The organism is Desulfotomaculum sp. 1211_IL3151, from assembly GCF_036763075.1.
Taxonomy (GTDB): domain Bacteria; phylum Bacillota; class Desulfotomaculia; order Desulfotomaculales; family Desulfotomaculaceae; genus Desulfotomaculum.
The window spans coordinates 57,672-115,342 of the sequence record NZ_JBAIYV010000051.1; the positions used below are offsets into that span (position 1 = coordinate 57,672).

Genomic DNA, 57,671 nt, shown 5'->3' on the forward strand with positions numbered 1-57,671 from the left:
ATGGACCGATACCCTGTTCCCCTGGCCAACGTAAGGGCTTGATCGTAATCCGCCCCAACATCCTCCGGATTGTGGGCGTCGGAGTTGATCACAATCGGTACTCCATTGAGAAAGCATGTTTTCAATAATAAAGGCTGGGGATACATTTCACCCACTGGCTTTCTTAGGCCAGCGGTACTAATTTCAATACAGGTACCACTATTGGCAAAAGCCCGGGCAATCCGGTCATACTGTTCCTGAAGAAAATCTTGATTCGTAGGAATATATTTAAAAATTTTCGCCAGATCCAGGTGGGCTGCAATATCAAAAAGGCGGCTCTCAATCAGGGACTCAACCCGATCAAAATAGTCCCGCCACACATCTTCAACTTTACGTCTTTCCCACTCTTCCTTCATTTCCGACAAATCAATACCCCACTGATCAATCCAATGGACTGAACCAATCACATAATCAAAGGGATAGCCATCGATAAATTCTTTAATTTCCTTCTCCTTACCAGGAAAGTAGTCAATTTCTATACCAAACTTAACATTAATCCCCTCTGCCCTGGCCTGTAAGATCATATTTAGATAGTCGTCCATCTTCTCCGTTTGCCTTTGTTCAACCCAATGGTTCCAAAAAATATGCTTTGTCTCAATAAACCTGTAAGCATGCTCCGAAATTCCCCAATCATTAATGCCCACATGCCGGGCATGTTCATAAAACTTCCGCAGCCACTCTACTGTGTACTGTCCTTTTTCCACATGAATATGATAATCTGTTAACATTTTGCACCCACCTTGTTGTCGTATATAGAATTATGTTGTTGTATATAGAAACTATATTAAGACTTCTAAAAAAAATCAATAAATCTTGCTGTATACATTCAAAGCCCTACCTTGCACGATTGATTTCAGTTGCAAACTCATTAAGAGCCATTGCATTAAGCCCCGCAAAACCCGTGGATAAAACATTGTTACTGGCCAAGCGGACAACGATAGAATAATAAGCATCCTTATTTAAGCCCCAATCAAACAGGCATTTTAGGCTGCATACAGAGAAAACATTCGATTCATATTTTTTTAGCAGAAAACCTCTTCTTATTTCTTCGATGATCCAAAACTTATTATCGGAAGATTCATTACAGTGCTGACAAACAGGAAAGGTCTCCAATAAATGCATAATTGTATTTTCTACCCTTTCCCGATCCTTTTCTTTTTCTGATCCCCAATGGGTACTCATAAAAACTATATCCTTAACTAGCAGTTCCTTGTCCACCGAATCATGCCACTCCTTAATTATTAACATAAGCCAACATTGTTGACATTGCTTATTTTACCATATAAAATCATTAATACGGCAGCTAATAATCTCTTAATAAATATTGTTGCTTTCCAAGAATCATTATGTTATTATATTTTGTGTTGGCTCAAGAATTGTCCCAGTAGCTCAGCTGGATAGAGCAACGGACTTCTAATCCGTAGGTCGGGGGTTCGAATCCCTCCTGGGACGCCAGAAAACGTAGAAATGGCAAGGCTTTCAAGGTTGGAAGCCCTTGCCATTTTTCTTTTTTAGGGGAAACTTCTAATATTCTTCTAATGTACGGTATGGAACTATTGAAAAAGAGGTTATTATACTCCGTTATGTTCTTTCCGTCAGTGATTTTGGGGGAATTATTTTTGATTATATTCCGGCAAGTTTCAATCCCCTTCACAGAATTTTAAGTCCTTCAACACACCTTGATTTTACTGGCATCTAAAGTGTAAGCTATGAAATTACTGGATTTCTTTTTTGCTAGTTAATAATCAACTTTGGTAAGTTTGGGTAATTTTGGTGACATGTTGACGACGTTCTGGCGATGTTTTTCACCCAGTTATATGGGTAAGTTAATCATGAAAACATTTCCATATTCTATCAAACAACTGAATAGTCCGGCACCAATGGCTATAATTATGTATTTTACAACTATATTATTTAATACAATTATATCTGTCAGATTAGAACCTAAAAAACAACCATTATAACCACCTATAATCATATAATACCCCCAATTATTCCACTCCTTTTAAACATAAACTTAATATCACCTTATTCTTTATCATGCCATTTAGATCAATATATGGATTATGGAAAGTTTACAAGATCAGTTTTTCCGCAGCATGCCTCTTTATAAAATACGCAACAACAATAGTCCATTGAAAGTTTAGGGAAGCAAAAGAACCGTCCCCTTGCTTCCCCCAAGACCTGGTGCCTCAAAGATATAATCATTCGGAAACGATTGGACCCTTGCAGCTTCTCTTACAGTTAGTGTCCTTGCCTGACTGCTATCTGGATGAATAAATCTGTTACCATCTTTAAAAGTTCTTTATCTTTGGAATCATCGCTTTTGAGTAAATGTTTGGAAGAGGTGCCTTCTTTCATACCTTCGAATAGCCTGACATCTGTTTCTTGCTGACTTCGGGCTATATGTTCAGTAATCCTATTGTTAGCAAAGCTTGGGCATGCCACTGCCGCCTTTATGCTTGATAGATATTCCCATGCCATTCCATCCAAACAAAAACAAGCTGCCATCAAGGCGGGGGAAGCTGTTTTGTAAGGGGCAAAAATCCTCTATTGCAGGAGGCGGCTGCATCTGGTAAATTTACCGAGAAGGAAGCTCGTAAAACTGGCTAATAACTAGGCAGGGGATGGAAAGAATATGGCCATAAACCAACCATCGAAAAGTAAGTGGCTTAGAAATGTCTGATGGATAAGGTTGCACTATGCTCAAGATAAAGAAACAGGGGTTATAGTATACCATTTCGCTTAAAGACAAAATAAAAATAGCCCCCACCTCTCGGCGGGGGCTTTGGTAAAGAGAGGAATTGCGCCTACTGGCACATGTCGACGTGTTGATTTTATCACACGGAATCTCCTGTTATCTATAGGAAGTAATATCCATCTACGGCCACACTTTTGTCCTATCCCATAAGTAAAAGTAAGTGGATAAAAAGCCCCAGGGAAACCTGGGGCTAATCAGTCAACGACAACATAAGGTCCCGGCCACAAAAGACCTGGCTTTCCGCAGAGGAAGGCTATGTCTTTTTTATGGTAAAGCATGGTATGATGGATTCAAAGTTTATGAAACCACTCAGACAAACAGGAATTTGTTGAACATCCCAGACTTCACATTATTGCATAAAAGGAGCATAAGGCAAATGGAAAAGCGCCGTAAATTATATCTTCCTGACAGTAATTGCTCCAATTTATCTGAAGAAAGAGAAGAAACAGAAGTCGCAGGAAATGCGCCTTGTCCATGCTGCCGATTTATTACGATTCCGAATGTTGGGGATGCTCTGGCTTACATCTGCCCCGTCTGTTTTTGGGAAATTGATTCTTTTATTCAGTCGGAAAACGAGCCAAGCGACCAAAATCATGGATTGTCTTTATTCCAGGCAAGAGATAACTATGTAAAATACGGCGCCGCAATGCCTGAACTGAAGATTTATTGCAGAAGCCCCAAAGAGTCTGAATTTCCAAGAAAATGAACATAATGAGATACGGACAAATTGAAATTTGTCCGCCACACCATAAGCAATATCCTACTACTTATTCTGTACTATTCTTTCTTGCCGTGATAGCAATTGTCGTAAAAAAGTAAGAAATTCGCAGGAGGAATATCAGCTAAATACGCTAATATCCCATTAACACAAAAACAAAAAAGGAGGTTATGTTATGGAAAATAGTGTTGGCGGAGTCGTTATAGTTGTGGAAAATCGGGAAAAACTGGCTCCGAAGGTAAATGCCATTTTAACAGAGTTTGGTGAATTAGTTGTGGGACGAGTTGGTCTACCCTACCGTGAAAAAAATAAGTATGTCATTACCATCGTGGTGGACGGAGACGCTGCCGTAGTGGGTGAAATGGTTAAAAAACTGGAAGCACTGGGGGAAATTCAAGTTAAAGTTGCACTAAGTGGCATCTGTAACGCATAAGACATTTTTAAAAAAGTTTAATGAATTTAAAATCAATACCTCTAGCGTTATTGCTAGAGGTATTTTCGCCCTGATTAATTAAGTGGTGGTAATCTTCCTACATTCCAGATAAAACCTTTTTTCTTCTGCCTCACCCATTGAAAAGGTTTTTCTAGGTAACACCCCGTCTAAAATAACGGTCTTAAATAAATCATGTTTGTCCATTGGTTCAAGGTAAAAGCCAATGTTTCCATCCTGTGAAGCCAGGGAACTCAAAACATCTTCCCCATGAATATAATCAATTTTCAAGTTTCCTTCGTTGTCAGAAATATCATTGAGGGCCTTCTGGAGGGTTGCAACCTCTAGGTTGAATTTGGGATGTTGAACTACTAATAGGCCTCTAGAAGTACCGGTAATATAGGGAATAACGTGGCAATCTCCACTGGCAGTAAGTTTTTTTCCCTCTTGCTCCAACTCTGCCTTGTTATTAAATTCTTGAAAATAGGCTTTTGAGTTATTTCTATTACAGTATCCAACAATACGATCTAATAAGTTTTTTCCATTGACGTTGAACACAACCCTGTGAATGGGTTCAAAGGTTAGTCCCTGATCATGAACGTTTACAACCTCTACCATAGCATAACGTGCAGGGTGGTTTTCAAACTCACTGGCTGTCAAACTAGCTTTTATATTTTCCCAAACAGCTTTAGCAGTAGCCAAAGAATGGTTACCATCTCCGGCTGCGAACAGCAGTACATCTTTTTCTGGGCCTACCCCATATTTTGCCCTAAAGGATTCGGGTTTTGCCAAACTTACAAAGGCCTTCATGATGCTTTCTTCCATGGCGGAATCACTTACCCTGTAACCCTTAATGTGACCACCATTCATCATTAATTCAAAATCATAGAGCCGTTCCATTCTTTCGGTTTGTGCTGACAGGGGCTCAATTACTGTCATTTCCGGATCATCTATAAGGAGCATAACATGGGGAACTTCAATGGGGGCATTTTCCCTGACCTTTATTCTAGGAGGCAATCTGTCTAAAACTGTACCTTCAGTGGCTCGAATCAAGGTCTTGGCACCAGGGTTATAGTCATATTGCTCTAGGTCAATGGCAATTAGCAAACCCTTTCTTGATCCGGTATGGGCTGTTTTACGATCAATATAGATAAAGCCCTTTCCCTTTTCTACCAATAGTTTGTCAGCGATGTACCGCCTCATCGTATCGTTAATATTCGTTATTCTCTCCTCTGCCCTACCCTCTTCTAGATAAACCTCGGGAAATATTAGGCGCAAAGTTGAAGGTTCCCCTGCTACAATTCTTTCCACTTCTGACCAGTATTCCGGCTGAGATGAATATTGATCGCAGGCCACAACGGACCACTTGTTTAAATTAATTGTTATTTCCGGCAAAAGTACTTCAGGTGGTTTTATTCCAATGTTCTTTATCGACAAAATTATCAACCTCCAAATCAATCTTTTTGGGCCATATTTCCCAATCCACAAGTTTTTAGTTCCTTAGCCATATCTTCACAACCTCTTTTATTGTATCAAATTAAGACTATTCCATCATTACAAAATACTCAGTATACATAATATTTCAGAAAAATCAAAGAAATATGGGTCTATTTCTCAAGTGTCAGGGGGAAGGTTCTTCTGACAACAGCTAAATAAATTTTTTAAATATCAAAAAAAACTTCTTTACCCTCTTTACAAGTTCTATAACAGATAGTATAATATCGTCAAGGGGAACGCCAAGTTTAGGTTAAGGTTAAACACTGAGTTCTGTTTAAGTTAGGTTTGTTTTAAAGAGTGTCATGTGTTAAGTCTAAGTCCAAAAAGTAAAGTAATGTTTTGGAAAACCCAAATTCTCGTGATTCCCTTGGTAATTAGTAAGAGGTAATTTGGTAAGTAAGTGAAAATTTAAATTGAGGAAAGTTGGAACCCTAGATAATTAAGTTATTCGGTAAGTTAGGTAAGTTTAATTGTTAAATGGCGTTCCCCATTAAGGAGAACCTAGGCTAAGCCTAGGTTCTTTAATTTTCTAATTCTCTTTTATCTACTAATCCGTTGAATAGCCCCCGGCTAACGCCAGTAATTTGAACAGCAAAACGGCCCCACCAATACTAAATCCTGACACCACAGAAATACCTACTAATACCATTCCAATTGTCTTAGAATTTAAATTATTATTCTTTTTCAAATCATGAATAAAGAAAAATCCTACCACGACGGATAAGAAGAAAAACAAGATAGAAAAGGTAATCAACGCCGTTCCAAAGCCTATTCGCTTCATAGAATTAAAGATCAACAAAATATTAAAACTAATAATTACAGTTAAAACCAGAGCTACCATATGTTCTTTTTTCATGGACAACCCCCCGGAAGCCTCAAAGACCTTCATGATTTTTACTTATTATACCATAATTGAATAAGTTCCCCATGAATTTCCCAAAGAAAATTACTTGTGCCTTAATTGCCCTTTACAAACCAAGAAAATTTTATGCTTTCCTGGTTTGCATAAATAGGCTGCCCCTTAGGGACAGCCTGTTGTAACATTACTTAATTTGTCCATCAACACCAATTACAACTTCCCTAACGGGTATCTCTTTTCCGGATAGCTGCAGTGCCTGTTTCAATATAGCAGATACTCCACCACAACAGGGAACTTCCATTCTGGCTACAACAATCGTTTTAATATGGTTTACTGTAAAAATCTGTGCCAGTTTTTCTACATAGCCCTGAATATTGTCTAGCTTCGGGCAGCAAATGGCAATTGCCCTGTTTTTTAGTAATTTATTCTGAAAATCTCCGTATGCTGCCATAACACAGTCTGCACTCAACAGCAGATTTGCATTCTGGAAATAGGGTGCATTTGGATCTAACAAATGTAATTGAATCGGCCACTGTCTTAAGTAGGAAGGTTGGTTTTCACTTTTTTGCCCTTCATCATCCTTCCCTTCTATAATCTTTGCTTGGGTGGATGGGCACCCACAGGAACTCCCTCCAGCATGGTTAGGATTGGGATTGGACTTAAGCTTTATATTAAATCTGGAAGAATCAAATTCTGCTGTTTCCTTTTCTACCAACCTTATGGCATCCACTGGACACTGCGGCAGGCACATACCCAGACCGTCACAATAGGATTCTGATACCAATTTAGCTTTTCCGTCAACTAATTGAATAGCACCCTGCATACAGGCATTCGTACAAAGTCCACAACCAATACATTTTTCCTGATCTATTTGAATTACGTTACGTTTCATCGTTAATATTCCTCCTTGCTATTATGTTCATTACTTGTTTGTATTATATAGCAAGCTTCGGAACTAAACTGTAACATATATCACTTTAAGAAAATTATTCAATATAAGAATATTAATTTTCCTGGGGTGTTAAGGGCCCGGGAAGATTACCAGACAGTTGGTTATCCTACGGAGTTTATTTAGAGGCTGGAACACGGGATTATTTGCTATCCTGTGTTGGGGTTAATCCAGAGAAATTGAAAGAAGAACGTAATAAAAGTAGGGTAACCGGCATCAAAATATATGCCGGTTACTTTCCATATGGTGTCTAAGCTACAATTTATAATTCATTTATGAATTTGCTAGAAAATATAACGTTCCCGTTGCATTCATTGTGGTGATACACAATCAGCCGGGGGCCGTTAAAATACCCACACCCTCTAACTATGGATGCATTAGCCGTGCAGCAGTGGGATATTACCTTTAACTATTTGTCACCTGGGGTTTCCTTGGAGAATGGATACAGCCGGATTTAGTAGATTAAACTTAATGTAAACGGTTGTTCCATTTGCATCACTTTCTATGTCTATGGTGGCATTATGACGGGCAGCTATACTGAAGCAGGTAGCTAAACCAAGACCCGTGCCCTTATCTTTGGTGGTAAGGAAGGGGGTACCCAGCTTTCCAAGAACCTCCGGAGGTATACCTGGTCCCTGATCCTTTACCGCCAGTACCACAACGTCATCAACTGAATAGGTTTGTACCGTTATGCAGCCGCCCTGGGACATGGCTTCTAATCCATTCCTAACCAAGTTTAGGATAATCTGCCGAATTTCCTTATCGTTCAGGAGTAAATCAGACACATCCGCAGTCTTTACTTCAATATTTTTATCCTGTTGCATGGCATCAGCCTGTAGTAAGGGTAATAGAGTTTGTATAATTGCGTTAAGGTTTTGCATTTTTTGTTCTTCTGGTTTATTTCGACCAATGGAGAGAAATTCAGTAATAATGGAATTGGCCCGGTCTAATTCTCCAATCATTAATTCATAATAATCTCTGTATTTAATGCAATCCTTTTTCTCCCTAAGCATTTGCAAAAAACCCCTAACAACAGTCAGTGGGTTACGTACCTCATGGCTGATACCGGCAGCCATTTTTCCAATCAGGTTCAGACGATCTAATCGAATCATTTCCTTTTCCATTTCTTTGGACTGGGTAATATCATAAATGAAAGCAATAAACATTTTAGGTAATTCTTGATCACCCCGGATGACAGATACAGATAGATGGCTCCAAACAGGTTTGCCATCCTTTCGTATATACCGTTGTTCCATTTGGTAGTGGTCATATTGCCCCGCTACCAACTTGTTAAAAAACAACATGCATTTTATATCATCTTCCGGGTGGCTAAAATCGTTGAAACCCTTGTTGCAGAGTTCTTCCTTCGTATAGCCAACCATTTTGGCAAAGGCTTGATTCGCTTCAATTATCCGACCGTCTTCCTCTACGATTATCATGCCAAGCAATGATTGTTCAAAAATGGCCCTGATCCTAGCCTCACTTATTCTTATTGATTCCTCCATTTGCTTCCTGTCAGTAATATCAAGTATGTATACAGATATTCCTTCCATACTAGGGTAGCCGTGAATTTCAATCCACTTACCAGGGTAAAAATCCTTTATTTCCAAATGTACAGGCATCCTTTGAGCAACAGCCCTGCTCAAGGCCTCGTAAATTTGCTCTTTAACAGGTCCTGCTACAAAACTATAAAAACTTTTGCCCAACAATTCGTTATGAGTAAGCATAAAAAGTTGTTCTGCCACTTTGTTTAAATAGGTAAATTTCCATTGATAATCCAGAGTAAAAAAAGCATTCGCAATACTATTAAGAATATTAATAAAACGGTTATGGGATCTGGCTATTTCCTTCTCCATTTTTTTACTGGCAGTAATATCACGACCCACAGCATAAAATACCGGAAGCCTAATGGAAGATGAGGCAGACCAAACAAACCATTTATGGGAACCATCTTTACAGATAAAGCGATTCTCAAGATCCCGTACTTCCATGCCCTTTTCTAAATTTTGGATTTGCATTAGGGTAAGTGCCCGGTCCTCAGGATGAACATAGAAGATAAAGGGTTTAGCCATTAGTTCTTCTTTAGTAAATCCCAGAGATTTTATAAAGGTTAAGTTCGCTCTTTTTATATATCCATCTAAACCGATTGTAGCGATGGCATCCTGCGAAAGGGAAAAGAAATGATAAATCTCATCTTCATTCTGTTTTTGTTCACTAATATCCCGAATCTGGACAATAAAATATAAGAAATTGCCCTGGGCATCGGAAACTCCAGAAACATTTATACTCGCCCATACCTCATGGCCCTGCTTGTGCAAATACCTTTTTTCCAGCTCATATTTATCCAGCTCACCCCTGTACAATTTCTCTAGGAAAAAAATATTGTTTTCTAAATCATCCGGATAAGTAATTTCCTGAAAGTACATGCTAAGCAACTCTTGCTCTGTATAACCCAGCAGTTTACATAGGGAAGGATTTACGGAAAGCAGACGCCCATCGGCAGCTGTCACAGCCATTCCGACACTGGCAAAATAAAAGGCATCGCCGATAACATTTCTTTGCTGTCGTTCAACCATATCGGTTTTTGAATCTGCCATCGTAATCATCCGTGACTCCAAATGTTCAAATCTCTTTAACATTTGCCCAAGGGTTTCCTTTAGGCCAGCTATTTGGCTAATTTCTCTTTTTATCTCCAATAATTCATTCGTTAGATTCTTTGTATCAATAAATCCTCACTCCCGGAACTTATAGTACAGGCTAATTAATTAGCTCTTTTACCTGCCATTTCTCAAACTTTGACAATTAATCGGGTATAATCCAAAGGCCTTGCAATAAACTCAACTCCCGGTTTAAGCGTTATACCTTTAGGCTCACCAATAATAAGAATTTTGGTGCGGGGCCAAATCCGTGTAATTTCATCCATTTGACTACTGCTATTTGTAGTGTTATCAATAACCAGAACCGTGGGGTCATACTGATTTGCCATACTTAATGCAGCGCTTAAATCGGGAGCGGATAAAGATCTTAGGGCAGCTGCTCGCAACGTTTGTACCGCAGGATAGCGAATAACTTCATCTCTCAAAACAATCATCACATCCAGAGGACAGGGTTGTCCTTCATTGGATGTCTGTATCGGTAGCAATACAGAAAAGAGTGCACCGCCATCAATCGCATTACCAGCTGTAATTCTGCCACCGTGATTGTGCACAATTGCCTGGGTAACTGACAGGGCAAGACCAGTACCTCGCTCTTTATTAGTAAAAAAAGGTTGAAATAGCTTTTCCATTACCTCCGGCGACAAACCAGGTCCGTTATCCTCTACCTCTATGGTAACCCAATCTTCCAGTCTGCTTAGTCTAATCATGACCTTGCCTCCGGTTTCCACAGCCTCTACAGCGTTTCGAATAAGCGTCATCATCACTTGGGTAAGCTGTCCTGAGTCTGCTAAGATAGATGGTACCGGCTGAAGGCTGGTACTTATCTCCACTTCCTTACCCAAGGCTTCCCCTTGAAATAGCGGTAGAAGCTCCACTAAAAAATTTAGTGGGTCTAGAGGAATAGGAGAAATTTCAGAAGGCCTCCCCAGGATAAGAAACTCATTTAATAACCGATTTACTCGATCCAGTTCCCGGGTGATCATATCGCTATAACTGGCTATCCTTTGTGGCTCTCTTCGTCGACCCATCAACTGGATTAACCCCTGGGACACCGTCACAGGATTTTTTAATTCCCGGGCCAAAGCCCCCACTAGGGAAGCAGTTGTTGCAAGCCTTTCAGCCTGACGCCCCGCCTCCTGCCAGCGATAATAATCCGTACGGTCATTAATCATAACTAGCCAACCACAAATCGTTTCCTTATCCCGTATAGGGTTAACTTGCCAATCAACCCAGCGGCTTTGCCCATTTAACTGCAATGGGCTCATATAGCCCTTAACCTGTTCAGCCGTTTTGACATTTATTGCTGTGACCCAAGGTCCTGCCAAATCATCCGCCATACATCCTAAAAGCGTTAAAGCTTTTATACCTAAAAGACGTTCCGCTGCCCCGTTAAGATAAGTAACCTGACCATGTTGGTCCACCAGCAGAATCCCGCTGCCTATGGCCCCCAGTACGCGGGTAAGCTGGGCTTGCAGCAATTGGAATAGGTGATCGATTTCAAATACCAAGATGCATTCCTGGGACAGTAATGGCAGAAGTGCCGTAGCCTGTTTTTTATCCGTCGGACATAGTACACCTAATTGTACCTGGGAACTGCCATTGCAAGCTTCCGTGACCACTGCATCCCCGACCGGTTGCCCCAAGTAGGAAGCAACAGCTTCTTCATCCCCCTTTACTAAAAGATCCTCCTCCGTACCATTCCGATACTTTAACCAACTGCCCTTTGCCTTCAGCAGAATCACCAAAGCACTTAATATAAGATCAAGGGCCCTTTCCACCGCATTTTGATCACCACGAAACAATGATAAAACAATATAATTCATTTGCCGCAAAGCTGAAAGCTCGATGGCCCTTTGGCCACCTTCTAAACCTTCCTGTAAGGTAATTTGAAAGCTGTTTAACAATTTGCTTGCGACGTTGGATCGTTCCAGCAAAGACGGCAGACCTTCTCCAGAACGACAGGGGCATTCACAGGCCACCACGGCTAAGCCGTCCCGAAGAGGCATGGCAACGACTGTTAAGCCCTGGCCCGTAAGAAATTCATGCTCATTTCTGTTATTTTTGGTCACCTGCCAAGCTAACATAATTTCGCCCGGGGTTAGGTCCGGGAAGGTTTGCTGGCAAACCGGACATTTATCCGGAACATGAACATACTGAGTCATACTAGCTGGTATAATTGAAAGATTCAATTGTAAACCGATGGCCGTACTTTCGATAAACTGTATCCAGCGCCGAGAATTTAATAAGGTTTTGGAACAAATTTGCATTTTCTTTATCCCCTTCACACTATGTCCGGGGCGTATCCCCTAGGGTAAAATTATCACCGATTAATCTTTCCCTTAATACGGTAGCATGGCTGCTGGATCAACGCCTTCGGAAAAGGTAATTAAAGAGGCTTCTTCATATTTATGTTTAGTAACCCATAAAGCTCTTTCTATAACCAACAGCATGACATGAATTTCAATGGCTTGAGATACTGATTGAAAGGTATCCTTGAGCATCGATTTGTATGTATCCAAAGTCTCTATACTCATATAGTTATTTGTCCCCCTAATTCCAATTTGTGACATTATAATAATATTAAAATGATATTCTACAAAAACAATTGTTTCCCCTTTTTGAACATAGTCTCTAATTTTAGTTTTGCAATGGAATATTAATTCATAACTATCCGGAAATTATACCCAAGTTCATTGGAACAATCGTCTAGTCGATCATTCCGCCTATTGATACAATACACTCAAACTCATCCTCTTGAACAGGAATCATATTGGTCTTAGAAATACGATAGATAGTTAAAGTATCAAATGGCAGCTTCCAATTGCTAGAAGCTGCCATTTACCCATCCCCTTCTGTTACGCCATCGTGTCAAGGGTACGGTTATTTTGCAGGGTTTTCTATTGCATCCTTTGCTATCAACCAATGTTGAATGATACTTAAATAGTCAAGCAAGTTGCTAAGAGCTTGCTTGACTATTTATTGTGTTAAGAAAACCTTACTATTAAATGTATTAACTTTATAATGTTGAATCCAATCTAACCTACACTTTCATACTTATATCTGTGACGGCATCGAGCATATTGTTTTCCTTTCCTCCGGGTCAAAGTCCGATAAATTATTAAAGAAGGGCCTGAATAATCTCCTCCGGCAACCTCTTCGGTTTCATGTTTGATCCCACACATGCCAATTTTACTTTACCTTCCACAAGGAGTTTTCCGTCAATAGCCCTAAGTACCTTTTGAGCAACGGTAATAGAGGATCTTCCAATTTCCAATAAGGCAGTTTCCACCTTTAGCAAATCGTCATGCAAAGCCGGAGCACGGTAACTAATCTCCAGGTGCACAACCGGAAAGACAAAACCACGCTGGGCCATTTCCGCAACCGAAAATCCCCTGTCACGAAGGTATTCCGTTCTTCCTCTTTCAAAATATTTCAGGTAATTTGAGTAGTAAACCACCCCGCCTGCATCAGTATCTTCGTAATAAACCCGAATTTCCATGGGAATCCCTCCTGTAGCTATAATCTTGGGACATTATTTCAATGAAATAATGTTTTACTCCTTCATTTTTTGATTCTTTTGTACGGCACAAATATAGCGGCATAATCAGAAAATTGATATAGTAGTGTTAAGCTTATAAAGAAATGGGATAATTTTATTAAATGGGGGTTTTACCAATGTTGGCGGAGTTTAAAATTATTAATCACCCCTTACGCCCCAATGTTTGTACCAATCTTTGTTCTGTCTGTTACCGGGATAAAAAGAAAGAGAGCAATCGAATCGGTTGCTGTTCCTATGAACCGGAACTTTGTCTTTTTGATTTATTATTTTTATATCTTCATTACCCCTCTATCTATGAGTTTGTACTGAAAAAAGGACGGATAATCAAGGGATATAACGGAATCATGATAGAAATGAAGACAGGCTTAAACCGTTGTCCCTTTATTAGTGACACGGGTTGTGTCTTACCCAGGGATGCAATGACTCCCCTTTGTCGGCTATACATTTGCCGGGAAGCTGCCATTTGGGGACCGTCTATCATCGAAGAAAAATTTAATGAGTATTTTTCCAGCAAGGAATTTCAGTTAAATAATTTTTTAAATAGTAAGCTGACCTATGACAAGGGTTTTACTAGAATAAAACTTAACAGCTTTATAGAGAAATTTGCCCCGGCAATAAAAGCCATGATTGCAGAAATCGATACAACTAACCCACCAGTAGAAATTTTCAATAAAGAAATCGTGGTCAAGGATTTTGGCATACTTCCATAGTGTTATAAAATCTAAAAGCGTAACACCTAAAACAAAGGATGTTACGCTTTTCTCATTTAAAATATTTAACGTCTCATGCCTCTTAGTCTCTGTACCCGTTCTTCAATGGGTGGGTGGGTACTGAACATCCGTGCCAGGGAGTTCCCGGAAAGAGGGTTCGTGATAAATAAGTGGGAAGTCGCAGGGTTTACATTATTCATGGGCACCCGTTGAGCTGCAGATTCTAATTTTAATAGGGCATTGGCTAAACCGTCTGGTAAGCCGGCAATTTCTGCTCCGGTGGCATCTGCCGAGTATTCACGGGAGCGGGAAATGGCCATCTGGATGATCATAGCTGCGATGGGGAAGATAATGGCCATGATTAGGCCACCCACCATGCTGCCACCACCTTCTTCATCCTCACTGCGGCCCATGCCAAAGATGGCACCCCATTGTAGGGCACTACCCATCATACTGATGGCCCCGGCAAAGGCAGCGGCAATGGTGCCTATTAATATATCACGGTTTTTAATATGGGCTAGCTCATGGGCCAATACACCTTCTAACTCCTGGGGGTTCATTAGACGCAGGATTCCCTCGGTTACCGCCACTGCAGAGTTTTCGGGGTTGCGGCCAGTGGCAAAGGCATTGGGCTGATCGGAGGGTTGAATGTATATTCTTGGCATTGGTAAGCCGGCACGTTTGGATAACCGACGGATCATTTCATATAGTTCAGGTGCCTCAGCTTCGGAAACAGGGTAAGATTGGGTCATTTTAATGGCCATTTTATCGCTGTAAAAGTAGCCAAAGAAATTCATTGCCATGGCAATGAGAAAGAAAATCATTGCTCCACTGCTGCCACCAATGGCATTGCCCATCGTTACCATGATGATCGATAGTGCTCCCATTAAGAGCCAAACTTTTAAGGTATTCATTATATTCCTCCTCCCATCAAAATGACATCCTAAGCAAAAGCAGTACTAAAAGTCTTATAGATAAGGTGTCACTTCACTGAGATACAAAATCAACGACTGCATAAGAGTCATACTTCGCATCAATACCACCCGAGTAGCAACCACTCCTTGACCAGATTCTATATTATTAACGAGCGGCTGCAGCTCTGCCATTTGATTCTCCAGCAGTTTAAATTGTTGTTTGAGAAATTGGAGATCTAAACCATGTGGTTTGCCAATGACTCCTTGTAGGTTACTCGTCAGGTCACCAATACGACCTTTGATTTCATCCAGGGTGAGACGCTGGTTTTTCATACTTTCAATTAGTTTTAAAAGCAACAAACAATCTTCCGTATAATAACGGTAACCAGACTCAGCTCTTTCAGGCTTTAAAAGACCCAGGTTGGTGTAATAGTCGATGGTCCTCCGGCTAACTCCCGCCAATTCAGCCAGTTCCCCAATCTTAAATTTCTTCAACTCCCCAAATCTATCACCCCTCCATTATTATACAAGATTACCAATAAACTGTACAGTTATACGTTTTGGTAGCTTTTATCTAAAGTAATGTAATAATTGCCCAGATGGAACTGATTAAACCTCCTCCGATAAAGAAAAACAACCCCCTAAATTTATTGTCAATAGCATCAAATTTACGCTCCAACTTTTTGTCCAGGTTTTGAATTGCTTCTTTAAGTTCTTTTACTTCATCATTACTACGAATCGATTGCCTAAACATCCGACCATATAAATTATTTAAACGTTCAAGTTCTTTCTCTATGTTACGCTCCGGTCGTTCTTGATATTTAAGAGACATCGGCACCCCTCATTTCTTGATATATGCCAAAATATGTCATTGGCATAAAAAGGGTGAAAATTTGCTCTCTAAAATAAAAGCACAGGGGATGAGATTTCTCCAAGCCCACTGTGCTTTTATTAAATAACCCGTGCATAATTTATTTTTCTCTATTTCCCGTAACATGTTTAACCGATTGCATATAATGGGGTACTATCTATTCCTCCAGGATAATTCGATGGTCAACCAGTGCCATTTCTTTTATCTTTGCTTTTACTATCTTTCTTTGGCTAAAAATATTCTCTAAAAATAAGCCTTCTTTCGTTGGAACAATCTTATCTACTGATTCCAGCAATAGTTTCTCATGGCCATCTTTATCCACCAAGTAAACATTCGCTTCACACACAGCAATCACCCCTTTGTGCTCGAACAATCTCAATAGCATCATCAATATAATGGGGCAGTGGCTTGGTTTCAACCCCAGCCACAATTAAATTACATCTATTTAGGGGAATCAGCACCTTTTTAGCGGGACTTTCTGCTATTGCTTTAGCCATAAGTGGTGTAAGCTCACCAAGCAATGAATTTGCACATATGATGGCAACCGGCCCTATAATAATGTCTACCTTGGCAGCATTGATAACGATAGCATTTTCCCCGGTTGCCCCTTCATTGGCACCGGATTTAAGCATTAATGAAGTAGCCAAGGCGTTGGTACCCAATGCAATAATCTCAAGCCGCTCCCCAAAGACCTGCCTCAATTTGCTAACAACAGCCTTACCGATTCCCCCACCTTGCCCATCGATAACCGCAATACGCATTTGGTTCCTCCAATCATTAAACTTACCAACATATTATACTAAAAAACACAGGTAGTATGATTGGGTTTTTTATTCTATTTGTTCTTGGCGGAGCCACAGATTGGACAATTCTGAAGGGCAAGGGGCTCTTCTATGATGACTCATTTATTCCATCACTAAAGAAAAGTGCCTGAATCAATAGTATGACAAGCAATAGTCCACCTACAAGGTGAAAGCAAGGCATCCACCATATGCATAAAAAACTCCTTTATAAAAAAATCAAAATGACCCATAAAGGGTAGTTCGTCCCTTCATGGGTCTGTTGTTTGTTAGCTTGCCAACTCATAACAATAATTTTTCAGGGTAATGCAAAACCTTCATGGTTTTAATATACATTTGCTATATCAAAGCCAATTAATTTTATCAATTTGCCCGCCCAATACATATTACGGTAGTTTAGCCCTTGCTTTCATACTTGATCACTTGATCAATTAACTCCATAAACAAGGCAATGATTTCCTTTGAGGCCTTGGTTAATTCATTGACATAATCAAAGGCTAAATGGTGATCCCCTTTGCTATGGTGCTGGATAGCCATTAAACCACTCTGATGCACCATCCGGTGTGGTTCCTCAATTCTCTTAAATACATCCACCACCTGAGGGGGATACTTATTGATAGACATTTCACCTTCACCGTAGTACCAGCGGCCCAGCTTACACTGGTGGTGATCAGCCAGATCTTCGGCTTCTTTAATTTCCCCTTTTAGATGTGCCACCACTTTATTAATCCAAGTTGCATGGTCGACCACACGCTCGGCTAGAAATCCTGCTAAACCTGCCTGATCAAAACCCTTTTGTTGCTTGATCTCTTCCCAGATGGTATTGGTAATTCGATATGAAAAGTCTTTCTGATACTGGGCATCTTCGGCAATTTCCTCAGCAAATTTAGTGGCTTCAGCAATTTGATCCGCATTGGCTGAAATTTCCTCGGTAACAGCAGTTTGTTCTTCGGCTGCACCGCTTAAGTGCTCCAACAAACTACTTACAGTCTGGGTAGCTCTTTTAATTTCCCCAAAGGGTTCCGTCACAGACTTTGCGGAATAAATGCCTGCCTCCACTGAATTGCTGCTCTGTCCCATGGATGCCAGGGTATCGGTCATGCCTGTTTGGAGGTGGAACACCACATCCTTAATTTGTACCGCAGATTCCTTTGTCCGGTCTGCCAGACGCCGTATTTCCTCCGCCACCACAGCAAAGCCGCGCCCGCTGTCACCTGCCCTAGCGGCCTCAATGGAAGCATTTAAGGCCAACAGGTTGGTTTGCTCGGTTATTTCTGTTATTACTTCCACCGCTTCATCAATGGCCCGAACCCTGGCCTCCAGGTCCCTTACTGTTTGGGCCAACACGGACATGGACTGGCCTGCCTCCTCTAACATAACCACTGCTTGATTTAAAGATTGTTGACCAGTTTGCACAGCATCCTCTACTTTCAAATGTTCACCGTGACTATGCTGTGTGGTACTGGTTAACTCTTGGATCGATGCCGCCATTTGTTCTGAAGCCGCTGCCAGGGAATCAGTCTCACCGCCGATTACGGATACCCTATTCTGTGTTTTAAAGGCAGATAATTGATTATAAGTGGCAGAAAAATAGTTATAGGACAATATTTTTAGTATTGGTGCCATGTCCTTTATGGCACATTGCTGATTCTTTTCGCGGCCAAAAAGGGTTTTAAACAAAGGCATTTACCTCCATAATAGTACTCAGTTTAACTGTTCTAGAATTTTTATCTGTTTTTATTATGCCATTTGCAAATGCCATTTGTAAGCCATTTAGTCATTTAATTTATATTTTTTTAATTCTTTTTTAAGGAATCACATAAAACCTTGGGGCATAGGCTTCTCCCACACCAGATACCGGCCGGTGTTGTAAGCGGTATTTCTTTCGCGTAAAGTAAAGACCAGGGGATTTGTAATCTGCTTTCCTATAGGCAGACTTCAGATCCCCTGGTCTTGTTCGATTAAAGATCCTTACGTTCAAAATGGTAAATCGCCAGGCCAAGACAGACCAGTAAATAAAGGCAGGCATATACCAGCATGGCATTGCTCGGTGGTACCGACACCCCAAAGGGACCCACCGAAAGGGAGGATAACGGATTCATATCACTGCCGGTAACCACCGTCAACAGTTTACGAAACAGTGCGTCACTGGGCATCACCAAACTGGTAGCAATTCCCAAGTTAACCAAATCCGCCTTATTAACGATACTGCCAATCTGCTCTAAAAAGCCTCCCACTGCACCCAGGCCAAAAAGTACAATTGAAACGATACCAGCTGTTAGGGTTCTTAACAGCGTACTGCATAGCAAGGCCACCCCCAACAGAATTAAGGGCTGCAGAGCAAAAATCAAAGCCCCGGCAATTCCCTTGGCAGTGGTCAAAAAACCCAGGGCAACGGGGTTAAAGTATTGGTTTAGCGCTAATAGACCTCCATATAGCACCAAAGCATAGACCGTTAACATCGAACCATAGCCTAAAAATTTGCCCAGTATAATATCCCTGCGTCGAATGGGCTTGGAAACAATGGCGTGCAGCAAGCCGCTTTCAATCTCCGAAGCAACAGAGCCTACACTGGCCAACAGGGCCAACAAGGCCAGTAAAAAGGAGCCAAAGTACAATCCTGCCCCCAATAGTTGCAGGCCAACCATTTGCTGTAGCATAAGCTGCGGGCCGTGGCCTGGACCCAGACCCCGCATTTCCTGGGCAGTGAAGTTAAGGGCCGCACCATAGAGCAGAAAGAAGGCCGTCGAAAGCAGTAGGGTAACCAGAAATACTTTTTTACGGGAACCTTCCCAAAAGGTTAAACGGGCAATTGTCAACACGTCGGGTACCTTCCTTCCTTAGTCCTTGGGCTGGCTGTCGGTTACAACCTCTAAAAAGAGTTTTTCCAGCGACTCGATCATAGGCGTTACTTCGTGGACTGCCGCCCCAGACTGTACCAGTCCGGTGACTAACTCTGGAACCTCTAGCTTTTCGGCACTGGCAAAGATAAGCTCCTGACCCCCTGCCAGATTCTGACTGGCTTGCTGGGAAATCAATTGCCAACCGGCACAACAAGCAGTAATCCTGTGCACCGGCATCGTACCAGCCAGCACCACTTTAACCCGGCGACCAGTGGTGATATCCCGCCAGTCCCCCTGGAAAATAAGACAACCTTCTTTGATAATGGCAACCTGATCACAGATTGTTTCCAGTTCACTCAAGAGATGACTGTTTAAAAAGATCGTTTTCCCCTGCCCCCTTAGGGTCACCAGCAAATCCCGTACCACTTTCCGGCCAATGGGGTCCAGGGCCGAGGTTGGTTCATCCAAAAAAAGCAGCTCTGGGTCTGGCAATAGGGCACAACCAAGACCAATGCGCTGCTGCATGCCCTTGCTGTAGCTGCCCACCCGTTTCCTGGCATGCTGGGTCAGTCCCACCATCTCCAGCACCAGCGGTATGCGTTGGACTGACTTTTTAGCAGGCAACCCAAAGAGTGAAGCGTGAAAACGAAGTAAATCATGACCCGTGAGCCAGTCATGATAACTGAAATTCTCCGGCAAAAAACCTACCTTCTGACGCACTGTGAAGTCATGTAAGGGACGACCCAGTAATTTGGCTTCGCCAGAGGTTGGTTGTAACAGCCCCATTAACATTTTGACCAGGGTACTTTTACCAGCACCATTTGGTCCCAGCAAACCAAATATAGACCCCCGGGGGACTGCCAGGGATATATCCCGGCAGCCCCCTTGGCCCTGGTAGGTCTTGGTTAATTCAATGGTTTCGATGGCTAACAAAAATGCCCCTCCGTTCCAGCGTTACTTCAAAGAACCGGCAATCCTAATAGCGGTATCCCGCTCCAGCAGACCATTTAAACCATAGATGATACCCTGGTCCACCCAGATCAAATTACTGTAGCCATGTTTGCTTTGGTTAAAGATGGCCGTAGTACCACCCAGGTCAATTTTCTCTGATCCTTCGTCTTCCGGCAGCACCAATGTATTTTGCCAGTCCTTAATACTGGCCAGTTGGGTTCTTAAATCATCGGGTAAGATGGGCAAAGCTAACAATGCTGCCCTTAAATCATTGGCATCCACTCCAGCCGGCACGGTAATTTCCGGGGTATTAAACTGAGTAAGGGTAAAACCACGCCCCTCATTCTGAACATATTTCAGTTGAATGCCAGCGGGCATCTCTATTTTAAAGGCCTCTGCATTCAGGTTCCCCGGCAGCAAAGTGGTAGAACCTAGCCCTTTTAACAGTAAGTTTGTCTGCGCCACATCCAGCCTAAATTCCGCCAGACCTTCTTGATTCACATCAACCGGCTCGGCCAAGGTGTAGCCAGCCGGTATAAAGGAGGGTTGCTTTAAATTAAAGGGTACTTTGGCCTGGGCCTCTGCCAGGGTTAATTTGGCTTGCACTGGTTGTTTAAGCACGACCACCTTACCAAATTGTTGTAAATCAATTTCCCCTACTTGGGACTCAAGGGATTTTGCCATTTGCTCCAGATCATTTGGTGTTATTTTAACCGTTTCAATTTTTTGCACTCGGAAAACCGAAAGAAAATCAGCCACTGCCAGTTTAACCGGTGTAAAGGTAAGTGCCCCGGTTAAAATTAATGCGGAGGCAGCCACTGCTGTCCATTTTCTCCATCCTTTGTTCATCCAAAAACCGCTCCTTACTTTTTCTTTTGGTTGTACACAAGCCTTAATAAGATGGTTATTAATTGCTTGGTCAGAAATACTTTGATTCATTTCATCTTGGTAGCTCATTAAACGATCAGCGGACCAATCGGCCAATTGGCTTAATTCTGTTAAGGTTTTCGAACAGTGGGTACACTCTGACAAATGCTCCTTTAAAGAAGCGGCTTCTTCAATTGAAAGCTCATCATCCAGGTAGGCCTGCCAGGTACCTTGCTCGGGACATTTCATGTAGTCACCCCCTAATTAGTTAACAAAAATCGTTGATAGGCTTGCCTAAATCGCTCCCTGGCCCGGGCCAAAAAGGTACCCACTGAGCCCTTACTAACATCTAAGGTGGCGGCAATTTCCTCATAGTTGTAGCCAGAGAATTTCATAAGTAAAACCATACGATCCCGGGGCTTAAGTTCTGCTAGGGCCTGTCTGATCAATTGAAGTTCTTCCCTATCCACTACTAACTGTTCCGCCGAGGGTACAACTAAGGAAAAGCCAACGGCTTCCTCTGCTTGACCGACTTTTTCCTCCCGCCGTCTTCGGTTACCTTCGCTCCTCAGGTGACTGTAGCAGAGGTTATTGGTAACCTTGGTCAACCAAGCAGAGGGGTTTTCAATTTCATCTAATCCTTGACGGTACAGTCGTAAAAAGGCCTCTTGGGCGGCATCTTCCGCGGCCCCAACATCTCCCAACATAAAAGCTGCCTGACGAACTAATTTAGGATACATTTCCTCATAAAGTTTTTGTAGTTGATCTGTCACTTGATCACCACAAATCCTAACAACTCCCCAGGTGAGAGCAGGTGAATTTACACGAATGGTACAACCCCCCTTATCCGCTGCGCAACAGATCTCTCATTTATAGTTCCATTATATAGACTCAGCGGCATGATAAAAGCTGACACCCTATTACTATATTCCTTTAAAAAAATAAAAACAATTATCACATTTTGGCATCCCCGTGAAACGAAAAAAGGAAGCACCGCTTGCTACTAAACAACGTAGTTTTGCGGCACTTCCTTATAATCATTTTTTACCTACTTCTTCCATAGCCACAGAAAGCATCAATTTGATGCGGTTTAGTTGGTTTACCTCACTTGCGCCCGGGTCATAGTCGATGGGGGCAATATTGGCTGCAGGGTAAGCCCTGCGCAGTTCTTTGATCATGCCTTTGCCTGTGATATGGTTGGGTAAGCAGGCAAAGGGTTGTAAACAAACGATATTATTGACGCCGCTTTGGATCAGCTCAACCATCTCACCGGTTAAGAACCAGCCCTCGCCAGTTTGGTTGCACAGTGACAGGTGTTTGGCTGCACCATGGGCAATCTCCTCGATGGACTTAGGTGCTTCAAAGCGTTTGCTGGCCTGGAGGGCTTTTTTCATATCTGTCCGGTAGGATTCAATGACCTTCACAGAAAACATACCAGAAAGCGCCTTTCCCAGGGTGCCGGAAAGCTCCTGATATTTGATCTTATTATCAAAGGAGCAATATAAAAAGAAATCAATCAGGTCTGGTACCACGGCCTCGGCACCCTCTGCCTCCAATAGTTCCACAATGTTATTGTTGGCAGTGGGGTGGAATTTAACCAGTATTTCTCCTACCACACCGACTCTGGGCTTTACTGCATCCTCATGAATTGGCAGGTTATCAAAATCCTTAACCATCTGATAAATATTTCTCTTAAACTCTTTTCTGCCGCCATCCTTCAGGGCCTGTTGACACTTGGCTACCCACTTCTCATATAGACGGTTGGCAGAACCTGCTACCTTTTCGTAGGGTCGCACTCGGTAAAGTATCCTCATAAGAAGGTCACCATATACCAAGCCCATCATTAAATTATTAAAAATAGGCAAGGTCACCTTAAAACCAGGATTTTTCTCCAAGCCTGAGGAAAGGGAAATAACCGGTACCTGTGCCATGCCCCCATCCCTTAGGGCCTTGCGGATCACAGCAATATAGTTTGTGGCCCGGCAACCACCACCCGTTTGGGATATGATCACAGAGGTATTCTTTAAGTCGTATTTGCCAGACTTCAATGCCCTCATTAATTGACCAACCACAATGATGGTTGGGTAACAAGCATCATTATGCACATAACGTAATCCTTCATCAATGGCTGACTTATCCACGGAGGGAAGAATCTCAATTTTATAGCCCGCCTTTTCAAAACCAACCTTTAAAAATTGGAAATGAATGGGTGACATCTGTGGTGCTAAAATTGTATGGGTTTGCTTCATTTCCTCGGTAAAAATGACCCTGGCGGGGTAATTAAATAATTTTGTGGGTGTAAAATCCCTTTTATCCCTTTCTTTAATGGCAGCAATCAAGGACCTTATCCGAATTCTGGCAGCCCCCAGGTTGTTTATCTCATCAATCTTCAGCACGGTATAAATCTTACCATAGGCTGCTAAAATTTCTTGAACTTGATCGGTGGTCACAGCATCTAAACCACAGCCAAAGGAGTTCAATTGAATCAATTCTAGGTTTTTCTGCCGGGCCACATAGGTGGCTGCAGCATACATCCTGGAATGATATACCCACTGGTCTACAACCCGCAGGGGCCTTTCAATCCTGGCTAAGTGTCTGATGGCATCCTCAGCTAAAACTGCAAAACCATAAGACTTAAGCATCTCTGGAATGCCGTGATTGATTTCTGGGTCGATATGGTAAGGCCTGCCAGCAAGGACAATGCCCTTGATCTGATGTTCCTCAAGATAGGCCAGGGTTTCTTCCCCTTTTTTTCTTACCTCTTCCTTATAGCGAGCCAACTCCTCATAGGCCATTTTAGTGGCAGCGGCAATTTCCCGCTTGGCAATACCTTCCGGTGCCAGCTCCTTAACTAACCGTTTTACCATTCTGCCAGGTATATCAATAGGCAGAAATGGGTAGTAAAAGGTTACATGATCATCTTTCAGGATGTCCATATTGGCATTAATGGTTTCCGGGTAAGAGGTAACAATGGGGCAATTATATCTGTTCTCTGCCTCTTGATCCTCTGGTATGTTATAAGGAAGACAGGGATAAAAAATTTTATTAACACCTTTGTTGATTAAATCCACAATATGCCCATGCACCAGTTTAGCCGGGTAACAGGCTGATTCTGAGGGTATGGTTTCCATGCCCAATTCATATATTCCCTTGCTGGAGCGTCCTGAAATAATCACCCGATACCCTAGTTGATTAAAAAAAGTGAACCAGAAGGGATAGTCCTCATACATGTTAAGTACCCTGGGCAGTCCAATGGTGCCTCTGGTTGCTTCCTGCTCCGATAAGGGTTTGTAGCGAAATACTCGTTTATATTTATATTCATAGAGGTTGGGAATGTCATTGTGGACCTTTTCTTTCCCTGCACCCCTTTCACAGCGGTTGCCGGAATAAAACTCCTGCCCATTGGAAAAGTGTTTAATGGTCACAAGACAGTTATTGCCACAGAAGCTACAACGCTTCAAGGATGTCTCGGTGCTAAAACTTTCCAGCTCTTCACCTTGGAGCAGGCTGGTTTGGCAGCCAATTGCATAGCGTTCCCGGGCAATTAAGGCTGCCCCAAAGGCACCCATGATGCCAGCAATATCAGGCCGCACAACTTCCTTGTTGATAATCCTCTCCAGGGCCCGCAATACCGTATCGTTGTAGAAGGTACCTCCTTGCACAACAACTTTTTCACCTAAATCCTCGGCACTTCTTAATCGAATCACTTTAAATAGGGCGTTTTTAATGACCGAGAGGGAAATTCCCGCTGAAATATCGCTGATCTCTGCCCCTTCCTTTTGGGCTTGTTTTACCTTTGAGTTCATAAATACCGTACACCGGGTACCCAGATCCACTGGATTTTTTGAGCCAATGCCGAGACTGGCAAATTCTCTTATATCCATATTTAATGAATTGGCAAAGGTTTCAATAAAAGAGCCGCAGCCCGAGGAACAGGCTTCATTCAACATGATTGAATCAATGGCACCATCTCGGATAACCAGGCTTTTCATATCCTGCCCGCCAATATCCAACACAAAGTCAACACCTGACAGGAAAAAGTCAGCGGCCTTGTAGTGAGCCACGGTTTCAATTTCGCCAATATCTATTTTAAGTGCTGCTTTAATTAAATGTTCCCCATAGCCGGTAACCGCAGAACTTACTATTTGGATATTTTCATTGAGCCTGCTATATAAATCCCTTAAAGCTTCAATGGTGGATTCTAAGGGATTGCCATTATTGCTGCCGTAGTGAGAATAGAGCAATCCTCCCTCTTCACTGATCAAAGCCACCTTTGTTGTGGTGGACCCGGCATCAATACCCAGGTAAGCATTGCCCTGGTAGCTCCCAATATCTACTCTTTTTACCCTGTGCTGAGAGTGACGTGCGATAAATTCTTGATATTCTTGCTCATTGGCAAATAAGGGCTCTACCGTTTCCTCTTCTTCGGGGTTCATTTTCCAGATCACTGGAGCCTTTTCCTGCAGGCAGTCAAAGGGCAGGGGTTCTGCCTCCCGGGAAGACAGGGCAGCTCCCAGGGCCACAAAGAAATGGGAGTTGTCGGGGAAAATAACATTGTTCTTTTCTAATTTTAAGGTTTCAACAAATCGTTTTCTTAATTCTGACATAAAATGCAGCGGGCCACCCAAAAGGGCAACCCTACCACGGATTGGCCTGCCCTGGGCCAGGCCACCAATGGTTTGATTGACCACAGCTTGTAAAACAGATGCAGCAATGTCTTCCTTAGCTGCACCTTCATTTAGCAGGGGTTGAATATCTGTCTTGGCAAACACACCACACCTTGATGCAATGGGGTAAATGCTTTTATGATTTTTGGCCAGTTCGTTAAGTCCTGACGCATCTGTCTGCAGCAAGGCTGCCATTTGATCAATAAAGGCTCCCGTACCACCGGCACAGGTTCCATTCATTCTTTGCTCAATTGATTCACCAAAATAGGTTACTTTGGCATCCTCACCACCCAGTTCGATGGCTGAATCCGTATTGGGTATGACACTTTTAATAGCATGGGCACAGGCGATTACCTCCTGGATAAAGGGTACTTCTAACTTTTTGGAAAAGTTAAACCCACCTGACCCTGTAACCATTACAGTTAACAAATTTCTTTGCATGATTGATTTGGCATCATCAAATAAAGAAGTAACGGTATTTTTGATATCAGAAAAATGCCTTAAATATTTTTTATAGACAACCTTGTTATTCTTGTCCAAAATAACCATTTTCACGGTAGTAGAGCCAATATCAAGTCCAACATTTAAAACTCTACTCATATCAATTCCCCCAAAGCTCATCGTAATTGTTAGCGCAAATAAACTATGGGTATTAATCGTTACCCCTTAATTTAGAACATATTAGGCCCGTTCATACTTTAGCCCAATCTCTACTTATGATCGTATCAAAAAAAACGAACCCTTTCTAGTTATTGTACTTCATTTTGTAATTAACATAAATCGAAAAATATAATTTATTTATTTGTCAGGGCAGCGGAACGAGTGAGTCAGGGAACGGTCAAGACCGTTCCCTGACTTGCATATTAGAATTTTTTATTTTGCGACATGTAAAAAAGAGTAGTTAAGGACGAATGCCTTCACTACTCCCTTTATAATACGCTGGAATTCTGGTTATACCTGCATGCCCAACCGAGGGAAAAGAATGTTATTCTCCAAGTGAATGTGCTGAAAGAGGTCGGATTCCAATTCTTCAAGCTTTTGATAGGTTAAGCGAAAGGTGGTGCAGGCATCTTCGGGGCTAACATATTGCTCAGTAATGCTCCGAATTTCTTTAAGAATATCTCCGGCTGCGGTATGCTCGTTCTCAATGTCCAGGATGGTTTCACGAATCTTTGGCAAAAGAGAGTCAGCGGGATTTTTTTCATATTCTTTAATCATGGGGAAAAGAATCTCTTCCTCTTTAATCAGGTGCTGCTCCAAATCCATCTTTAAACTATGAAAAAGTTTGTGTACCTTCGATAGCACAGCCCCATGATGAGCGCCATGGACCCGTAATATTTTGGTGACATTTTCACTCAAGCGGGGCAGTTCCTGGTTGAGGTATGCGTGATGGGTGTTCACAATATGATCAATAAGTTCACTATATGAACTCTGCTGCCAATCCTTGGCGGTGTCCTGCTTGACAGACTCTGCTTCTTGATAGGCTTTCCCAAGGGCTGCTAAAATTTCACCTTCGTTGAGATTTTGTTCTTGGATGGCAGCGGCGAGGGGTCTTTGGCCACCGCAGCAAAAATCGATATTATATCGTTTGAAGATTTCACTGGCTTTCGGCAGCTTGCTTACTATGTCGCCTAACTTATCGGATGCCGTGAATACGGTTTTCATTTTTGTACCTCCTAACTATTCTGGAAACTTGTGACCGGTGCTAGGGCTTGCTCGCTTGTAAGATTATCTTAGCTTTGAAGGACTTTGCTGCGATAAGAGCCAGGCACCTAAATCGATGGCCCTTGGGTCATTAAGCCATCCGCTATGTCATCCTGAGCGTTAGCGAAGGGTCTTTTAACTATTGAAAGGTTAGACCCACGATCCTTCGCTGTCGCTCAGGATGACTCAAAGTTCTCACTAACATCATGCACAAAATTGCTTTTACTGTGATCTCGGGACTATCATTGGGAATTAAGGTTGTTTTTATACTGTTTTACCACGATATTTCAACAGACGCATGGCGTTGAGAATAACTAGCAATAATCCAATTTCTAATTTCAGCTCTACTGGGCACTCGTCCACTAACTAACACTTGATCGTTAATGACAAGTCCTGGCAAGGCAAATACCCCATATTGCACCAACTGTTCCACATCTACTACCTTACCCACCGCTGCAGGCACGTTTAATTCTGATAGTACATCAATCACCGTTTGCTCAAGACCCAAACATACCTTGCAACCGTCAGCACCTACTATTTTAATATCCATTGATCACGTCACCTTTCTCTAAAATTCTTTATTCTTGTTATTACTAAAAGTACAATATTTCCAATCAAGAAACATTGATCCAAATCAAAAAAGAGAGGTTTTCCTCTCTTTTTTCTGGACTTATATCTAGTTGATTAATCCATCAAGTTTAACTTGATCAAGAATAATAATATTTTTTTGCCCCTCAATGAAGATAATTCCTTCAGATTGCAATCCGCCCACCCCCATCCCCCTGATAAAGAATAATTTTAATTAAGTATATTTGGACGCTAATCCAATGTCAAAGGGATGCCTTATCTTTGTTTTACAAATCATCTTCTATGGTATAGATGGTATAATAGATTGGATTGGTATAATAAGATGAGACATAAAGGATATGTATCATGCATGAAAAGATTTTTTTATCACGGGGGGCCTTTGAAAGGCTGATCCATGACATTATTTATATGGAAGAGGAAAAAGAAGAACTGTTGGAGTATTTTTCGGTAAAATCACCGGAGAGGGCTGAACTTAAACAGCTTATTGAAAATTATATCCGGCAGGTTGACTTACTTATCAGAAATGTTAAGGTATCTTCCACCTCTGAAAACTCTCTACCCTTTGTGATTATTAATAGTGAGGTAGGACTCTATTCCTTGGATAACAACTTCTTAACCAAGGTAAGAATTGTCTTGCCCCTGCACAATATAGAGGAACAGGATATTCCTTTCCTTTCTCCCTTTGGTATGACTTTATTATTAAAAGCGGTGGGTAGCGAGGTAACCCTCTCTACCGCCCAGGGTCTCCTTCGCTACCGCATCGATGCCATTTTTTATAGTTCAAAATCACCAGCGGCCTCTGGCTGATAAAGGATCTCTTTTACCCGAAGCCGAACAACACCATCCGGCACAGACCAATCAAGGATATCACCTACTTGATAACCTAAAATAGCGGTTCCCACTGGTGCCAATACAGATATTTTATCTTCCAGTACATCCGCATCCTCGGGATATACCAGTGTGTAGGTCATTTCTTCACCGGTTTCTAAATCCTCCAATAGTACCTTTGAGTTCATGGTAATGACATCCGAGGGAACATCTTGTGGGGATATTATTTGAGCCCGTTCAAGTTCCTGCTCTAAACCACCCAGGTATTCCTTACCCATGTTCCAATGTAATTCTTTTTCTTTTATTATAAGTTTTTGCAGTCTCTCTTTATCTGCATTGGTCATATAGATTTTTCTCGTATTGTTCATGGTAGTTTCCCTCCTAAAATAAATTATTCAATCATTGGCTGTGGCCTTGCCTAAAGTCAAATAAAATATACGGCGACTTCTCGGAAGAGATAGCCGCCTTAAAAGTACTTTATGGAATAGTTACCTATATTATACAGGTAATCTAATAAAAATTAAAGCTTAAAAATAACAGGGTAATTAGAATCCTTATAAAATTGGTGATAGCAATCTGCTCAAGGACTCCATAAATTTAGCAGATGTGGAACTGCACTGGTATGCCTGCAAGGTTAGCTCACTACACCTTTCTAAATCTTCCATAAAAACACGCTGTAGTTTCATGGCTGTTACTGTGTCAAAAATGAAGGCATTTAGTTCAAAATTCAGTTTAAAACTTCGAATATCGGTATTGGCAGAACCCACCGAAGCAATTTTACCATCTACCACAATGGTTTTAGCATGGAGAAAGCCCTTTTCATAAATATAACACTTTACGCCACTGGTTAACAAATCGCCAATATATGCACGGGTTGCCCAATATGGAAAGAGATGATCCGACTTTCCCGGTACCATCACACGTACATCCACACCAGACATAGCGGCCATCCGCAAAGCGGTTAACATACTTTCATCTGGTACAAAATAGGGGGTTTGCAACAAAATAGCTTCATTGGCTTCATAGATCATTTTTAAATAACCGTTTCTTATGGGCTCTAAATCAAAGACGGGGCCACTGGTAACAATCTGCATGCCCACATTGCCTCTGCCCTCTATGGTTGGAAAATAACGATCTTCATAATTTATATGGTGCTTTGCGGACAAGTTCCAATCTAAAATAAAACTGGCTTGTATAAATGGCACGGCACTGCCCTTTACTTTCAAGTGTGTATCCCGCCAATGCCCTAAAACGGGATCTAACCCCAGATATTCATTGCCGACATTAAAGCCCCCAATATACCCTGTGTGCCCGTCAATTACTACCAACTTCCGGTGATTTCGATAATTTAACCGGATATTAATATAAGGAAGTATCGAAGGGAAAAAGGATGCTACCTCGCCACCTGCCTCCAGCAAGGGCCGCCAGACCTTTTTAGACATGCCCTGAAAACCAATGGCATCATACAAAAACCTTACCTGCACACCCTCCCGGGCCTTTTGTGCCAAAACTTCAACAAGATGCTGACTTAATTCATCATTTCTAACGATATAGTACAACAAGTGAATATGACTCTTTGCCCCTTTGATGGCCTGAATCAGAGATGTAAATTTGCTCTTACCATCCGTGAAAATTTCGACCTCATTATCCTGGGTATAAGGGGAGTTACTACTGGTCAGATTCATATAAATCATATCCTTGTAGGCGATCATGGCAGGATCATTATATCGAACCTCCCCCCCTTTTAAGCGATGTTTTTGCTGCTTAACCATCCCTTCGATAATCGCTTTCTCTTCCTGCCTAAATCTATAAATCTTTCTTTTACTTAGGTTTTGTCCAAAAATAATATAAAAAATAAAACCCACAATTGGTAAAAACAGTAGGACAATCAGCCAAGCCCAAGTGGCAGGAATGTTTCTTCTTTCCAGAAAAATGATGGTCCCCGCCAGAAAAATATTAAAGATTGATAATATCGTATACAAGTGTTCAAAAAATTCCATTATTGCACCTGCTCTTCCTAATCCATTTAGAATATTCTACCCAAAGGCCGACCTTAGGGCAAATGAAATAACTCAGACCTATCTAAAAAGGGCAAAAAAAATTGGAGTGCGGTAAGCAGGCGCGACTCCCACAAAACATATATAAAAACGAAACACTTTGTGTCGTAGTGGAACAGTTTATTTCGACTTCGCAACAACTGAAGTTCATAAAGCAAATCTTACATAGTAATCTTCCCCATTTGCAATAATATAAGCAATTTATGTGCCAAATTATTAGCCATCAGCCTTCCGTTATCAACATTTTTGCATGTTATGCCTAATGGCACGGCCCCTTAACATTCGGCACGTGACTTAAATAAAAAAAGGTTGTTGTATAAGAACCCCATTTCTTTGGTTCTTATACAACAACCACATTGGATCAATTTCCCAGAACCATCTTAAACTGGGGGCTGACAGCTGATGGCAAAATGCTAAGAACTGGATGCTGTTTCTAAGGGCGTATTGTCCTTTTGACGGAATATTTTTTTTATCAGCTTGCGCTGTGATTTAGGGGTTAGGACATAGAGGATATCCCCCGCCAATAATTCCGTTGTTCCCCTTGGTGTGATGACCTTGGTGTCCCGAACAACTGCTGTAATTAAGCAGCTTTCTGGGAGATCTAAATCTCGAATCTCCTTATTTGCCATATAGAAGTCTTCTTTTATGTTAATCTCTATAATTTCCGAGTTTGTTTTCCCCATTGAAATTAATTCCAAACTGTGTGGAGAAGTTATTTTTTCACCTGCGGACAGACCAAGCTTATTGGCTAGAAGGGAGATGGTTGACCCTTGCACCAGTGCTGAAATAAAAACAACGAAGAACACAATATTAAACATCACATGGCTATTATCCAGTCCAGCAACGATGGGATAAGTTGCTAAGACAATGGGAACTGCACCCTTTAGGCCAGACCAGGAAAGAAATATTTTATCTCTAAAGGTAAAGCCCATTTTTATTGTAGTCAAAAATACACCAATGGGTCGAGCTATGAATACAAGTAAAAAGGCCAGCAAAACTCCTTGCCAAGCAATATCCACTAACTCTGTAGGAAAGGACAATAGACCCAAAAGGATGAACATGAGGATCTGCATCATCCAGGCAAATCCTTCGTTAAAACGAAAAATGGAGTGACGGAAGGTTAAATCAGAATTGCCAACATATACAGCCATAACGTAAACAGCCAGTAAACCGCTTCCTTTTAATACGGCCGCTGAGCCATAGGTAAAAATAGCAAAACCTAGGGCCAGTACAGGGTATAGACCAGATGAGTCAAGGTTAATTTTGTTGATACTCCAAACAGTAAACTTCCCCATGGTCAGACCTATTAATAAACCCAAACCCATTTGCAAAACAAAGGATAAAATTACACTAGAGACCTTTGCCGTTTCTGGTGTCTGAATCAAGCTAATAAAGGTTATCGTAAGAAAAACTGCCATTGGGTCATTGCTGCCGGATTCTGCCTCTAGGGTTGAAGACAGTTTTCTTTTGATATTTTGAGTGCCCATAACAGAAAATACCGCGGCTGCATCGGTGGAGCCAACAATGGAACCAAATAAAAAGGCCTCCAACCAACTTACATCCAAAACATACTTAGCAAAAATACCAATTGTAAAGGTTGTGATAAGTACACCAAAGGTTGCCAGCGAAGCGGATGGGACAATAACCGGTTTTACATCCTGCCATTTTGTTTGCATCCCACCTTCAAACAAAATCACAATCAGGGCTAAAATGCCGAATAGTTGAGTCAAGGCAGCATTGTCATAATATAGGTATTTATTCATAACCATACCTACGACAACATACAGTACTAGATAAGGTACCCCCAACCGTGATGAAAACTTAGTTGTTAAAACACCCGCAACAAGGAGCAAAGAAAACAAAAAGATTGCACTATCTGCACTAATAATCATCCCCCCTTTGTTTTTGTAAGTTACTATGTGACATAATAATTATAACAATTTTTTGGTTTCCAGCCAACCTAACTATAAATTAAGATTGCTAGCAATTAGCTTTTAACTATCCCAAAAAACGGCTCAGGATAACAAAGATGACGCATTAACACATGTCGTTTTTTTGCCTAATAACGATTGACTAAGCTAACGACTAACAGCTAACTTTAAATTTCACATAGAACGTCGTACCACCGGATCCCGATTCTACCTGGATCGTACCCCGGTGGCGGGCCACAACACTAAAACAGTTGGCCAGACCAAGTCCCGTACCCTTTTCTTTCGTCGTATAAAAGGGTGTCCCTAACTTTTCCATCTGTTCCGGTAGAATGCCCGTTCCCTGATCTTGTACCGCCAGTACCACATCATCATTGTCAACAAAGGTTCTTATTCTCAAGCAATAGCCCTGGGACATGGCTTCCAAACCATTGCGAGCTAAGTTTAAAATAACTTGGCGTATTTCTTTATCATTTAATAGCAGATCTGGCACCTTGCTCGTTTCAAGATAAATATTTTTCCCCTGACCTACCGCATCGGCCTGAATGAGGGGGGCCAGGCTATGCAGGATATCGTTTAAATTCTGCATGGTCATTTCCGTTGTCTTACTTCTGCCGATGGAAAGAAACTCACTGATAATAGAATTGGCACGATCCAGTTCATCAATCATTAAGTTATAATAATCCATATACTGAACACAATCCGGTTTATCCCTTAAAATCTGTAAAAAACCCTTAACGGTGGTCATGGGATTGCGTACTTCATGACTAATACCCGCAGCCATTTCTCCCACTAAATTTAGACGATCCAAACGAAGCATTTCCTTTTCCATTTCCTTATGTTCGGTGATGTCCCGGACAACGGTGGATACCCCTGTAAACCTGCCGTTTAAATCATAGATGGGTGAGATGGTATGGGCAACCTGGATGATCCTACCATCTTTTCTTTGTCTTACTGTTTCATAATTGTGCAGTCTTCTCCCGTTGCGGACAGCATCCATAATTTCTTCCTCACATCTGTTATTGTCTGGACATAAAAAAGAAAAGTGCCGGCCAATGGCCTCTTCTTCGGTGTAGCCATAGATACGTTCTGCCCCGGCATTCCAACTGACAATGATACCCCGGGGGTCCTTACTGATGATGCCATCGTCAGAGGACTCCACAATGGCAGCCAACTGCCGCAGCTTTATCTCATTTTTCTTCCTTTGTGTTATATCTTCCACAAAGGCAATGGCTTGAATAAACTTTCCCTGGGCGTCCCGTATGGCTGTCACAGACATATTAGCCCAAACTACTTTGCCGTCCTTCCTGATATACCTTTTTTCCATTTGATAGTAATCTAATTTGCCGGAGGCTAACTGACGGTAATAAATCATATTCTTAGCTATGTCATCTGGGTGAGTAACTTGACGTGTATTTACGCCGATAAAATCTTCTGTCGAATAACCTAATATATTTTTCAAGGCTGTGTTGCCATGCAGCACCGTACCCTCTCCGTCCATAATACCAATCCCAGTAAAGGATTTTTCAAACATCGCTTGAAACCGTGCTTCACTGGTCTCAGCCGCCTGCTGCATTCCCTTTAGGTGGGTAATATCTTTAGCCACAACAAAAACACAAGACTTGCCGTCCAGTTTGATCATACTGGCAGATCCCAATACTACATTGATCTCCCCGGAAGGTCTTCTAAAATAAACTTCTTCATTATGAACCGAACCATATTCACGCAATAACTGAAATAATTTGTCGTGATCTACGAAACGCAGGATACTGTTTAATTGCATTACCGTTTTACCAATGACAGCTTCCCTGTGGTTACCCGTGTAAGCCAACCAACTGGCATTGACATCAATAAAAATCAAATCCGGTAGGGATAGTATGGCCATTATATCCGGGCTGGCATGGAAAATCTTACAAAACTTTTCTTCGGAGGCTTGCAGAGATTTTTCAACTTGTCTTTTTTCCTTGCGTAGCTTGGCTTCCCGCAGTTCCCTTTGGATGGCAGGAATTAAGCGGCTCAAATTACCTTTGACGATATAGTCTTGGGCACCGGCCCGTATGGCCTCCACCGCTGTTACTTCGGATATTTGACCGGATAACATAATGAAGGGCAGCTCAAGGCCCCTTTCTCGAATCATTTTCAAGGCCTCTAAACCACTGAACTGTGGCAGCACATAGTCTGATAGAATAATATCCCAATCCACTGACAGGGCCTGGCTCATCTCCTGTCGGTCCTTAACCCACCGGTAGCTGAACGCATACCCTCCTTCTCTAAGCTCTCTTAACAATAGATGCAGATCGTCTTCCGAATCCTCTATAATTAAAACCCTCAGCTTTAGGTTCATTATAACCTCCGAGAAAACAGAAATATTTTGTTTAATCTCTCTCTTCATATATAATTGGCTTTTATAATTGGCTTTACTTTCTACCCAATGCATTAATTTTCCTTTTTTATTTATATGTCAGAACTATTATTTCTCTTTAAAGCATTGACATATTTTCTTGTTGGTTATAATAATTAATAGTAGATAAGAAATATTCCTATTTAAGAAGGTGAATGCTTTGCAGGAGTTACAGCTTTTAATCCAACAGCTAAAAGAAAAGGGCGTCAAGGTAACCCCCCAAAGGCAAGCTATTCTTAGCAGCTTTTTGGGTCCTGAAAATAAACATTTAAGTGCCGAGGACATCCATTTGGCCATTGCAAAAACCTATCCTACCATTAGCCTTGATACGGTTTATCGAAATCTTGGGATGCTTCGGGACATCGGCATTTTAAGAGAACTTAATTTAGGCGAGCGACGGGTTCATTATGAATTAACGAGTAATATCCACCATCACCACCTGATTTGCACCCAATGTGGTGATGCCCAAGAGATTCATTATTGCCCGCTAAAGTTTCTCGACCAAGATAAAGTCAATAAATTTAAAATACTAAGCCATTCCTTTGAAATTTTTGGTTTGTGTGAAAAGTGTACTAAGAAAGGGGGATTATTGTGAAAAGAGTAATTTTAAGCATGCTGGCTCTTATTTTTTTAGTCCCTGTTGCCATCGGCTGTCAAACAAATGGCAAAAATCAGCCCGACCAGGCAGAAGACACGCTAAAAGTATATACTAGCATCTACCCCCTCTATGATTTTGCTAAACAAGTGGGTGGTACGAAGGTTCAGGTGGAAAACATCGTGCCTCCTGGTGCAGAACCCCATGATTGGGAGCCCAGTCCCCAGGACATGGTAAAAATGACCAAAGCCAATGTGATCATCCTAAGCGGTACCGGTGTGGAACATTGGGGCGATAAAATTTTAAATACCCTGGATAGGGAAAATATAACGATCATTCAAGCTGGTCAAAGGCTCAATTTAATAGAAGAAACACATGCCCACACGGATTCACCTGAACATCATCTCCATGACCCTCATGTTTGGCTTGATCCATTACATGCCAAAATAATGGTAGATGAAATCCTTACAGGCCTAGTCAAGGCTGATCCCAACAATAAGTCCTATTACCAGGCCAATGCCAACCAGTTTCAACAGGAATTGGATAAATTACACTTAGAATATCAAGAAAATCTGGCTAAGACCAAGACCAAGGAGTTTATTACCTCTCACGCTGCCTTTGGCTACCTAGCTAAGCGCTATGGTCTGATTGAAATACCGATCCGTGGGCTAGCAGCAGAAAGTGAACCCAGTCCCGCTGATATGGCTGCCATTATTGAACTGGCCCGGAATAAAAATATTGATACCATTTTTTTCGAAACCCTCGTTAACCCCAAAGTCTCTGAAACTCTGGCCAGTGAATTGAAGGCAAAAACCCTGGTACTGAATCCCATCGAGGGGTTATCTGAACAAGAATTAGCAAGCGGTGAAAATTACCTATCTGTGATGAGAAAAAATCTTGCCAATTTAAAAATTGCTCTAGGAGCTGAATAAAATGAATAAGGAAGATATCATAAAGATTGAAGGGATGACTTTTACCTACGTCTGCCACCCGATCTTAAATAATATGCATCTGCGTGTTGCCGCAGGGGATGTGGTAGCCATCACAGGACCAAATGGTTCCGGTAAATCCACCCTGCTAAAACTAGTCTTGGGGCAGTTAAAACCTTCTGCTGGTTCCATCAAGGTTTTTGGCAGCGAAGCGCATAAGGTAAAGGACCGCTACCGCATCGGCTATTTGGCCCAAAAGGCCACAGGTTTTAATAGCCAATTTCCCGCCACCGCCCGGGAGGTGATCCGCTCGGGCCGGGTTCCTAGGCGAGGTCTGTTCCATCCCTTATCAAAACCAGACCACCTGCTGGTGGACCAGGTTTTGCAACAGGTGGGCATGACAGAATTTGCTGACCGACCAGTAGGCACCCTTTCCGGCGGGCAGCAGCAAAGAATCCTTTTGGCCAGGGCCTTGGTCTCGGAACCTGAGCTTTTAATCCTTGATGAACCAAACACCGGTGTTGACCGTGCTGCCTTGGATTCTATGTACCGTCTTTTAAAGGAACTAAGCCTGCTGCAAGGTATCACCATGTTAATTGTTTCCCATGAATTGGCGGGCTTAGGATCTTTGGTCAGTCACCAGGTTTGCCTGGATAAACATATTTGCAGTTGTTCTTGCCACCAATATAATGATCCAGAAAACCAACTAAAAAACTGCAAGCGACGCATTACCAGTCAGCCCACCAACACAAAGGAGCCATGTTATGGAAATTTTACAGTATGAGTTTATGCAGCGGGCACTGTTAGCTGGTTTTTTAGTGGGCCTCATCTGCCCCATTGTTGGTTTATTTATCGCCCTGCGGAGGATGTCTATGATTTCTGATGCTTTATCCCATGTCTGCCTATCCGGTGTGGCAGCGGGACTAATGACAGGAATTCACCCGATCTTAAGTGCATCGCTTTTTGCAGTTGGCGGCGGGCTATTGCTGGAAATGTTACGCAAGCTATACCGTGGTTATTCGGAAATTTCCATTGCCATTACTCTTTCCACCGGGGTAGCTCTGGGTGCCATCCTTTTAGATTTAGGCAAAGGCTATAGTGCCAATTTTATGAGCTATCTCTTTGGCAGTATTGTGGCCATCAGCGTGGATGACTTAAAAATCGTCTCCCTGCTGGGTATTGCCATTTTACTCTTAGTTCACCTCTTAAAGAAGGAATTATTCGCCATTTCCTTTGATGAGGATCATGCCAGGGTCAGTGGTATTCCGGTGGATGCCATCAACACTTGTTTTACCATTATGACTGCTATCACCATCGCCTTAGCCATCCGAGTAGTGGGTATTCTATTGGTATCTTCACTGATGATATTGCCGGTGGCCACAGCCATGCGTTTGGCCAGCAGTTTCCGTGGTGCTATGCTATTATCCATTTTGTTCGGTGAAACAGCTATCTTTATTGGTGTCTTTGCCTCCTTTTACATGAATCTGGCACCAGGAGGTGCCATTGTCATGACCTCTGTCATTCTGTTGGTAAGTAGTCTGGTTTACCAACAGCTCAACCGTAAAATGGCAATATATAAAGGAATTGTATCTTAAAAACCGAGGTCTCGGACCTCGGTTCTTCTATTGGGGTGCTTATAAATTACATCCTATCTGTAAATAATATGCTATATTATCTGGAGAAAATTGGAGGGGTAAAATGGAATTTCTACAAACGTGGATTAATCCTATTTATGCTATTGTACTATGGGTATTGGTTTTTGTTTTAATTAAACCACAAAGAATTAAAGAATTATTACCCATCGGCATCATAGCCGCAGCTATATTATTCATGGTTGAATATGTTTTAATTTCACTTGGCCTAATCCAGTTTAACAAAGGTTGGGTATTAGTTGCCGGGGTCCCTTTATTAAATCCCCTTTGGGGTGCAGCGGCAGGAATACTCGTAATAAGTTATATGAAAGATGACTTTAGTAAAAAAATCCCAATATTATTATTTTTTACTATCATTGCAGAAATTGCTTCTTATGTCGCCATTAAAGTTGGTAACCTTTCCTTTTTAGGAAACTACAGCATACTCTATGATTTCCTGCTTAATTTTGTGGTTCTGTTAATTTTAACCCAAATCTGTGAGGGTTTATATGGCAAACGAATATATAAGCACATTTAATAAGAAGGGGAGTGTCACTGACAACTACTGAAAAATAGCTAGGCGACACTCCCTTTGAAAGTTAATCCCTGCAGACTTTAAGGGACCGTTATAATACTAACCAAACATTGTAAATCTAAAACATTAAGCCATAAAGTTTGCGAATAATCCGATGGGCAAAAAAATTCTCTGCCGAAGCAGAGCAATTCATTGCGTAGATTATGTGAACTATATTTTTGCCCGAAATACAGAATTTATTCCTGAATTAATCATTCTTGGAAGTAAGTTATAAACAGTTTTTCAGTAATAATAACACGTTATCCACAGAGTTACCCACATTTATCATGGTTATCCACAGTAATCACAGGATTTTATAAATGATCAATGGCATCCTCCACTATTTTTCGATTGTCAAACAAACGCATCAGCCTTTTTATGTCTTGCTCGTAACGGATGATATCTTCTATCTCTTTTAATAGTTCTTCCATATCTTCTTTGGTAAACAGGGGTATTAAACCTTTTAATTCCTTAGGGTCCATATCGGGGGAAAGCATCTCTCTCACTTCCTTATTTAAAGGTATGACAAAATATTCAAAGACCCCAGGAAAAGTTCCCGAAAGAAACAAGTTCTTCCTTTCACTTGATTTTTTCAAAATAAATAAAAACGGCCGGAAAACGGCCGTTTTTATTTATACATAGGTAACCCCAACACTATTATCCGGAGGTGGTTTCACCGTTTTACGGTCCGTCGAATACTTGGGAACTTGCTTATGTTTTCCATTATCCCGGGACTTTAGTCTGCGGCTCATAGCAACCCCTCCTTTAAATTTAATCATTATTATTTTCCTTCTTTATAAGAAGAATCATGCAAGTTTGTGGACGGTAATTTTTTCTGAGGTGTAAAAGTTTTTCCAAGTTGCCTATAAATAATCATTGACAAATTTAAAGACATAGCATAAAATCATCATTAGTCAATTTAATAATATATTCTTCTTATCCAGAGAGGCTGAGGGACTGGCCCTGAGACGCCCGGCAACCTTCTTAGAAATTTCTTGAGAAAGGTGCTAATTCCTGCAGAAGAACATTCTTCTGAAAGATAAGGAGGGGGCATAGGTATATTATGGCCTCTTCTGGTCTGCCCAGAAGGGGCCTCATTTATTTAGAAACGGGCACACTAAACTCAGCAATCAAGGAAGGTTGATATCATTGATAGAAATTAAAGACCTAACCAAGATTTATCATTCCAGTGCCGGAGATGTTAAGGCCCTGGACAGTGTAAGTTTGAGAGTTCGCAAGGGCGAAATTTACGGTATCATTGGTTTCAGTGGTGCCGGTAAAAGTACCCTGATACGCTGCGTTAATATGTTGGAAAAGCCTACTTCCGGCAGTATTAAAGTAAATGGTCAGGAAATGACCAAATTAAGTGAAGCAGGACTAAGGGCCAGTCGCCAAAAGATTGGTATGATCTTCCAACACTTTAATCTATTATCCTCACGAACAGTCCATGAAAATGTCTCCTTCCCTTTAGAGATAAGCGGTGTGGACAAAGAAACAAGCCAAGAAAAGGTTACCAAATTATTGGAGTTGGTAGGCCTAACGGATAAAGCCAATGCCTACCCCAGCCAACTATCCGGTGGGCAGAAACAACGGGTGGGCATCGCCCGGGCCCTAGCCAATGACCCCATTGTACTGCTGTGTGATGAAGCTACCTCGGCCCTGGACCCTGCTACAACCAGCTCAATTCTAGAGCTGTTAAAGGATATTAACCGCAAACTGGATCTAACAATTCTGATGATTACCCATGAAATGAAGGTTATTTCAGAAATTTGCGATTCCGTGGCGGTCATTGAAAAAGGGAAAATCATTGAAGCCGGCTTGGTCATTGATGTCTTCACCCAGCCCCAACACCCAACCACCCGACGTTTTGTCCAAACTATCATTAATACCGATGTACCAGACAAAGTTAAGGAACGCCTACTAGAAAAGGGTGAAGGGCAAATCATACGAGTTTCTTTCATTGGTGATACCACCGATGAACCAGTGATTTCAACTCTGGTCAAACAATTTGATGTAGATGTTAACATCCTTTACGGTAATATTGATCAAATTCAAGATACAGCCTTTGGTATGTTAATTATTGAGTGTATGGGTTCCCATATAAGTTGCCAAAAGGCAGTGACATATTTGCAGAAACAGGGTTTAAGAATTGAGGTGTTAAAGGATGTCTAATGAAGTTCTCTCCCACCTGTCTAATTTATCACCTGAAATCATTAAAGCTACCTGGGATACCTTATATATGACAATTGTATCTGTGGTCTTTGCCTCCGTTCTAGGCATCCCCCTTGGTGTGATTTTAGTTATTACCGACAAGGGTCACATAAAAGAAAATTTGACACTTAATAGGGTTTTAGGATCCATCGTGAACATCTTTCGCTCCTATCCCTTCATTATTTTATTACTGGCCCTGGGTCCCTTTACCAAATTTGTGGTGGGCACCACCATCGGAACCACCGCGGCCATTGTACCCCTCACCGTTGCCGCCGCTCCCTTTGTGGCTAGAATGGTGGAAACTTCTTTAAAGGAAGTAAACTGGGGGGTGGTCGAGGCTTCTCTGGCAATGGGGGCCAGCACCTGGCAAATTATTCGCAAGGTACTGCTTCCTGAGGCCCTGCCTGGTATTATTTTAGGTACGACTATTACGGCCATTGCCGTGGTTGGTTACTCTGCCATGGCCGGTGTCGTGGGAGGAGGTGGCCTAGGGGATCTGGCCATACGTTACGGCTACATGCGGTTTGATTCAGTAGTAATGGTAACCACCGTGGTCATTCTAGTTATTATGGTTCAAATCATGCAAACCCTTGGCAATATACTTGCCGAAAAATTTAACAAAAACTAAGGAGGAGTTTCCGTGAAAAAGAAGTTTGCGTTACTGTTAACTTGCCTGCTATCTCTCAGCCTGCTGCTGGTTGGCTGCGGCGGCGAAAAGGAACAACCACAAGCTGCTAATGATGATAAAGAAGCGAAGGTATTAAAGGTTGGCGCTACCCCGGTACCCCATGCTGAAATATTAAAAATAGTGAAACCTATTTTAGAGAAGGATGGCATCCAACTGGAAATCGTGGAATTTAACGATTATGTACAACCCAACCTGGCCCTTAATGACAAGCTGCTGGATGCTAACTACTTCCAGCACCTACCTTACCTTGAAGAATTCAACAACCAAAAGAGTATGGAATTAAGCTATACTGCCAAAATTCACTTTGAACCAATGGGTCTTTTCTCCAAGAAAATTACCGCCGTCAGCGAATTTAAAGAAGGCGACAAAATTGGTATTCCCAACGACCCCACCAACGGTGGTAGAGCCCTGGCTGTTTTAGAAGAGGCTGGTCTGCTGAAACTTAAGGAAGGCGTTGGCATCAGTGCCACAGTACGGGATATCGTAGAGAAGAAAGTAGAAGTTATTGAATTAGAAGCTGCTCAACTCCCCCGTTCCGTCGATGATCTAGCTGGTGCAGTAATTAACGGTAACTTTGCCGTCCAAGCCAACTTTGTTCCCACCGATGCCATGGTGGCCGAAGATGCTCAATCTGAAGCCGCTGACACCTATGGCAACATTTTAGCCATCCGCAAAGGGGACGAAAACCGTGAAGAAATCAAAAAACTGACCGAAGCTTTAAAGAGCCCAGAAGTTAAGAAATTTATCGAAGACACCTACAAAGGTGCCGTTGTAGCAACATTTTAATCCATAACCGCAAGTCCCCCGGAAAACTCCGGGGGACTTTGCTTTTAGCCTTTAGCTGTTACCCGGTTAGCTATCTTACCCTGAAAATAGCCGTGGGCCATGGGCTTTGCCGCCTTTCAATGTTAGATACAGCTAATAGCTGACGGCTGATGGCTAGGAATGAGACATTTCTTTGTACAGCTTATGAATGGAGCTGCTTTCAATGCGGGAGATGAAGGAACGTGAAATGGCTAGCTGCTGGCCTACCTCCCGTTGGGTATATTCCTGACCGCCATCTAGGCCGTATCTTAATTTTATGACTGCCTGTTCCCTGGGAGATAGTTTTTGCAGGGCCTTTTCCAGTCTTTCCACTTCCAAACTGGTTTCTACCACCTCATCCACCGGGGTATCTTCGTTCATCAGGGTATCTTGCAATTCCAAAAGTCCCCCATCTTTATCATAATCCAGAGGTTCTGAAATGGAGATGGTATTTCTCATGGTCTTTTGTTTGCGCAGCACCATCAGCATCTCATTTTGAATACAAACCCCGGCATAGGTTGAAAACTTTCTGGCTTTGGTCATGTCAAAGGTATCTACTCCCTTAATTAAACCAATTACACCAATTTGAAAGAGGTCTTGTTTTTCCACACCATTGTCTTTTAACTTATTGGCAATCTTAGCAACTAATCTTAGGTTCCGTTCTATTAATACCGTTTTAGCCAATTTATCCCCTTTGGCTAATCTTAATAACCATTCCCTCTCTTCCTCGGGGGATAAGGGATCTGGCAAACTGCCGGATGAAATATAGGAAACCAAAATTGCAATGCCATTTAAAACCGAAAGGGCTATTAAGGTAATGATACCTGCGGTCACTTAGCATCCCTCCGTAACAAAAATACTTATCTACTTTATGCTACGTGGGAAACGATTAAAATGTGCTTGTTCACATAAAAAAAGTAGTTAGAAAGTTCTGGCGAAGGATTTTCAAGTAAATTCATGGAAATAAGAATTATGTCGAATAGAGGAGGGTTTTATGAGGAGAATATAGTTATATTTTTTAACCGTGTGCGTGTCCCTTTTATAAAAACCTTCTTATGTTTTTGGTACATGCACATTTTTTCACTTGATTGTTAATTTTTCTTTAAGTCTTTTTAATTTTTTAACATTAACAAACTGTATGTGGTATACTCTTTCATGGACAAGGATAAAAAATATTTCCTTGGGGGGGACTGTATGTTATTTAAGAAGAAGGATATTTTCTTTGAAACCTTCATCGCTATTTCAAAAAACATTACCGAGGCTGCTGAAGAATTCAGCTCCGAAATACACAAACCCGGCACTGAGAGAAAAGCTTTGACGGATATTCAAGACTTGGAAAAAAAAGGTGATCGCTACACCCATAGCATCTATAAGGAATTAAACAAAACTTTTATAACACCTCTGGAACGGGAAGATATTTTGAATCTGGCCGTTAAAATGGACGATATACTGGATGGTATCGAGGCTACCTTGATTCGTATGGATATCTATGACATCCGTGATATTAACATTTTCATTAAGCGAAATACGGAAATTATTGTCGAACAGTGCAAGGAAGTTGAAGGAGCCATCGAAAAACTGACTTCCAAAAAGTTTCTTGATATTCGGCCTCATGCTGTACGCATTAATGAACTGGAAAACGAAGCGGATGACCTATTCAATAATAGTTTACGGGAATTAGTTTCCTCCTGTACCGATGCCATCGAATTTGTTAAGTACAAGCAGATTTATGAGATGTTAGAAGAGGTTACCGATGCCTGTGAAGACGTGGCAAATATTCTTGAGAGCGTTCTCATGCGAAATTCCTAATAAGGAAGGCGTAATATGGAACTACATTTTGTCATTATTGCCGTTGTTATTTTGGCCTTAAGCTTTGATTTTATTAACGGATTTCACGACACTGCAAATGCCATTGCCACCTCTATTTCCACCAAGGCTATCAGACCAAGGGTAGCTATCGTCTTAGCTGCAGTTATGAATTTATTGGGTGCCCTTACTTTTACTGGCGTTGCTAAAACGGTGGGTGGCAGTGTAGCTAACCCGGCTAGTCTGGATAACGGGGTTTACGTAGTGGCCGCCGCCCTGGTGGCAGCCATTATTTGGAACCTACTAACCTGGTATTATGGTATTCCCAGCAGTTCTTCTCACGCCTTGATTGGTTCTTTAGCTGGTGCTGTTATTGCCTCGGCTGGCTTTAGTGCTGTAAACCTTAAAGGTTTCTTAACCATTATCGAAGCTCTTATTTTATCCCCCTTAATTGCCTTTACCATTGGCTATATTATTATGTCTATTATTCGCATAATATTTGCCAATTTTTCACCCCATAAAATGAATTCGAAATTTCGCTTTTTACAGATATTTACCGCATCCTTTCAAGCTTTCAGCCACGGCACCAACGATGCCCAAAAAACAATGGGTATTATCACCTTTGCTTTGGTTGCAGGGGGGTATCAGGATACCTTGGATGTAGCCCTCTGGGTGAAAGTCTCTGCCGCGGTTGCCATGGCCCTGGGTACCTCCGTGGGCGGTTGGCGTATTATTAAAACCGTTGGTTCTAAGATCATTAAATTAGAGCCGGCCAGTGGTTTTGCTGCAGATTTATCCTCTGCCCTTATTATTATTGGTGCCACCATTATTCGATTACCCGTTTCCACCACCCATGTCATTAGCTCGTCCATTATGGGTGTTGGTTCAGCCAAGCGTTTATCCTCTGTTAAGTGGGGTACCGCAGTAACAATGGTTTCTGCCTGGATTATTACTTTACCAATCACAATGCTTTTGGCTGCGCTAAGCTTTATTATTGTTCAAGCATTATTCCTATAAGAAAAGAGACAGGGAGTCGGTTCTCTCTGTCTCTTTTCTTATATCTTCAATTATCACCACAGCGGAGACGGTTCTCCCTGTCGCATTTTTATTTTTAAGTTTTTAAGTGATTATTTTTTCTATGCGAACGGCACAGATTTTTAGCTGCGGTATTTTGGCAATGGGGTCATGGGCAGCGTTAGTAAGTTGGTTTATCGGCACCTGGGGGTAATGGAAGGAAGTAAAGACTAAACCGGGTGGCGTTACTTCTGTTATTCTTACTGCCAGTTCCACCTTGCCACGGCGCGAGACAACCTTAACTTTATCCCCGTCAACCAGGCCCAAGGGAGCTGCATCCCGGGGATTCACTTCCAAATATTCGTCTGGATAATGCTTTTCCAGGGTACCAGTCCGCAGGGTCATTGTGCCTGTGTGGTATTGATAGAGTCTTCTGCCCGTGCTTAGCACCAGTGGGTACTCTGCATCGGGTATTTCCGCCGCTGGTACATAAACCACCGGGTGAAATTTACCACGCCCCCGGGGGAAGCTTTGCTGATGCAGTATCGGTGTACCAGGATGCTCTGCGGTGGGGCAGGGCCACTGCAAACCTTGTTGTTCTAATCGTTCATAGGAAATACCACCGTAGGAAGGTGTCACACTGGCAATTTCCGCCATGACCTCTGCGGGGGAACCATATTGCATGGGATAACCGAAGGCATTCGCCAGCATACTGATGATTTGCCAATCGGCCTTGGCTTGGCCCACCGGTGCAATGGCCTGACGCACCCGCTGCACCCTACGTTCGGTATTGGTAAAGGTTCCATCCTTTTCGGCAAAGCTGGCAGCCGGCAGCACCACATCGGCCAACTTAGCTGTCTCTGTCAGAAAAATATCCTGCACCACCAAAAAATCTAAGTTTTGCAAGTCTACTTTAACTTGATTGGCATTGGCATCGGACAAGAGGGGATTCTCCCCCATAATATACATACCCTTGATGCTGCCGGCACTGGCTGCTTCGAACATTTCACCCACTGTGAGTCCCGGGGCAGCAGGTAAATCTGAAACACCCCAGGCCATGGCAAAACTTTCTCTGACTTGATGATCGCTTACATTTTGATATCCGGTCAGCACATTGGGCAGTGCTCCCATGTCGCAGGAACCCTGAACATTATTTTGTCCCCGCAGGGGATTGACGCCGCTGTGTTCTTTGCCAAGCTGACCGCACAACAAGGCCAGGTTGGCCACTGCCAAGACATTATGGGTACCAGTGGTGTGTTGGGTAAGACCCATGGTATATAAAATGGTGGCCCTTTGGGCCTGGGCATAGCCCCTGGCCACTGCCTGGAGGATCTCAACGGATATACCCGTGATTTCGGCCACATGGGCCGGGGTGTATTTTTCTACAATTTGTTTAAGTGCCTCTAAATCTTCGGTGCGCTGCTCAACAAAGTCCTTATGCCAGAGTCCCTCTGCAATAATTATCTGGGCTAAGCCGTTAAGCAAGGCCACATCGGTACCTGACTTTAATCTCAGATGATGGTGGGCCAATTGGGCCACTTCGGTTTGACGTGGGTCCAGCACCACCAGGGTGGCACCCTGCCGTAGTGCCTTTTTGACCTGCAAGCCAATGATTGGGTGGGACTCTGTGGTGTTGGTACCAATGGCTAAAATAAAATCAGCCCCGGCAATTTCTTTAATACTGTTGGTCATGGCACCGCTGCCCAAGGATGCCGCCAGACCGGCGACAGTGGGAGCGTGTCAGAGACGGGCACAATGATCGATATTGTTGGTGCCAAGGACCCCACGGGTCAGTTTTTGCAGCAGATAGTTTTCTTCATTCGTACACCGGGCGGAACTTAATACTCCCAGGGCAGCGGCACCGTGGGTTTGCCTAATGGCAGACAGACTTTCCGCCACCAGGTTAATGGCTTCATCCCAACTGGCCTCAACAAAGTGACCATTTCTTTTAATTAAGGGTGAGGTTAAACGATCTGGATGGTGGATAAAGCCATGGCCAAACCTTCCCTTGACACACAAGGACCTGCCGTTAACTTCTCCCTCGCAGGAGGTTACCCCAACCACTTGTCCCCCCTTGACATTTAGTTCCAGGCTGCAGCCAGTGCCACAGTAGGGACAAACTGTTTTTATTTTATTTACTTCCCAGGTCCTGGCCTTTTTTCTTAAACCCCTTTCCTGTAGTGCCCCCACCGGGCAAACAGCCACACAGTTACCGCAAAATACACAGTTTGATTGGGCCAAGGGCAAGTCCAGGGCCGTGGCAATTTTGGTTTGAATACCTCGATAGGTAAAATCCAAGGCATGTTGTCCCTGTACTTCACTGCACATACGTACACATTTGCCACATAGAATGCATTTATTCATATCCCGAACAATAAATGGGTTGTCCTGTTCTATTTCATAGTCATGGCTTTGACCGCTAAAACCAGGTCTTGCCACACCATAGCGAAAGGCGTAATCTTGCAGCCGGCAATCCCCGGCCTTGCCACAGGTGAGACAATCCTGGGGGTGATTGGCCAGCAATAATTCCAAAATGGTCCTTCTGGCCTCCAACACCGCCGCTGATTCGGTGTCGATAACCATGCCCTCTTTGACAGCAGTGGCACAGGCTACTTGTAACTTGCCGGTATCAACCATTTCCACCACACAAATACGGCAGGAGGCCGCCCTGGTTAATTCCGGATCATGGCAAAAGGTGGGGATAAAAATGCCCAGTTGCTCGGCAGCCTCTAAAATGGTACTGCCCACAGGAACAGCAATTGACTGGCCATTGATGGTTAGATATATCTCAGACAAAATATCACTCTCCTTTTGCCGCGGTTAACGTTTTCGTACAGCACCAAACTTACATTTTTGCAGGCAATTGCCGCATTTTATGCAGCGGGTTCCATCAATGACATGGGGTTCTTTTTTGTTGCCGCGGATGGCCCCGGTGGGACAGGCCCTGGCACAACTGCCACAGCCCTTACAGGCCTCGGCAACAATCGAGTATACCAGCAGCTTGGCACAAGCACCGGCGGGGCAGCGTTTGTGATAAATGTGGGCTTCATATTCCTGCCGAAAATAGCGCAGGGTACTTAGTACCGGATATGGTGCACTTTGTCCCAAACCACAGAGGGATGTATTGCAGATAATTTTAGCCAGACGTTCTAGGTTTTCCAAATCCTTGGGCTGACCCTGCCCTTCACAAATCCGGGTCAGTATTTCTAACATACGCAGGGTTCCCTCCCGGCAGGGAGTGCATTTACCACAGGATTCCTTTTGCGTAAAATTTAAAAAAAACCGAGCTACATCCACCATACAGGTGGTATCGTCCAATACCACCAATCCACCGGAACCCATCATAGACCCTATCTGGTCTAAGGAATCATAATCCACCGGCAGATCCAAGTGTGCCTCAGGAATACATCCCCCGGAAGGCCCCCCTGATTGGACTGCTTTAAAGGCTCGCTGATTTGAGATGCCCCCACCTATATCAAAAATGATCTGGCGCAGAGTGGTACCCATGGGTACTTCCACCAAACCAGTGTTGATAACCTTACCCGTTAATGAAAATATTTTGGTCCCCTTGCTTTTTTCCGTGCCCATGGAAGCATACCAGGCAGCACCCTTGGTGATAATGGTGGGAACATTGGCAAAGGTTTCAACGTTGTTGATTACGGTGGGTTTTTGCCATAATCCCTTTTCCGTGGAACGGTCCGCCTTAAACCTGGGCATTCCCCTATTTCCCTCAATGGAGGTCATCAGTGCCGTTCCTTCACCGCACACAAAGGCCCCAGCACCGGCTTTAATTTTTATATGAAAGCTAAAATTAGATTGAAAAATATGATTACCTAAAAGTCCAGCCCTCTCGGCCTGTTCGATGGCCAGCTTTAATCGCTTGATGGCCATTGGGTACTCTGCCCGCACATAGATATAGCCTTCGTCGGAACCGGTGGCATAGCCACATATGGCCATGCCCTCTAGTACCTCGTGGGGATTACCCTCCAACAAACTGCGATCCATAAAGGCACCCGGGTCTCCTTCGTCGGCATTGCAAATAACGTATCTTTTATCCGTTATTTTAGCCTTTAGAGCAGATTCCCACTTCCTTCCAGTTGGGAAGCCTGCACCACCGCGGCCCCTGAGACCTGACTTCTTTACTTCATCAACCACCTGCTGGGGTGTCATCTGCCGGATTACATTTTCTAAAGCTTGATACCCGCCCTGGGCCAAGTAGTCTTCAATATGCTCCGGATTAATCTGACCACATTTTGCTAAGACAATCTTTTGTTGGCGGGCGTAGAAGGGCACCTGGTCATAGGTGTTGATTTGCTGTTGATTGCTAGGATTAACATAAAGAAGACGTTCCACCAGAGAACCTTCTTGCAGGGAAGTGATAATCTCCGACACATCTCCCTCGGAAACCCTGGTATAGAAAGTTTTGGTCGGTTCGATGCTAACCACCGGCCCTTGTTCGCAGAAACCATGGCAGCCTACTGGCTTGACCACTATTTGATCCTGTAAACCCCTTTGTTGTACCTCGGCCCGCAGCCCTTCCAGTACCCTCAGGGAACCGGAGGAAGTACAGCCACCCGCACACACACAAACAATTTTTTTCATGGCAATCCTCCGTCCTATTGATACTGTTTTAAAACTTCCAGAGCTTTGGCTGGGGTAAGACGGCCATGGGTATCTTCATTGACCATCATGGCCGGAGCTAAACCACAGGCTCCCAAACAAGCCACTGTTTCCAGGGTATAGCGCAAATCTTCGGTGGTTCCTTCGTCCTTTAGGCCCAGTGCCTGCCTGATACTCTCCAGCAAAGGACTGGCTCCCCGAACATGACAGGCAGTACCAGTACAAACCCGGATAACATTCCTGCCCCGGGGCTTTAGGTGAAATTGAGCATAAAAGGTAGCTACACCAAAAACCTTACTAAAAGGAAGGCCTAACCCCCTGGCAATCTCCTCCATCACCTCTCCCGGCAAATAGCCGAAAATTTCCTGGGCCTCCTGCAATAGGGGGATTAAAGCACCAGCAACACCCTGATAACGAGCAATGGCCTCCCGCAGGGCCATTTGTTTCGGATCTTCCTTGGCGTGTTTATTGCCACAGCAGCAAGCAGACAAGCTTATTTCCCCCTTCCTTGAACTTTCTGCCAGCGTAAACCAAAAACACCCCACCACTGTGGAGCGTCAATTTTGTCAATGAGTTACTTTCTTATTTTATACCATTTTTCGCGGTAGGGCTAGCTCCTTAGCTATTAGCTATGTCATCCTGAACGATAGCGAAGGATCTTGACTCAACCTTTTTTCACAAAGATTGTTGCTAACGGCTGGCAGCTAACAACGAATCCACCTCTCCCGCCCTTCTTGCAGGGCTGCCTGGTACACTTCTTTAACCGGAATATGCAAACGGTTGGCTAAGGCCCGGCAGTCTTCATACTCGGGTTTGAGGTTTAATACTGGCTGACCTGGGCCCAGGCGGGCTAGCTTAATTTTGACCGGGCCGTAAGGTGTATTTACTTTTCTAATTTCCCGGAACAGCTTTTTTCTGTTTTGATAAGCAATCCTTACCCCTAGGGATGAGGTCTCCTGTAAAATAACCCCCGTTAGGGCATCAACATCCTGGGGGCGGCAGATAACCGTTAATTTAACTGCCGGGCGGCCTTTTTTCATGATAATGGGTGTGTAAAAAACATCTAGAGCACCTTCGGCTAAGAGCTTGTCTAACACGAAGGGATGCAATTCAGGATTCATATCATCTATATTGGTCTCTAATAGGGCGAGGTGATCTTGCATTAAGGAGGAAACGGTGCCAACCATCACCCTTAACAAATTATCTGCTTGGTCATCACCACCATAGCCCAGGGAATCTAAAATCATTGCCGGCTCCTCTGCCATATCAGTAACCAGGGTCCTGGCAATGGCCGCACCCAGTGGTGTGACAAAACCAGTACGATTGCTTCCTGTACAAATGGCAAGGCCCTTTAATAATTCCATTGTCTCGGGCGAGGGGATGGTGCAAGGGGCATTTTGGTTAACGAACTTTGTTGCAAAACGGATCGGTGAGATCAGGATTTTCCTTGGTGCTAGCCCTTGGATGCAAAGCAAAATAGCAATGGTTTTGATAACCTTCGTTAACGCATCCTCTATTCTGACATTCTTCAGAGGCAGCTCTAACACCCTAGCTTGGGCCTCTGCTAAGTTGGTAAAAATATGGATTACCCGTTCCTTGAAATCGTCACTTAAGCCTGTCTCCTCAATTATATCCAACAACTGAAAAAAAGTTTGTTCCCCCGAATGTGGCGATTGCAGCGAAACCCGGTTGGCAGGAAAAACTTCGCCTCCCCTACGGCAATGAATTTCACAAGGGGGCAAACCCAGGCCAGACAATTTTTTTGCCAAACTTATCTCATTTTTTTGAGCATGAAGTAAAGCAGCAAGAATCATATCTTCGGTTAAACCAGAGATACAATCAAAATATAGTACTAGAATAAAAACCCACCCCTATTCCATGTCTCACAACACACGGGGACGGTTCTTTTGTGTCCCTGTGTCCACGGGGACACAAAAGAACCGTCCGAAACCAATGAAAAAGTGCTTCTAAAAATTCACCCTATACAATATGTTGTGATTCAACATGGGTTTTAGTCACAATATATTGAGTGGATTCTTGAAAAATGATACTTTTTCAGTGATCTCGAACCGTCCCCGCGCGTTGTCGTGTGTTGTTCCCTGTGTTGTGTGTCTACCCCAGCACCTCCCAAACAGGCTGGGTACTCCGTAAGGAGCACAGTAAAACCTTGTCAATGTTTTTTCCAAGCAATAATTTAGCCAGTCTTCTTGCCTCTGGCAGATCTTCCTGATGATCAACCTTATTGATCAGGCAAACCCTTCTGGCGCTGGCAGGCAACCCTTTAAAAATCCCCCTGGGATGCAGCAGGCTACTGGCTATGGCTGTGGCGGTCAGGTTCTTATTTAAGGGGAAAGCGGTTAACTCTGAAAAAAGCTCCGCCCTGTGCACAAACTCTTCCCGCAGGGGTTTGTGGCGTGCATCCCAACCCACAATCCCCAGGCCAAGGGTGCATTCCCTTGGAATGACTGGCTCATGGTCAGCGGGTGCCTTGATCGGCTTACCCTTTGAACCGTCCGCCTCACAAAGGATAAAATTGGCCCTGCCCTGACAACTAATTAAATCCACACATTCTCCATCAAGACCCACAAGTTTACCATTATGATCAATAAACTTACCAAGGCAAACTTGGGAATTCGTGTCCCAGGCACATTCTAATGCTTGAAATAAGTTTTGACAATCCTTGCTTAAAATCAATGATTTTCTTTGTCCGTTTTCTGGGGGCCATATTTTGGTGGTGGTGGTAACAATGACTTTGTTCCCCCGGTCAGCCAATTCCCCGCTTAATCTATACATGGCAGTGGTTTTACCACCGCCGCCCACCAGACAAATTGTTTCCTTTGGCCCAAGTTCCAAAGCGGCATGCAGGCTTAGCAACGTTCTTCCTCTCCCTAATCGAAGGCTAGCGTCTAATTATGGGTATGTTTGTGGTGCTGGTGCCCGTGCTCATGCCGGTGTTTCTCTTCCCCCACAATAACACGCAGGGCATTGGGTATCCGCAGTTCCGCGGTACCTGCACCATAGCCTATTTGTCCAGGAATCATGGCCGGCAGGTCCGTGAAGTCCTGACATAGGGCAGAAATAATAGCGGCCCCGGTGGGGGTAACTAATTCTCTGTTCACGCCGCCATTATAAATGGGAATACCCTTTAATAGTTCCAGGGTTGCCGGAGCAGGGACTGGGATAAGCCCATGCATACAGTGAGTCCAGCCACCCCCAACATTGAGAGGGGAAGCCGTTATTTTCGTAATATTCATCTTATGTAAACTAACCACAGCCCCTACAATATCGACAATGGCATCCACTGCCCCAACTTCATGAAAATGAATCTTCTCTGGGCTTACGCCGTGAATCTTACCCTCCGCTTCGGCTAAGCGGTTAAATATTTTCATCACGGTACCTTGGATCGGTTCCTCCAGGCTGCTTTCTTGAATAATCTTGTGAATATCACCAATATGTCTGTGCGGCTGCTGTTCATCCGTAACCACAGAAAATTTAGTAGCAGTAATCCCCTTTTTTATTACTTTCTCCGATTTGATTTGGAAATTAGCCAGGTTTAATTTAGCCAGTTCCTCTTCCAACTCCCGAAAGGGTAAACCAGCATCCAGCAATGCACCAATGATCATATCTCCACTGATACCTGAAAAGCAGTCAAAGTAAATAATCGACAATTTCTACTCCCCCATCCGATTTATCATAGCGGCAGCATAAGCGGCACCAAAACCATTATCAATATTAACCACAGTTACTCCTGAGGAGCAGCTATTTAACATGGCCAGCAGGGCTGCCAGGCCGTTAAAGCTAGCACCATACCCCACACTGGTGGGTACGGCAATAACCGGCTTGTCCACCAAGCCGCCTATAACACTGGCCAAGGCCCCCTCCATACCTGCAACCGCCACAATCACCCTGGCAGCATCTAATTTTCCCCGATTCATCAACAGCCTATGAATGCCCGCAACCCCGGCATCATACAAGCGCTCAACCCTTGCCCCCATTAAATCCGCAGTAATAGCTGCTTCCTCCGCCACAGGCAAGTCGGATGTGCCTGCACAGGCCACCAGCACATTACCAATTCTTTTTTGTTCCCCTCTGGTAACAGTAATTAACCTGGCTGTGCTATCATATTTAGCATCAGGAACTACCCTTTGGACAGCCCGGTACATCTCCTGGGAAGCCCTCGTACCCAATATATTGCTTGTGGAGCGGTCCGCCAAGGCCTCCATAATTTTTTGTACCTGCTCCACCGTTTTACCGGCACAATAGACTACTTCCGCAAAACCCCTACGCAGGCTCCTATGGTGATCTATTTTGACAAAACCCAAATCTTCGTAGGGAAGGTTCTTTAGTCCTGCCAGTGCATCGTCAATGGTTAGGGTGCCCTCCTTCACCTGGCTAAGCAGCTGCCTTATTTCATATTGATCCATCATTCACTCTCCCTTGATCGCTTCATTCATGCTGCCCGAGCGTAAACCCATCATATCTAAGGTTACATAGGTCAAACCTAATTTTTTTAAGTAAGTGGTGACCTGCTCTGACAAAGTCATCAGATCTAAAAGTCTATCACTTGGCACTTCAATTCTGGCCAAATTTCCATGCAGTCGTAGTCGACAGGGGAAAAACCCCAAATCCCTTAAAAAGGCCTCCCCCTCTTTGATGGTGTAAAGCTTTTCTTTGGTTATGGTTTCCCCATAGTGAATCCTCGATGCCAGACAGGCAATTGCCGGGGCCTGCCAGGTGGCGATCCCCTTTTTACGGGCCAGTTCCCTTATCTCTGCCTTGGTTAAGCCAACCTCCTGCAGGGGACTCTTTACCCCAAGTTCTTTAATCGCTCGCTGACCCGGTCGATAATCGGCCAGATCATCCACATTCGATCCATCCAGGACATTTTCAATTCCTCTGGAACGGGCAATTTCCTTTAATGTACGAAAGCGTAAATGTTTACAATAATAGCACCTTTCGGGGGAGTTATCAACAAACCGGGCATCTGCCATTTCATTACTTTGAATGATCAAATGTTCTACACCAAACTCCTTGGTTAACTCCCTTGTACGTTGTAGTTCCTCTTCAGTAAATGTATCCGAAACTGCTGTCACAGCTAGAACACCTGTTGGTATTTCTTCCGAGGCTATTTTAAGCAGCAGGGTGCTGTCTATCCCACCGGAAAAGGCCACAAGTGCCTTCTGATAGTTTTTAATTTTTTCTCTGAGAAGGTTTTGCTTTAATTGTTCCAAAATATCCCACCTAGCTAATTTAGAAAAGTTATAACATCTATATTATTTTATAAGAAAAACTCAGCAAATGCCAAGCTTTTAGGTTTAGCTCTCTTGAAACATCGCACCGCCTTTCGCATATGATGTTATCGGAGGTGTTTAAATGGATAAATTTCCAACCTTTCAACAACCACTTTTCCACGTACCTTCCCAGCGAACCTGCATCTCTCTCGGTGGTTGTGTTACGAGCAAGCTGGTTTCCGCAAGATTTAATAATGGTATGGTACTTTCCATTCGATTGGCTGAGCTGATTCCCAATGAACCAATTTGTTGTGTCATGTGTGGCAGTCCGGCTAAACCGGACCAAAGGGGTGTCTGTAAGGAGTGCTTCACCCCCCTTTGCCCCTCCTGCGAAAAATGTAAATGCACTCAAAAATAAACTCCCTTGGGCTGGGAGTTTATTTTTTCTACCTTACAAGAATAAATAAATTTGCTCAAAATGGGCATCACTTACTATAGATATTTTGTAAGGAGGTCACCCATGAGCGAATACCTTGGAAGCAAAGAAGCTAAGCAAGAAATGTTAAAAACAATTATTAAGGATCTTCATCAAGGAAAGGATTTTGATAAGGTCAAGGCTGATTTTCAGAACTTAATTAAAGACATTGATGCCACCGAAATCGCCAATATGGAACAAGCCCTGATTGGGGAAGGGATGAATCCCGAGGAAATTACCAAACTCTGTGATGTACATGCAGCGGTATTCCGTGATGCCCTGGAACAAAATGAAAAACCAGAACTGATTCCCGGTCATCCCTTATACACCTTAAAGCATGAAAATGAGGAAATTAACAAAATTCTGCAAGAATCTGATTTATATTTTCAGGACAATCAAATGGAGGCCCTCAAAGAACGCCTGTCCTTTTTACGGGAAAATTTAGATAAGCATTATTCTAAAAAAGAAAACATCATCTTCCCCTATCTGGAGAGACACAATATTACCGGACCACCTTCGGTCATGTGGTCGGTGGATGACGAAATTCGGGATCTGGTGAAAGTGGTTTTGACAAGACTTCGGGAAGGGGATGCCGAAGCCATTAAAACAGCCTATGAAACCATGAAGAATAAAATATCGGAAATGATCTTTAAGGAAGAAAATATCCTTAGTCCCATGCTGCTAAATACTTTGACTGAGGAAGAATGGGTAGAAATAAAACAGCAGGATGAGGAATTTGGTGTGGTCTTTTCCAAACCACATGGTGATTTTTGGCAGCCAAAGGCTGGTGCAGCCAAGCCTATCTCCCAGCAGCACTCCGGTGATGCCATGCCTGTGGACACAGGTTTCTTGACCCTTAAAGAACTGAATACCATCCTTACCAATGTCCCCATTGATATTACCTTTGTGGACAAGGATGACACCGTAAAATATTTTTCCCAGGGGCGGGAAAGAATCTTTGTTCGGACTAAGTCCATCATTGGCCGTAAAGTACAAAATTGCCATCCACCGGATAATGTTCATATGGTGGAAAAAATTCTATCCGACTTTAAAAGCGGTAAACACAGCACCGCAGAATTTTGGCTGGAGTTGGGTGGAAAGTTTATCCACATTCGTTATTTTGCCCTGCGAGACGAGCAGGGTACCTATCTAGGCACAATAGAGGTAAGCCAAGATGTTACTGGTATCCGTGCTTTAAAAGGTGAACGACGTTTATTGCAATATGAGGATTAGAAAATATTACCTTATAGAATCCTTTCTATCCTTCTTTACAAGTGTATCAATTTTCAATATAATCAAATTACGGGGAGCGCTTAAGGTTTAGCAGTGGAATTGGCACGGTTTCTCAGTTTCACAAGGTTCCTGTGAAGTAAGCTGTTGAAGTAAGCTGTTGAAGTAAGCTGTGGTTTCCAAGTATTGTCTGTTAAGTCCGGTTGTAGTTCCCTCATTTCGTATGTCGTTCGGATCGTATGTCGTTCGGAAAAGTAATTCGATT

54 protein-coding genes, 1 tRNA gene, 1 pseudogene and 1 riboswitch (1 of these 57 only partly in view) are annotated in these 57,671 nt (G+C 42.9%); of the genes and pseudogenes, 17 read left to right on the forward strand and 39 right to left on the reverse strand.

Going from position 1 to position 57,671, the window contains the following annotated elements; translation table 11 throughout:
* A protein-coding gene (locus V6C11_RS14535) for a histidinol-phosphatase (protein WP_333531919.1) crosses the window boundary here: on the reverse strand, window positions 1-767 show its 5' portion. It extends 46 nt beyond the left edge of the window; 767 of the gene's 813 nt are visible here — the first part of the coding sequence; the start codon lies at window positions 765-767; its stop codon lies off the left edge, out of view.
* A gap of 106 nt (window positions 768-873) precedes the next feature.
* Complete coding sequence (locus V6C11_RS14540) at window positions 874-1,257, reverse strand: hypothetical protein (RefSeq protein WP_333531920.1); 384 nt, start codon at window positions 1,255-1,257, stop codon at window positions 874-876.
* A gap of 160 nt (window positions 1,258-1,417) precedes the next feature.
* Here V6C11_RS14540 and V6C11_RS14545 point away from each other — a divergent pair.
* A tRNA-Arg gene (locus tag V6C11_RS14545) sits at window positions 1,418-1,494 on the forward strand.
* A 730-nt stretch (window positions 1,495-2,224) separates the two neighbouring features.
* On the opposite strand, the pseudogene V6C11_RS14550 reads toward V6C11_RS14545, so the two are convergent.
* Together V6C11_RS14550 and V6C11_RS14555 are read right to left on the reverse strand one after the other, a co-directional pair.
* Window positions 2,225-2,335: pseudogene (locus V6C11_RS14550) on the reverse strand (DNA cytosine methyltransferase); the annotation flags it as partial.
* A complete protein-coding gene (locus tag V6C11_RS14555; RefSeq protein WP_333531921.1) occupies window positions 2,284-2,523 on the reverse strand; it encodes a hypothetical protein in 240 nt (79 codons plus the stop codon). The pseudogene V6C11_RS14550 and the gene V6C11_RS14555, both read right to left, overlap by 52 nt.
* 653 nt (window positions 2,524-3,176) lie before the next feature.
* On the opposite strand from V6C11_RS14555, the gene V6C11_RS14560 reads away from it, so the two are divergent.
* Together V6C11_RS14560 and V6C11_RS14565 are read left to right on the forward strand one after the other, a co-directional pair.
* Window positions 3,177-3,506, forward strand: coding sequence for a CPCC family cysteine-rich protein (locus tag V6C11_RS14560; RefSeq protein WP_333531922.1), 330 nt, complete (start codon window positions 3,177-3,179; stop codon window positions 3,504-3,506).
* A 187-nt stretch (window positions 3,507-3,693) separates the two neighbouring features.
* Window positions 3,694-3,951 (forward strand): TM1266 family iron-only hydrogenase system putative regulator, encoded by a 258-nt coding sequence (locus tag V6C11_RS14565; RefSeq protein ID WP_333531923.1) that lies wholly within the window; start codon window positions 3,694-3,696, stop codon window positions 3,949-3,951.
* Window positions 3,952-4,029: 78 nt separating this feature from the next.
* Here the strand turns inward: V6C11_RS14565 and V6C11_RS14570 are convergent, their stop codons facing one another.
* The 8 genes from V6C11_RS14570 to ybgC form a co-directional block, all read right to left on the reverse strand.
* Entirely contained in the window at window positions 4,030-5,385 is a 1,356-nt protein-coding gene (locus V6C11_RS14570; RefSeq protein WP_333531924.1) for a DUF1015 domain-containing protein, read from the reverse strand.
* 607 nt (window positions 5,386-5,992) lie between these two features.
* On the reverse strand, window positions 5,993-6,301 hold the full coding sequence (locus V6C11_RS14575) for a hypothetical protein (protein ID WP_333531925.1): 309 nt from the start codon (window positions 6,299-6,301) through the stop codon (window positions 5,993-5,995).
* 187 nt (window positions 6,302-6,488) lie between these two features.
* Entirely contained in the window at window positions 6,489-7,196 is a 708-nt protein-coding gene (locus tag V6C11_RS14580) for an ATP-binding protein (protein WP_333531926.1), read from the reverse strand.
* A 473-nt stretch (window positions 7,197-7,669) separates the two neighbouring features.
* Complete coding sequence (locus V6C11_RS14585; RefSeq protein WP_333531927.1) at window positions 7,670-9,850, reverse strand: PAS domain S-box protein; 2,181 nt, start codon at window positions 9,848-9,850, stop codon at window positions 7,670-7,672.
* Window positions 9,851-10,041: 191 nt separating this feature from the next.
* Entirely contained in the window at window positions 10,042-12,177 is a 2,136-nt protein-coding gene (locus V6C11_RS14590) for a two-component system sensor histidine kinase NtrB (protein WP_333531928.1), read from the reverse strand.
* Window positions 12,178-12,249: 72 nt separating this feature from the next.
* Window positions 12,250-12,444 carry a hypothetical protein gene (locus tag V6C11_RS14595; RefSeq protein WP_333531929.1) on the reverse strand — a complete coding sequence of 65 codons (195 nt, stop codon included), beginning with the start codon at window positions 12,442-12,444 and terminating at the stop codon, window positions 12,250-12,252.
* 172 nt (window positions 12,445-12,616) lie between these two features.
* Window positions 12,617-12,748, reverse strand: a complete 132-nt coding sequence (locus V6C11_RS14600; RefSeq protein ID WP_333531930.1) for a hypothetical protein — start codon at window positions 12,746-12,748, stop codon at window positions 12,617-12,619.
* A 280-nt stretch (window positions 12,749-13,028) separates the two neighbouring features.
* Window positions 13,029-13,409: a tol-pal system-associated acyl-CoA thioesterase gene (gene ybgC / locus V6C11_RS14605; RefSeq protein WP_333531931.1), complete on the reverse strand. Its 381-nt coding sequence runs from the start codon at window positions 13,407-13,409 to the stop codon at window positions 13,029-13,031.
* Between the two features lie 176 nt (window positions 13,410-13,585).
* On the opposite strand from ybgC, the gene V6C11_RS14610 reads away from it, so the two are divergent.
* A complete protein-coding gene (locus tag V6C11_RS14610) occupies window positions 13,586-14,179 on the forward strand; it encodes a hypothetical protein (protein WP_333531932.1) in 594 nt (197 codons plus the stop codon).
* 65 nt (window positions 14,180-14,244) lie between these two features.
* Here V6C11_RS14610 and V6C11_RS14615 read toward each other — a convergent pair whose 3' ends face one another.
* From V6C11_RS14615 to V6C11_RS14675, 13 genes are all read right to left on the reverse strand, one after another.
* Window positions 14,245-15,093, reverse strand: a complete 849-nt coding sequence (locus tag V6C11_RS14615) for a zinc metalloprotease HtpX (protein WP_333531933.1) — start codon at window positions 15,091-15,093, stop codon at window positions 14,245-14,247.
* Window positions 15,094-15,147: 54 nt separating this feature from the next.
* On the reverse strand, window positions 15,148-15,588 hold the full coding sequence (locus V6C11_RS14620) for a MerR family transcriptional regulator (RefSeq protein WP_333531934.1): 441 nt from the start codon (window positions 15,586-15,588) through the stop codon (window positions 15,148-15,150).
* Between the two features lie 79 nt (window positions 15,589-15,667).
* Window positions 15,668-15,925: a hypothetical protein gene (locus V6C11_RS14625; RefSeq protein ID WP_333531935.1), complete on the reverse strand. Its 258-nt coding sequence runs from the start codon at window positions 15,923-15,925 to the stop codon at window positions 15,668-15,670.
* Between the two features lie 196 nt (window positions 15,926-16,121).
* On the reverse strand, window positions 16,122-16,310 hold the full coding sequence (locus tag V6C11_RS14630) for a CooT family nickel-binding protein (RefSeq protein WP_333531936.1): 189 nt from the start codon (window positions 16,308-16,310) through the stop codon (window positions 16,122-16,124).
* Window positions 16,303-16,725 (reverse strand): DUF3842 family protein, encoded by a 423-nt coding sequence (locus tag V6C11_RS14635; protein WP_333531937.1) that lies wholly within the window; start codon window positions 16,723-16,725, stop codon window positions 16,303-16,305. The genes V6C11_RS14630 and V6C11_RS14635 overlap by 8 nt, the downstream gene beginning before the upstream one ends.
* Window positions 16,726-17,160: 435 nt before the next feature.
* A complete protein-coding gene (locus tag V6C11_RS14640; RefSeq protein WP_333531938.1) occupies window positions 17,161-18,444 on the reverse strand; it encodes a methyl-accepting chemotaxis protein in 1,284 nt (427 codons plus the stop codon).
* 281 nt (window positions 18,445-18,725) lie between these two features.
* On the reverse strand, window positions 18,726-19,586 hold the full coding sequence (locus V6C11_RS14645) for an ABC transporter permease (RefSeq protein ID WP_333531939.1): 861 nt from the start codon (window positions 19,584-19,586) through the stop codon (window positions 18,726-18,728).
* Window positions 19,587-19,604: 18 nt separating this feature from the next.
* Window positions 19,605-20,540: an ABC transporter ATP-binding protein gene (locus tag V6C11_RS14650; RefSeq protein WP_333531940.1), complete on the reverse strand. Its 936-nt coding sequence runs from the start codon at window positions 20,538-20,540 to the stop codon at window positions 19,605-19,607.
* A gap of 21 nt (window positions 20,541-20,561) precedes the next feature.
* Window positions 20,562-21,674: a zf-HC2 domain-containing protein gene (locus V6C11_RS14655; RefSeq protein ID WP_333531941.1), complete on the reverse strand. Its 1,113-nt coding sequence runs from the start codon at window positions 21,672-21,674 to the stop codon at window positions 20,562-20,564.
* A gap of 11 nt (window positions 21,675-21,685) precedes the next feature.
* The gene (locus V6C11_RS14660) at window positions 21,686-22,198 is read right to left on the reverse strand and encodes an RNA polymerase sigma factor SigX (RefSeq protein WP_333531942.1); all 513 of its coding nucleotides are present in this window, start codon (window positions 22,196-22,198) and stop codon (window positions 21,686-21,688) included.
* Between the two features lie 264 nt (window positions 22,199-22,462).
* Window positions 22,463-26,692, reverse strand: a complete 4,230-nt coding sequence (locus V6C11_RS14665) for an acyl-CoA dehydratase activase-related protein (protein ID WP_333531943.1) — start codon at window positions 26,690-26,692, stop codon at window positions 22,463-22,465.
* A 351-nt stretch (window positions 26,693-27,043) separates the two neighbouring features.
* Window positions 27,044-27,757 (reverse strand): iron-sulfur cluster repair di-iron protein, encoded by a 714-nt coding sequence (gene ric, locus V6C11_RS14670; RefSeq protein ID WP_333531944.1) that lies wholly within the window; start codon window positions 27,755-27,757, stop codon window positions 27,044-27,046.
* 313 nt (window positions 27,758-28,070) lie between these two features.
* Window positions 28,071-28,346 carry a thioredoxin family protein gene (locus V6C11_RS14675; RefSeq protein WP_333531945.1) on the reverse strand — a complete coding sequence of 92 codons (276 nt, stop codon included), beginning with the start codon at window positions 28,344-28,346 and terminating at the stop codon, window positions 28,071-28,073.
* 383 nt (window positions 28,347-28,729) lie between these two features.
* On the opposite strand from V6C11_RS14675, the gene V6C11_RS14680 reads away from it, so the two are divergent.
* A complete protein-coding gene (locus tag V6C11_RS14680; RefSeq protein WP_333531946.1) occupies window positions 28,730-29,191 on the forward strand; it encodes a GreA/GreB family elongation factor in 462 nt (153 codons plus the stop codon).
* Here the strand turns inward: V6C11_RS14680 and rnk are convergent.
* The 4 genes from rnk to V6C11_RS14700 form a co-directional block, all read right to left on the reverse strand.
* Window positions 29,158-29,580 carry a nucleoside diphosphate kinase regulator gene (gene rnk, locus V6C11_RS14685; protein WP_333531947.1) on the reverse strand — a complete coding sequence of 141 codons (423 nt, stop codon included), beginning with the start codon at window positions 29,578-29,580 and terminating at the stop codon, window positions 29,158-29,160. The genes V6C11_RS14680 and rnk overlap by 34 nt on opposite strands.
* Window positions 29,581-29,766: 186 nt before the next feature.
* Window positions 29,767-31,212, reverse strand: coding sequence for a cardiolipin synthase (gene cls, locus V6C11_RS14690; protein ID WP_333531948.1), 1,446 nt, complete (start codon window positions 31,210-31,212; stop codon window positions 29,767-29,769).
* Window positions 31,213-31,682: 470 nt separating this feature from the next.
* Entirely contained in the window at window positions 31,683-33,161 is a 1,479-nt protein-coding gene (locus V6C11_RS14695) for a potassium/proton antiporter (RefSeq protein ID WP_333531949.1), read from the reverse strand.
* Between the two features lie 193 nt (window positions 33,162-33,354).
* Window positions 33,355-35,541 (reverse strand): PAS domain S-box protein, encoded by a 2,187-nt coding sequence (locus V6C11_RS14700; RefSeq protein WP_333531950.1) that lies wholly within the window; start codon window positions 35,539-35,541, stop codon window positions 33,355-33,357.
* A gap of 217 nt (window positions 35,542-35,758) precedes the next feature.
* Between V6C11_RS14700 and V6C11_RS14705 the strand changes: the two genes are divergently transcribed.
* The 5 genes from V6C11_RS14705 (at window position 35,759) to V6C11_RS14725 (ending at window position 39,291) form a co-directional block, all read left to right on the forward strand.
* On the forward strand, window positions 35,759-36,193 hold the full coding sequence (locus V6C11_RS14705; RefSeq protein WP_333531951.1) for a Fur family transcriptional regulator: 435 nt from the start codon (window positions 35,759-35,761) through the stop codon (window positions 36,191-36,193).
* Window positions 36,190-37,125 carry a metal ABC transporter substrate-binding protein gene (locus tag V6C11_RS14710; protein WP_333531952.1) on the forward strand — a complete coding sequence of 312 codons (936 nt, stop codon included), beginning with the start codon at window positions 36,190-36,192 and terminating at the stop codon, window positions 37,123-37,125. The genes V6C11_RS14705 and V6C11_RS14710 overlap by 4 nt, the downstream gene beginning before the upstream one ends.
* Before the next feature lies 1 nt (window position 37,126).
* Complete coding sequence (locus tag V6C11_RS14715) at window positions 37,127-37,906, forward strand: metal ABC transporter ATP-binding protein (RefSeq protein WP_333531953.1); 780 nt, start codon at window positions 37,127-37,129, stop codon at window positions 37,904-37,906.
* Window positions 37,887-38,717: a metal ABC transporter permease gene (locus tag V6C11_RS14720; protein WP_333531954.1), complete on the forward strand. Its 831-nt coding sequence runs from the start codon at window positions 37,887-37,889 to the stop codon at window positions 38,715-38,717. Before V6C11_RS14715 ends, V6C11_RS14720 begins: the two co-directional genes overlap by 20 nt.
* Window positions 38,718-38,820: 103 nt before the next feature.
* Window positions 38,821-39,291: a hypothetical protein gene (locus V6C11_RS14725; RefSeq protein ID WP_333531955.1), complete on the forward strand. Its 471-nt coding sequence runs from the start codon at window positions 38,821-38,823 to the stop codon at window positions 39,289-39,291.
* Between the two features lie 350 nt (window positions 39,292-39,641).
* On the opposite strand, the gene V6C11_RS14730 is transcribed toward V6C11_RS14725, so the two are convergent.
* Window positions 39,642-39,824, reverse strand: coding sequence for a hypothetical protein (locus tag V6C11_RS14730; protein ID WP_333531956.1), 183 nt, complete (start codon window positions 39,822-39,824; stop codon window positions 39,642-39,644).
* A gap of 436 nt (window positions 39,825-40,260) precedes the next feature.
* A riboswitch (SAM riboswitch) is annotated at window positions 40,261-40,373 on the forward strand.
* 103 nt (window positions 40,374-40,476) lie between these two features.
* Here V6C11_RS14730 and V6C11_RS14735 point away from each other — a divergent pair.
* From V6C11_RS14735 to V6C11_RS14745, 3 genes are read left to right on the forward strand one after another with little or no spacing between them, the layout of a single operon-like run.
* Complete coding sequence (locus V6C11_RS14735; RefSeq protein ID WP_333531958.1) at window positions 40,477-41,499, forward strand: methionine ABC transporter ATP-binding protein; 1,023 nt, start codon at window positions 40,477-40,479, stop codon at window positions 41,497-41,499.
* A complete protein-coding gene (locus V6C11_RS14740; RefSeq protein WP_333531959.1) occupies window positions 41,492-42,166 on the forward strand; it encodes a methionine ABC transporter permease in 675 nt (224 codons plus the stop codon). Before V6C11_RS14735 ends, V6C11_RS14740 begins: the two co-directional genes overlap by 8 nt.
* 12 nt (window positions 42,167-42,178) lie before the next feature.
* Complete coding sequence (locus V6C11_RS14745) at window positions 42,179-43,012, forward strand: MetQ/NlpA family ABC transporter substrate-binding protein (RefSeq protein WP_333531960.1); 834 nt, start codon at window positions 42,179-42,181, stop codon at window positions 43,010-43,012.
* Window positions 43,013-43,165: 153 nt separating this feature from the next.
* On the opposite strand, the gene sigK is transcribed toward V6C11_RS14745, so the two are convergent.
* A complete protein-coding gene (gene sigK, locus V6C11_RS14750; RefSeq protein ID WP_333531961.1) occupies window positions 43,166-43,864 on the reverse strand; it encodes an RNA polymerase sporulation sigma factor SigK in 699 nt (232 codons plus the stop codon).
* 360 nt (window positions 43,865-44,224) lie between these two features.
* Here sigK and V6C11_RS14755 point away from each other — a divergent pair, with 360 nt between their 5' ends.
* Together V6C11_RS14755 and V6C11_RS14760 are read left to right on the forward strand one after the other, a co-directional pair.
* Entirely contained in the window at window positions 44,225-44,839 is a 615-nt protein-coding gene (locus V6C11_RS14755; protein ID WP_333531962.1) for a DUF47 domain-containing protein, read from the forward strand.
* A 15-nt stretch (window positions 44,840-44,854) separates the two neighbouring features.
* A complete protein-coding gene (locus V6C11_RS14760) occupies window positions 44,855-45,853 on the forward strand; it encodes an inorganic phosphate transporter (protein WP_333531963.1) in 999 nt (332 codons plus the stop codon).
* Between the two features lie 102 nt (window positions 45,854-45,955).
* Here the strand turns inward: V6C11_RS14760 and fdhF are convergent, their stop codons facing one another.
* The 8 genes from fdhF to larE all read right to left on the reverse strand — a co-directional run bounded on the left by fdhF (window position 45,956) and on the right by larE (window position 55,701).
* Entirely contained in the window at window positions 45,956-48,646 is a 2,691-nt protein-coding gene (fdhF, locus tag V6C11_RS14765) for a formate dehydrogenase subunit alpha (RefSeq protein WP_333531964.1), read from the reverse strand.
* Between the two features lie 24 nt (window positions 48,647-48,670).
* Entirely contained in the window at window positions 48,671-50,452 is a 1,782-nt protein-coding gene (locus V6C11_RS14770; RefSeq protein ID WP_333531965.1) for an NADH-quinone oxidoreductase subunit NuoF, read from the reverse strand.
* A gap of 14 nt (window positions 50,453-50,466) precedes the next feature.
* Window positions 50,467-50,961: an NADH-quinone oxidoreductase subunit NuoE gene (gene nuoE, locus V6C11_RS14775; protein ID WP_442886078.1), complete on the reverse strand. Its 495-nt coding sequence runs from the start codon at window positions 50,959-50,961 to the stop codon at window positions 50,467-50,469.
* Between the two features lie 213 nt (window positions 50,962-51,174).
* Window positions 51,175-52,329 (reverse strand): LarC family nickel insertion protein, encoded by a 1,155-nt coding sequence (locus V6C11_RS14780; RefSeq protein ID WP_333532054.1) that lies wholly within the window; start codon window positions 52,327-52,329, stop codon window positions 51,175-51,177.
* 253 nt (window positions 52,330-52,582) lie between these two features.
* Window positions 52,583-53,344, reverse strand: a complete 762-nt coding sequence (gene yqeC / locus V6C11_RS14785; protein ID WP_333531966.1) for a selenium cofactor biosynthesis protein YqeC — start codon at window positions 53,342-53,344, stop codon at window positions 52,583-52,585.
* Between the two features lie 32 nt (window positions 53,345-53,376).
* Entirely contained in the window at window positions 53,377-54,138 is a 762-nt protein-coding gene (gene larC / locus V6C11_RS14790; protein WP_333531967.1) for a nickel pincer cofactor biosynthesis protein LarC, read from the reverse strand.
* Window positions 54,139-54,141: 3 nt separating this feature from the next.
* Window positions 54,142-54,894, reverse strand: coding sequence for a nickel pincer cofactor biosynthesis protein LarB (gene larB, locus V6C11_RS14795; protein WP_333531968.1), 753 nt, complete (start codon window positions 54,892-54,894; stop codon window positions 54,142-54,144).
* 3 nt (window positions 54,895-54,897) lie between these two features.
* Window positions 54,898-55,701, reverse strand: coding sequence for an ATP-dependent sacrificial sulfur transferase LarE (gene larE, locus V6C11_RS14800; RefSeq protein WP_333531969.1), 804 nt, complete (start codon window positions 55,699-55,701; stop codon window positions 54,898-54,900).
* 142 nt (window positions 55,702-55,843) lie between these two features.
* Between larE and V6C11_RS14805 the strand changes: the two genes are divergently transcribed.
* Window positions 55,844-56,119, forward strand: a complete 276-nt coding sequence (locus V6C11_RS14805) for a hypothetical protein (protein ID WP_333531970.1) — start codon at window positions 55,844-55,846, stop codon at window positions 56,117-56,119.
* A gap of 102 nt (window positions 56,120-56,221) precedes the next feature.
* On the forward strand, window positions 56,222-57,409 hold the full coding sequence (locus V6C11_RS14810) for a DUF438 domain-containing protein (RefSeq protein ID WP_333531971.1): 1,188 nt from the start codon (window positions 56,222-56,224) through the stop codon (window positions 57,407-57,409).
* The last annotated feature ends 262 nt before the right edge of the window (window positions 57,410-57,671 follow it).

Excerpts from the sequence above, each read along its gene's own strand:
- V6C11_RS14555 (WP_333531921.1), bottom strand. The coding sequence starts at position 2,523 with ATGGCATGGGAATATCTATCAAGCATAAAGGCGGCAGTGGCATGCCCA.
- V6C11_RS14560 (WP_333531922.1), top strand. The coding sequence starts at position 3,177 with ATGGAAAAGCGCCGTAAATTATATCTTCCTGACAGTAATTGCTCCAAT.
- V6C11_RS14565 (WP_333531923.1), top strand. The coding sequence starts at position 3,694 with ATGGAAAATAGTGTTGGCGGAGTCGTTATAGTTGTGGAAAATCGGGAA.
- V6C11_RS14575 (WP_333531925.1), bottom strand. The coding sequence starts at position 6,301 with ATGAAAAAAGAACATATGGTAGCTCTGGTTTTAACTGTAATTATTAGT.
- V6C11_RS14580 (WP_333531926.1), bottom strand. The coding sequence starts at position 7,196 with ATGAAACGTAACGTAATTCAAATAGATCAGGAAAAATGTATTGGTTGT.
- V6C11_RS14585 (WP_333531927.1), bottom strand. The coding sequence starts at position 9,850 with ATGGCAGATTCAAAAACCGATATGGTTGAACGACAGCAAAGAAATGTT.
- V6C11_RS14590 (WP_333531928.1), bottom strand. The coding sequence starts at position 12,177 with ATGCAAATTTGTTCCAAAACCTTATTAAATTCTCGGCGCTGGATACAG.
- V6C11_RS14595 (WP_333531929.1), bottom strand. The coding sequence starts at position 12,444 with ATGAGTATAGAGACTTTGGATACATACAAATCGATGCTCAAGGATACC.
- V6C11_RS14600 (WP_333531930.1), bottom strand. The coding sequence starts at position 12,748 with ATGGCAGCTTCTAGCAATTGGAAGCTGCCATTTGATACTTTAACTATC.
- ybgC (WP_333531931.1), bottom strand. The coding sequence starts at position 13,409 with ATGGAAATTCGGGTTTATTACGAAGATACTGATGCAGGCGGGGTGGTT.
- V6C11_RS14610 (WP_333531932.1), top strand. The coding sequence starts at position 13,586 with ATGTTGGCGGAGTTTAAAATTATTAATCACCCCTTACGCCCCAATGTT.
- V6C11_RS14615 (WP_333531933.1), bottom strand. The coding sequence starts at position 15,093 with ATGAATACCTTAAAAGTTTGGCTCTTAATGGGAGCACTATCGATCATC.
- V6C11_RS14625 (WP_333531935.1), bottom strand. The coding sequence starts at position 15,925 with ATGTCTCTTAAATATCAAGAACGACCGGAGCGTAACATAGAGAAAGAA.
- V6C11_RS14635 (WP_333531937.1), bottom strand. The coding sequence starts at position 16,725 with ATGCGTATTGCGGTTATCGATGGGCAAGGTGGGGGAATCGGTAAGGCT.
- V6C11_RS14655 (WP_333531941.1), bottom strand. The coding sequence starts at position 21,674 with ATGAAATGTCCCGAGCAAGGTACCTGGCAGGCCTACCTGGATGATGAG.
- V6C11_RS14665 (WP_333531943.1), bottom strand. The coding sequence starts at position 26,692 with ATGAGTAGAGTTTTAAATGTTGGACTTGATATTGGCTCTACTACCGTG.
- ric (WP_333531944.1), bottom strand. The coding sequence starts at position 27,757 with ATGAAAACCGTATTCACGGCATCCGATAAGTTAGGCGACATAGTAAGC.
- V6C11_RS14675 (WP_333531945.1), bottom strand. The coding sequence starts at position 28,346 with ATGGATATTAAAATAGTAGGTGCTGACGGTTGCAAGGTATGTTTGGGT.
- V6C11_RS14680 (WP_333531946.1), top strand. The coding sequence starts at position 28,730 with ATGCATGAAAAGATTTTTTTATCACGGGGGGCCTTTGAAAGGCTGATC.
- rnk (WP_333531947.1), bottom strand. The coding sequence starts at position 29,580 with ATGAACAATACGAGAAAAATCTATATGACCAATGCAGATAAAGAGAGA.
- cls (WP_333531948.1), bottom strand. The coding sequence starts at position 31,212 with ATGGAATTTTTTGAACACTTGTATACGATATTATCAATCTTTAATATT.
- V6C11_RS14695 (WP_333531949.1), bottom strand. The coding sequence starts at position 33,161 with ATGATTATTAGTGCAGATAGTGCAATCTTTTTGTTTTCTTTGCTCCTT.
- V6C11_RS14700 (WP_333531950.1), bottom strand. The coding sequence starts at position 35,541 with ATGAACCTAAAGCTGAGGGTTTTAATTATAGAGGATTCGGAAGACGAT.
- V6C11_RS14715 (WP_333531953.1), top strand. The coding sequence starts at position 37,127 with ATGAATAAGGAAGATATCATAAAGATTGAAGGGATGACTTTTACCTAC.
- V6C11_RS14720 (WP_333531954.1), top strand. The coding sequence starts at position 37,887 with ATGGAAATTTTACAGTATGAGTTTATGCAGCGGGCACTGTTAGCTGGT.
- V6C11_RS14725 (WP_333531955.1), top strand. The coding sequence starts at position 38,821 with ATGGAATTTCTACAAACGTGGATTAATCCTATTTATGCTATTGTACTA.
- V6C11_RS14730 (WP_333531956.1), bottom strand. The coding sequence starts at position 39,824 with ATGCTTTCCCCCGATATGGACCCTAAGGAATTAAAAGGTTTAATACCC.
- V6C11_RS14740 (WP_333531959.1), top strand. The coding sequence starts at position 41,492 with ATGTCTAATGAAGTTCTCTCCCACCTGTCTAATTTATCACCTGAAATC.
- V6C11_RS14755 (WP_333531962.1), top strand. The coding sequence starts at position 44,225 with ATGTTATTTAAGAAGAAGGATATTTTCTTTGAAACCTTCATCGCTATT.
- V6C11_RS14760 (WP_333531963.1), top strand. The coding sequence starts at position 44,855 with ATGGAACTACATTTTGTCATTATTGCCGTTGTTATTTTGGCCTTAAGC.
- V6C11_RS14770 (WP_333531965.1), bottom strand. The coding sequence starts at position 50,452 with ATGAAAAAAATTGTTTGTGTGTGTGCGGGTGGCTGTACTTCCTCCGGT.
- larB (WP_333531968.1), bottom strand. The coding sequence starts at position 54,894 with ATGGATCAATATGAAATAAGGCAGCTGCTTAGCCAGGTGAAGGAGGGC.
- V6C11_RS14805 (WP_333531970.1), top strand. The coding sequence starts at position 55,844 with ATGGATAAATTTCCAACCTTTCAACAACCACTTTTCCACGTACCTTCC.
- V6C11_RS14810 (WP_333531971.1), top strand. The coding sequence starts at position 56,222 with ATGAGCGAATACCTTGGAAGCAAAGAAGCTAAGCAAGAAATGTTAAAA.